The organism is Betaproteobacteria bacterium, from assembly GCA_016720925.1.
Classification (GTDB): domain Bacteria; phylum Pseudomonadota; class Gammaproteobacteria; order Burkholderiales; family Usitatibacteraceae; genus UKL13-2.
The window spans coordinates 57,672-115,342 of the sequence record JADKJR010000005.1 but is presented as its reverse complement, the minus strand read 5'-3'; the positions used below and the strand labels follow the sequence as shown (position 1 = coordinate 115,342).

Here is a 57,671-nt window from a genome sequence, read left to right as displayed (position 1 = left end):
CCTGGGTGGTTGGCGCCACCAAACCTGCCGTCTGACGCGAGTGTCGGCACACACAAATTGATGATGGTGATCAGCCAGCCATGAAATCCTACAGTGTTATCGCATTCGTTATCGCGGTGATCGTCGCCGCGATCGCGCAAAACTATTTTGCCGGTATTGTTGCGTTCATCATCGTATCTATATTCGCCAGCAAGATGCCCAATGAATTCCAGAAGATCATCGATGAAATAAAGAAAGCGATCGAGCAGGCCAAGCAAGGACAACAAAAAAGCAAGTCTGCCCAACAGCCCCAAGCCGCGCATGCCTCAACGGCGCAACCCGTGCCCGAAAGCAAACACCATATGCCCCAGATGCTCAAGAACAAAACCGACTCGTCGGGTCGCATGCATACCGACAATGTTTCCATGAAATCCACCCTTCCCGCTTTGATCGCAACAGTAATAGAACAACCCCGCAAGGAGATTCCCATGTTTGTAAAAATGATCGTCGCTGTCGTCCTCGCCGCTGCCGCGGGATTCATGACGCAGAGTCCGGGTGCCGCCATCGGCGTATTCCTGGCTGCGTTCTTTATCGCGCTCATCATCGAGGGCGTGCGCATCGTGCCGCAGCAAAACGCATGGGTGGTTGAACGCCTCGGCAAATTCCATCTTGCGCTGCAGCCGGGCTTCAACCTGATCGTGCCGTTCATCGATCGCGTGGCCTACCGCCATTCGTTGAAGGAAGTGCCGCTCGATGTGCAGGAGCAAGTGTGCATCACCAAGGACAACACCCAACTCGCGGTCGACGGCATTATCTACTTCCAGGTGGTGGATCCCCGCCTCGCCAGCTACGGTACGTCCGACTATGAACTCGCGATCTCGCAACTCGCGCAAACGGCGCTGCGTTCCGAAGTCGGCAAGATGGAACTCGACAAAACGTTCGAATCGCGCGACGAGATCAACCACAAAGTCGTCAGCGTACTCGACGAAGCCGGCCGGACCTGGGGCATCAAGGTGTTGCGCTATGAAATAAAAAGCCTGACACCGCCGGAATCGATCCTGCGCTCGATGCAAGCGCAGATCACCGCTGAACGGGAAAAGCGCGCCCTGATCGCGAAGTCGGAAGGTGTGCGGCAGGAAGAAATCAACATTGCCGACGGTCAGCGTCAGGCGTCGATCCTGGCTTCGGAAGGTCAAAAGCAGGCGGCCATCAACAAGGCGCAGGGTGAGGCGTTAGCACTCACCACGGTGGCCGAGGCGACCGCATCAGCCGTGCGCCAAGTGGCGGCGGCGCTGAGTGCGGAAGGCGGCATGCAGGCCGCCAACCTGAAGGTGGCGGAGAAATATATCGAGCAGTTCGGCAATCTCGCCAAGGCGGGCAACACGCTGATCCTGCCGGCGAATCTCGCCGATGCGGGCGGGTTCGTGGCGGCGGCGATGACTGTACTCGATAAGGCCAAGTTGGGGCAGTTGCCTAAGTAAAGTCAAGAATTGGCGCGGCTTTTCGGGCATTTTAGGCTGGAAAGCCCCGCCAGATGGCGATCTGCGCGTTGAAATGCGACGAAGGCGATGTAGCCTCGATGAAGCACCGCGCAATCGAGGGATCTTTAACTGGGCGAGCAACTCGGAATGCGCCGCTCTTCCTCTGGGCTATTTTTGCGGGAGTCGATCATGCGTTGCCCAACCGATAAGACGCGCCTTCTGAAAAATGACAGCAACAAGCCGCTCTATCATTGCAGCGATTGCTCCGGCGTATTTGTTTCGCTCGCCGATACCAGTCTTGAGAATGGAGAATTTCCCGACGGCGCGTTGAGCCTCCTTAACTGTCCGAACGATGGTACCCAGCTGCGCATTCAGGAAGCCGAAGGAGTGGTTATGCATATTTGCGCCAAGTGCCGTTCGATATGGGTTGACGGAGAATCGCAAGAAAGGCTCTTCTCAAAATTGCCGGGCTGGTTTGGCAAGCCGCGAGCGACGGCGGGGACAATTGCCGGTGGGGTCGCAATCGACATAGTCCTCTCTATGCTCATAGGGTGATTTTGTAAATCGAGAGGCATCGCGATATCAGGGGGCAATTGAATCGGCGGGCGAATCTGGCATACGCAGTGCCCCTTGCAGGTTTCGACCGCCCCTGTTTGGAGGTAACTATGAGACTCGGAACATTCCTTATTGCATTTTGCGCCTTCTACCTCTCTTCGGCACAGGCGGGCGATCTTGAGGACGGCATTAAACTTCACGAGCGCAACGCCTATGCCAAAGCGGCTGCCGCGTTTGAGCGGGCCAGCGCGAAAGGCAATGTCGATGCGCAACGGCGACTAGGCTTCATGTACTACCACGGCGAAGGGGTCGCGCAGGACAACCCGCGAGCCATTTCCCTGTTCGAGAACGCTGCCCGAGGTGGGGACGCCGAGTCGGCGCATAACCTCGGCACGATGTACGAATATGGCATGAGCGTGGCGCAAGACGAGGGCCGCGCCGCCGAATGGTTTCGCCGGGCCGCGGACTTGGGCGAGCCTTACGCGCAATTCAGGCTGAGCGTGATGTATTACAAAGGCGAAGGTGTCGCGCGAGATCGCGTCGAGGCCGCCAAGTGGTGGACCGTCGCGATGAGCAATGGACAGGAGTGGGAGAGGCGGTTTCGTCCTCAAATCGAATCTGCGGAGGCCAAGCTCAGCGCCGAAGAAAACGCGGAAGGGAAGCGCAAGGCGATAGAGTGGCTGAAGGCCCGCGAGGCAAACAGGTAGGCACGCCTCGCCTGCAACACGCAGATCGCCATTCGGCGGGCATTGCCGACCGAAAAGAGCTGGAAGTGCCCGCCAGCGCTTGAGTTTATTCCAATAAAAAAAGTTTTGTTTTTGTTTTTTTTTGCGCTTTTCGGGGGGTTTTTTTTTTCTGGGGGGGGGCGGGGGGGGTCGTCCTTTTTTTTTTTTGTTTTTTTTTTTTTTTTTTTTTTTTTTTTTGTCGGGGGGTTTTTTTTTGGTCCGTTTTTTTTTCCCCCCGCCGGGGGGGGTTTTTTTTTGGGCGGGGGCCCCCCCCCCCCCGGGGGGAGAAACCGGGGGTTTTTTTTTTTTTTTTTGGGCGGCCGGTTTTCCCTTGGTTTGGTGGGGGATCCCAAGGGTTTTTTTTGCAAATTTTCCCCTTTGTTCCGGCAGGCCGCGGCAGGGGGGGGCCCCCCCCGGGGGGGGGGGGTTTGGGTTGGGGGCCTCTTCCCCCTATTCTGGGGGTGGTTTTTCCGGCGCGTGGCAGTGGTGGCAAAGCGACTGCGCGCCGCCAATTCTCGCTACACTCTCATGCGAGACCATGCGATGAGAGTCAAACATGCCAGATCGTCAATTCGGATTTGAAACCCTTGCCCTGCATGCGGGCCAAATTCCCGACGCCGCGACCGGTGCGCGCGCATTGCCGATTTATCAGACGACTTCGTTCGTTTTCGACAGCGCCGATCACGCCGCGTCGCTGTTCAACCTGCAGACATTCGGCAACGTTTACACGCGCCTTTCAAATCCAACTACGGCGGCATTTGAGGAACGTTGCGCGGCGCTTGAGGGCGGTCGTGCAGCGGTAGCAACGGCGAGCGGCCAGGCGGCAGAAATGGTCGCACTGTTCAATATTCTCGAAGCGGGCGATCACCTGGTTTCGTCGTCGAAGGTGTACGGCGGTACCTACACGATGTTCAACGTGAATTTCAAGAAGCTCGGCATTGACGCCACGCTGGTCGATCCCGACGATCCGGAAAATTTCCGCCGTGCATTGAAGCCGAACACCAAGGCGATTTTTTCCGAGACGCTGGGAAACCCTGCGATCAACATGGTCGATCTGGAGGCAGTGGGCAAGATTGCGCGCGAAGCGGGTGTTCCATTCATTGTCGATAACACTGCCGCGTCACCCTATCTTTGCCAGCCTTTGAAACATGGCGCGGACATCGTCGTGCACTCGGCCACCAAATTCATGGGTGGACACGGCACGACCATGGGCGGCGTGGTTGTGGAAGGCGGCAAGTTTCCGTGGGGCAACGGCAAGTTTGCCTCCATGACGGAGCCTTCTGCGGGTTATCACGGTGTGCGTTTCTTTGAGACGTTCGGTGATTTCGCCTTCACGATGAAGGCGCGCATGGAAGTGCTACGTGTGTTTGGTCCGACTTTGTCACCGTTCAATGCGTGGCAGCTTTTGCAGGGCATCGAGACATTGCCGGTACGCATGGATCGGCATTGCGCCAACGCTTTGGCGGTCGCGCATTTCCTGGAAGCCCATCCGCAGGTGGCGTGGGTCAATTATCCTGGGTTGAAATCGAATCGTTATTACGAATTGGTGAAACGCTACATGCCCAAAGGGGCAGGGGCGCTGCTGTCGTTCGGCATCAAAGGTGGTGCCGTTTCCAGCTATGAGGCGGGCGTGAAGTTTATTGAAGGATTGCAGTTCATTTCGCACTTGGCCAACATTGGTGACGCGAAGTCGCTGGTGATCCATCCCGCGTCAACGACGCATCGCCAATTGAGTGAAGAGGACCAGGTCAAGGCGGGTGTGCCGCCGGACATGGTGCGGCTATCGATCGGTCTGGAGACGATCGATGACATCATCTGGGACATCGAGCAGGCGCTGGCTGCCATCCATTGATCCGGAACAATGATGCCTTCATTCATCGCGCCGCATTTCCCGCCTTCTCCTTAGGGAGAGGCTGGGATAAGTGGAATGAGGGGGAGCCGGCGCCAGGAGTCTTCTGCCGGTTCGAGAACAGCTAGGCAGGGTAGATTGCACCGAGGACACATGCGTGAGCGGCACCCGTGGTCGCAGTCATGTCGATTGGCTGCCGCGCAATCGCACATTTGGCGAACCAGGCAAATGCCAACGCCTCCACCTGCTGCGCCGGCACGCCATAGGCATCGGTTCTTTCCACAACACCACAAGTAAATCGCCCGGCGATGTTGTTCACAAGTGCGTGATTGTTTGCGCCGCCACCGCAGACCAGGATGCGTTGAGCATTTGGCGAATGGCAGGCAATGTGGTCGACAATTGTTTGCGCGGTCAGTGCGAGTAGCGTCGCTTGCACGTCCTGTGGACGATCATCCGCGTCAAGTCGCGAAGATAACCATGCCATGTTGAAGAGATCGCGTCCGGTACTCTTCGGCGGCGCCGACTGAAAATATGCTTCGTTCAGCAGTCTCTGTAATAGTCCGGGTAGAACTTGACCTTGTGCCGCCCACGCGCCGTTCTCATCATGCGATTGGCCCTGCTGCCTGGCGATCCACGCATCCATCAGGCAATTTCCCGGGCCGCAATCAAATCCCCACGCAGGTTGTTTTGGCGCAAGAAACGTGAGATTGGCGATCCCGCCGATATTGACGACCACACGGGTTTCATCCGAATGCCGGAAAACGCCATCATGAAAAGCCGGCACTAGCGGCGCACCTTGGCCACCCGCGGCGATATCGCGCGAACGAAAGTCGGCAGCGACGTCGCAACCCGTGAGCTCGGCCAGCAATGCGGGATTGTTCAACTGAACGGTGAAGCGCAAATCGGGGCGATGGCGCACGGTCTGGCCGTGACAACCGATGCCAGCGATTTGCGCGGCATCGACGTTCGCGGCCTGTATTGCACTTTTCGCGGCACGCGAATATACATGGGCAAGCTGGTTTGCCGCGAGTTGGCTGCGCTCGATTTCATTGTATCCGGACGCATTCAACGCCAATAACTCAGCACGCAATTCCGCAGGATATGCTTCACTGCTGAACGCATGCACACGAGGATGCGCGCCAGAAAAGTCCGCCAAAACTGCATCCGCACCATCGAGCGAGGTGCCCGACATAATGCCGATGTAGAACGAACGACTATTCAAACTGGCCGAAGCGGGTGTCGCGCAGCAAGGCCAACTGTTCACCTTGTTGCGTGGCGGTTTGCTTGAAAGCGGTGAGGTATTTCTGGTCCAGTGGCTCAGCCTTTGGCAGGGCGACGCGTTGCGGATCCTGGTGGATGCCGGAAACTTTGAATTCGTAGTGCAAATGCGGACCCGTGGCCCACCCGGTTGCCCCAACGTAGCCGATCGTTTGCCCTTGGCTCACTCGAGTGCCGCGACGAATGCCCGAGCCAAATCCGGACAAATGGCCATACAAAGTCGTGATGCCACCGCTATGACGGACCTCGATGACATTACCGTACCCGCCCTTGACGCCGGCATACTCGACCGTGCCATCGGCGGTTGACCAGATCGGTGTGCCTCGTGGTGCGGCGAAATCGACGCCGGTATGCTGACGCCAATTTTTCAGGAGCGGATGAAAGCGACCACCGAAACCCGACGACACTCGAGAGAACGCGAGTGCGGAGCGCAGAAACGACTTTGCGCGATTCTGCCCGTCAGCTGAATAGTATCCATCGTTGCCTTCGCCGTCGGTGAACAGATACGCTTCGTATGTTTTGCCCGCGTTAGTAAACTCGGCGGAGAGTACCCGGCCCGGCCGCAGATACTCTCCCTCATGATAGAGCATTTCATAGACGACACTGAAGCGGTCGCCCTTACGCAAATCGATATGAAAATCGATGTCGGTCGACAGGATGCGCGCCATCTGGTTGGCGACCATGTCAGGAATGCCTGCCGTGTCCGTCGCGCCGTAAAGCGAAGAACGGATTGTGCCTGACTTGTAGACGCGCTGAATGGTCGGCGCGATGGTCATTTCCTTGGCAATAAATGTCTTGTCCTGCCGCGTCACCTGTAGAAATTGATCGTGGCTGTGCAGATAGGTAAATGCCTGAAGCGCGCCGTCGGCATCAGTGACGGCTTGCACGGTGCGACCGGGACGCAGCTGAAAAATGCTTCGTGCCGATTTGTCCGTGCGCAGGAAATTGAATGCGGCATTGTCATTGACATTCAGTCGCTGAAGCAGGACGGCGACGGTATCGCCGCGCTGTACACGGTCACTGGCGCGAAATTGCATGCGCTCACTTAATGCGAGCGCATCTTCTTCCGGTTTGGGCAGGGCGAGGTTTTCAGTAATGTCGTGCCGCTCGATACGATCGAGCTGACTGTCCGAGGAGACGCCGAATGCCGTCAATACACCGAATATCGGCAAAGCGAATAGCACGATGACAGCGGTGAGTCCGCGCTTGGCCTGAACGCCTTGAAGCATATGCCACAGGCCGAGACCATGCTTTTGAGCTAAGATTTTGAATTCTGCGAATGTCATGCTGTCCTGAGGATTTTGTCGTTCTCGTATCTGCAAGGCTTTGAAGAATAACAGAAAAGCCTTGACGGCGCCTCTCACACTTAGAAACCGAAAACATGAGCGAAATTACCGATGTCGATGGTGCGTTGGCCATCATCAAGCGCGGCGCCCACGAGCTGATTCTGGATGCTGACATGAGAAAGAAGCTGGAAAGCGGGCGCAAACTGCGCATCAAGCTTGGGCTGGACCCAACTGCCCCTGATCTTCATCTTGGGCATACGGTTGTCTTGAACAAATTACGCCAGTTTCAGGACCTGGGGCATACGGTGATCTTCCTGATTGGCGACTTTACCTCGATGATCGGTGACCCGAGTGGACGCAACACGACCCGACCACCGCTGAATCGCGAACAGATTGAAGCGAATGCCCAGACATATTTCGCGCAGGCCAGCATGGTATTGAACGCGGAACAAACCGAGATACGCTACAACTCGGAGTGGTGCGACCCGCTAGGCGCGCGCGGCATGATTCAGTTGGCCTCACGATGGACTGTCGCGCGCATGCTCGAACGAGACGATTTCACCATGCGTTTCAAGGGAAATATTCCGATTTCTGTGCATGAGTTCCTGTATCCGCTGATGCAGGGCTATGACTCGGTCGCGCTGAAAGCGGATGTTGAACTGGGCGGCACGGACCAGAAGTTCAATCTGCTCGTGGGTCGCGAGTTACAGAAACAATACGGACAGGAGCAACAGTGCATCCTCACCATGCCACTTTTGGAAGGGCTGGACGGTGTGGAGAAGATGTCGAAGTCCAAGAATAACTACGTAGGCATCACCGATACGCCCAGCGAGATGTTCGGCAAGCTCATGTCTATCACCGATGTGATGATGTGGAAGTACATAGAGCTGTTGTCGTTCCAGCCAATTGACATCATTGCTGGTTGGAGGGGCGAGGTTGAGGGTGGACGGAACCCACGCGATATCAAGGTTGGATTTGCACAGGAAATCGTCGCGCGATTCCATTCGCAAGCGGCTGCCGTTGCGGCTTTACAGGATTTCGAGTCGCGCCATCATGGGGGCATTCCGGACGAAATGCCGGAAGTCACAATCGACGTTTCAGAAGCTGGCTTGGGCATTGCCCAGCTAATGAAACAGGCCGGCCTGACGCCCAGCACTTCAGAAGCTCTGCGGATGATTGAACAGGGCGGCGTCAAGCTCGATGGTGAAAGGGTCAGTGACAGAGCGCTTACTATCGCAAAAGGTGCCACCGTAGTGGCACAGGTTGGTAAACGCCGGTTCGCTCGCGTCACGCTTCGATAGTATTTTTTTCGCACCGGGCATGAAGATATTTGGCAAAAAGACTTGACCACGTTTCCGGAAGGCCGCATAATGCGAATCCTCCACAAAACGCACAAGCTGCAATGTGCCGGTGGAATTGTTCTTTAAAAATTTGACAACCGATAAAGGTGGGCACGGGATGTGGAGGTGCCCTGGGTTGACGGGTGGTTGCCTGAAAGGGTGATTGCGGAAGGCTGGATTGATAATCTGGCTGGAGGTTGATTTAGGGTTTGAACTCAACATATCGAAGTGCTCACAAGAAGTAAATATTGATAGGTAAATGGAAACATATACCTGTTGATGACTTTGAGTGATTAGGCGTTTGGCCTCAGGGCTAAACGTTGAAACAAACAGGTATTAAACTGAAGAGTTTGATCCTGGCTCAGATTGAACGCTGGCGGAATGCTTTACACATGCAAGTCGAGCGGCAGCGCGGGGCAACCTGGCGGCGAGCGGCGAACGGGTGAGTAACATATCGGAACGTATCCATAAGTGGGGGACAACCTAGCGAAAGTTAGGCTAATACCGCATACGCAGGAGACTGGAAAGTGGGGGATCGCAAGACCTCACGCTTTAGGAGCGGCCGATATCAGATTAGCTAGATGGTGAGGTAAAGGCTTACCATGGCGACGATCTGTAGCTGGTCTGAGAGGATGATCAGCCACACTGGGACTGAGACACGGCCCAGACTCCTACGGGAGGCAGCAGTGGGGAATTTTGGACAATGGGGGCAACCCTGATCCAGCCATTCCGCGTGAGTGAAGAAGGCCTTCGGGTTGTAAAGCTCTTTTGTTCGGGACGAAACGGTTTCACCTAATACGTGAGACTACTGACGGTACCGGAAGAATAAGCACCGGCTAACTACGTGCCAGCAGCCGCGGTAATACGTAGGGTGCGAGCGTTAATCGGAATTACTGGGCGTAAAGCGTGCGCAGGCGGTTTTATAAGCCAGATGTGAAAGCCCCGGGCTCAACCTGGGAATGGCATTTGGGACTGTAAGGCTGGAGTATGGCAGAGGAGACTAGAATTCCTGGTGTAGCAGTGAAATGCGTAGATATCAGGAGGAATACCGATGGCGAAGGCAGGTCTCTGGGTCAATACTGACGCTCATGCACGAAAGCGTGGGGAGCAAACAGGATTAGATACCCTGGTAGTCCACGCCCTAAACGATGTCAACTGGTTGTTGGGGGATTTATTCTCTTAGTAACGAAGCTAACGCGTGAAGTTGACCGCCTGGGGAGTACGGTCGCAAGATTAAAACTCAAAGGAATTGACGGGGCCCGCACAAGCGGTGGATGATGTGGATTAATTCGATGCAACGCGAAAAACCTTACCTACGCTTGACATGTCCGAGATCCCGAAGAGATTTGGGAGTGCTCGAAAGAGAATCGGAACACAGGTGCTGCATGGCTGTCGTCAGCTCGTGTCGTGAGATGTTGGGTTAAGTCCCGCAACGAGCGCAACCCTTGTCATTAGTTGCTACATTTAGTTGGGCACTCTAATGAGACTGCCGGTGACAAACCGGAGGAAGGTGGGGATGACGTCAAGTCCTCATGGCCCTTATGCGTAGGGCTTCACACGTCATACAATGGTCGGTACAGAGGGTCGCCAACCCGCGAGGGGGAGCCAATCTCAGAAAGCCGATCGTAGTCCGGATCGTAGTCTGCAACTCGACTACGTGAAGTCGGAATCGCTAGTAATCGCGGATCAGCATGTCGCGGTGAATACGTTCCCGGGCCTTGTACACACCGCCCGTCACACCATGGGAGCGGGTTTTACCAGAAGTAGCTAGGCTAACCGCAAGGGGGCCGGTTACCACGGTAGGATTCGTGACTGGGGTGAAGTCGTAACAAGGTAGCCGTATCGGAAGGTGCGGCTGGATCACCTCCTTTCTAGAGTGAACTGAAGCGTTTGGTGTCCACCTTTATCGGTTGTTAATGAGTAGAAACCGGAAACAAGGTCTGCACGGTTGCGCGACGACGCTTTGGTTTTGTCATGACAAAAATCATCTGGCTCTGCCAGTGATTTTTAACTGACCAGCCCAAACAAAAGTAGGGTTTTACTTTTGTTTGAATGTATCGGGGGATTAGCTCAGCTGGGAGAGCACCTGCTTTGCAAGCAGGGGGTCGTCGGTTCGATCCCGTCATCCTCCACCAAGTTGGGTCTGTAGCTCAGTTGGTTAGAGCACCGTCTTGATAAGGCGGGGGTCGTTGGTTCGAGACCAACCAGACCCACCATCACCCTGCGGTGGGGCATCACAAGCACCTGCGGTGAGGCGGATTGAAAACCCCTGGAGTATTTAGCAGTGGATGTTCAACGGACAGATGTTGAATGTTTAGTGCTCAATGCTTATAGCGTTGAAGGTTTCTTGTTCTTTAAAAAAGTGGAGAAGTAAAGAAAACGCATTAGGCATGCATGAGTCGTAGTTGGGCTTGTGGATGAAAAATGCGGGGTTAGATTGTATCGACCGTCATCCTTTAAAGAAGTGAGTTCTCGAGGGGTGGGGGTAACAAGCGCGATTGTATGGCGTGGTTCTTCAGGTAATGTCAGGAGAGCTTAACGTTATAGAGTCAAGTGAATAAGTGCATGTGGTGGATGCCTTGGCGATTACAGGCGATGAAAGACGCGATAGCCTGCGAAAAGCTTCGGGGAGCTGGCAAATGAGCTTTGATCCGAAGATGTCTGAATGGGGAAACCCACCCGCAAGGGTACCTGGACCTGAATACATAGGGTCCAAGGAGCGAACGTGGTGAACTGAAACATCTAAGTAGCCATAGGAATAGAAATCAACCGAGATTCCCAGAGTAGTGGCGAGCGAAATGGGACCAGCCAGCAGTCTTTAACTTCTGATTTAGCGGAACGGTTTGGAAAAGCCGGCCATAGTGGGTGATAGCCCCGTACGTGAAGGATCAGGAGCAGAACTAGGATTGCAACAAGTAGGGCGGGACACGTGAAATCCTGTCTGAAGATGGGGGACCATCCTCCAAGGCTAAATACTCGTAATCGACCGATAGTGAACCAGTACCGTGAGGGAAAGGCGAAAAGAACCCCGGGAGGGGAGTGAAATAGATCCTGAAACCGCATGCATACAAACAGTCGGAGCCCTGCTTTATTAGTCTTTACCTCAGGGGTTCTTTGTCGTCCGAGCGCGTAGCGCGAGACACGACAAAAGATTTATGAGGGGAGTGAAATGTGTTCGAACGAAAGACAATTTCTTTGTTTGGATGCATAACTCGATCGAGTTAGTTGAGTGGTGACGGCATTGCGCGAAGCGCAATGTTGGCAGCCTGCTTGATTAGCCCGTCGAGGGCTAATCAAGCAGGGTGACGGCGTACCTTTTGTATAATGGGTCAGCGACTTACGTTTTGTAGCGAGCTTAACCGCATAGGGAAGGCGTAGCGAAAGCGAGTCTGATAAGGGCGACTAGTTGCAAAGCGTAGACCCGAAACCGGATGATCTATCCATGGCCAGGATGAAGGTGCCGTAACAGGTACTGGAGGTCCGAACCCACTAACGTTGAAAAGTTAGGGGATGAGCTGTGGATAGGGGTGAAAGGCTAAACAAATCCGGAAATAGCTGGTTCTCTCCGAAAACTATTTAGGTAGTGCCTCAAGTATCACCATCGGGGTAGAGCGCTGTTTTGGCTAGGGGGCCGTTTAGGTCTACCAAACCAAGGCAAACTCCGAATACCGATGAGTGCGAGCTTGGGAGACAGACGCCGGGTGCTAACGTCCGACGTCAAGAGGGAAACAACCCAGACCACCAGCTAAGGTCCCCAAACACAGTTAAGTGGAAAACGAAGTGGGAAGGCTAAAACAGTCAGGATGTTGGCTTAGAAGCAGCCATCATTTAAAGAAAGCGTAATAGCTCACTGATCGAGTCGTCCTGCGCGGAAGATGTAACGGGGCTAAACTGTGTACCGAAGCTGTGGATTTGTACATCCCACCTTAATTTATTGGCACAAGCTGTCGGCGGATCGCGAAGCGATTCACCTGACAAAGCGCGCAACACTGATCGAAATGGTGTTGAAAGCGAGACTAGTGAATTAAGGGGGATGTACAGATGGTAGGAGAGCGTTCCGTAGGTCTGTGAAGATGCATCGAGAGGTGTGTTGGAGATATCGGAAGTGCGAATGCTGACATGAGTAGCGATAAAGGGTGTGAAAAGCACCCTCGCCGAAAGCCCGAGGTTTCCTGCGCAACGTTCATCGGCGCAGGGTGAGTCGGCCCCTAAGGAGAGGGCGAAAGCCGTATCTGATGGGAAGCTGGTTAATATTCCAGCACCACTGTTCAATGCGATGTGGGGACGGAGAAGGTTATGCAAGCCGGGTGTTGGACGTCCCGGTTCAAGCGTGTAGTCGTGCTGCCTAGGCAAATCCGGGCGGCTTAGATGAGGCGTGATAACGAGTTCTCTTAGAGAGCGAAGTTGCAGATACCAAGCTTCCAGGAAAAGCCACTAAGCTTCAGTTGAACAGGACCGTACCGCAAACCGACACAGGTGGGCAGGATGAAAATTCTAAGGCGCTTGAGAGAACTCAGGAGAAGGAACTCGGCAAATTAACACCGTAACTTCGGAAGAAGGTGTGCCTCGATAAGGTGAAGTCCCTCGCGGATGGAGCCATAAGAGGTTGCAGAGAATCGGTGGCTGCGACTGTTTAACAAAAACACAGCACTCTGCTAAGACGATGAGTCGACGTATAGGGTGTGACGCCTGCCCGGTGCCGGAAGGTTAAATGATGGGGTGCAAGCTCTTGATTGAAGCCCCGGTAAACGGCGGCCGTAACTATAACGGTCCTAAGGTAGCGAAATTCCTTGTCGGGTAAGTTCCGACCCGCACGAATGGCGTAACGATGGCCACACTGTCTCCTCCTGAGACTCAGCGAAGTTGAAATGTTTGTGAAGATGCAATCTCCCCGCGGCTAGACGGAAAGACCCCATGCACCTTTACTGTAGCTTTACATTGGACTGTGACACGGTCTGTGTAGGATAGCTGGGAGCCTTTGAAGCAGTGCCGCTAGGTGCTGTGGAGGCGTCGTTGAAATACCAGCCTGATAGTGTTGCGGTTCTAACCTGGGTCCCTTATCGGGATCGGGGACCGTGTATGGCAGGCAGTTTGACTGGGGCGGTCTCCTCCCAAAGAGTAACGGAGGAGTGCGAAGGTATCCTAGGTACGGTCGGACATCGTACTGATAGTGCAATGGCATAAGGATGCTTGACTGCGAGACTGACAAGTCGAGCAGGTGCGAAAGCAGGTCATAGTGATCCGGTGGTTCTGAATGGAAGGGCCATCGCTCAACGGATAAAAGGTACGCTGGGGATAACAGGCTGATTCCTCCCAAGAGTTCATATCGACGGGGGAGTTTGGCACCTCGATGTCGGCTCATCACATCCTGGGGCTGTAGCCGGTCCCAAGGGTATGGCTGTTCGCCATTTAAAGTGGTACGTGAGCTGGGTTCAAAACGTCGTGAGACAGTTTGGTCCCTATCTGCCGTGGGCGTTGGAAATTTGACGGGGGCTGCTCCTAGTACGAGAGGACCGGAGTGGACGTACCGCTGGTGTACCTGTTGTCTCGCCAGAGGCATCGCAGGGTAGCTATGTACGGAAGAGATAACCGCTGAAAGCATCTAAGCGGGAAACTCGCCTGAAGATAAGATTTCCCGGGGGTTTAACCCCCTTGAAGGGTCGTTCGAGACCAGGACGTTGATAGGTCGGGTGTGGAAGCGTGGTAACACGTTAAGCTAACCGATACTAATTGCCCGTAAGGCTTGACTCTATAACCTTAAGTGATCGTCAAAGATCAACGCGTTATAGACAAGGCGCGCAACAATCTAATCAGTTCTTTACTTCTCCCACCCCATGCGGTTGGACGTTCACTCAGGCGCAATACGCGCCGAACGGACAACACACAGAATTCTTGGCGACCATAGCGCGTTGGACCCACCCCTTCCCATCCCGAACAGGACCGTGAAACGACGTTGCGCCGATGATAGTGCGGTCATACCCGTGCGAAAGTAGGTCATCGCCAAGACCCAATCCCCAAAAAGCCCATCACCCCTCAGGTGCTGGGCTTTTTGCTTTCTGACCAATTGACGCGTCTCCGCTCAGGAGGCGCCGTCGCCTAACGGAAGCACCACCTTAAATCGAACACCGCTTCCGTCCGGCAAATTCTCCGCGCTGATGCTGCCGCCATGAAACTCAGCGATGAGCCGGCTGACATACAAGCCAAGCCCCAGATGGCCCTCTTGGGCACCCGAGTGGGGGCGGGACGAAACCATCGAAACGAAGAGACTGGCTATCACCGTAGCGGGTATTTGCGGCCCCATGTTTTGAATTGAAACGATAACTTGATGGGAATCGGCGCGTAGCGAGACCACAATAGGTGTACCGGGCATGGCGAAATCGACAGCGTTCTGCACGAGCTTGTCGAGCATTTGGGCAACGGCATCAGGAATTCCATGAAACGGAATCGGCGTATCCAAATTTGGCTCGAAGCTGATATGACGTGGCGAAGTTGTTGCGTAAGCCATGCGGTAGCCATCAACGCATCCCCTCACCACTTTTACCAGATCAAAGTTCTCTCTTTCGGTGTCTCGAAGCATGCTCTCCAGTTGGGTCGCTTCCGCCATCCGAGAAATCAATGCCGATAAACGAGAGACGCCTTCGCCAGCACGATCAACGTAGATTCGATCCTCTTCCGTCAGACTGCCGGACTTCAAATTGTCCAGCGACGAACGTACCACCGCAACGGGAGTACGCAACTCATGGGACAGTCGAGCCGCCATCTGTTCCAGATAGCCGTTGTAGCGCCCCAGCCGCTGAAGAGTTGCATCCAGCGTATGCGCAAGTGCACTGATTTCATCGTCCGTTGCCGAGCCGGAAATGCGCCCTGTAATCCGGCCATGGGAATCAATCGCTGCGTCGGCCTCGGTTTGCAGCCGGCGTACGCGAAAAGCCAGGCGCCATGCAAAGCCCAGCAGAGCGACAAATCCGACAAGAAATACAATCACCGTCGTTGTCAGCAGAGACTCAAGCGCCGCAAACTTGATGGATTGACTGCTGCCGGTCGTCTCTTCCAATACCACCGCACCAATGATGCTATCTCCCTGCCATATCGGCTGCGCCACCGATAGAATCACGCCGGATCCTTCGCTGACCATTCGCCAGCGCGCATTGGGTTCACCCACCAGCGCGCGATCAACTTGCGACATCACCGCTCGTTGCGCAAATCCTGCCTCTTCATGGGCGTGATTACTCGAATCAACTGCCACCAGCCCTACAAGTGGTCGTATCAAGCGGGAGTACATTTTCGCAAGAAAGTCGCCTTCATGCTCTACATGCTCGCTCGTTAGGCGATTGGCCAGGACACCTGCCAGGCCTCTCACCTGTGAATTCGAATCCACTACCCAGATCCGCGACGCACTATTGGCAACAACGTTCAGAACGCGCTCGATGTCTTCGGAGGGTACGTACGCAACGCCCAGGTTGGCGGCGGTCTCCGGGTCTGCGCTGCTGAACATCGCGAGCAATCGTCGGCGCTCAATTTCCTCGGTCGCAGCGCTGGCACTGGTCCCGTGAAATAGTTGCGGTCGATCCGAAAGCGTCGCCGACAAGAGTCTTGCCGCGCTGACAAGCACCTGCTCCTGTCCAGTGCGCAGGCTGCGGTCCATCTCCTGAATGAAACGAAAGCCGATGAATGGAATCAGCAAAAGCAGCAGCGCGACCAACAGGAGTTTCGCGCGAATGCTGCGAAAGAATGGTGGCGTTTTCATGCGAGTTACTATGCCGCCATGAGCGTCGGGTACCGATCGTCAAAATCAAGCACTGGCGCGGCATCCATGGCATTTATGCCTGAAACGCCGCTACAGCCCTTGATTTCTCCCCGCGTTCAGGCTGCATGCCAGCGATAGCCCATGCCGTACACCGTCTCAATTTCATCGAACGATGTATCGGCCGCCAGGAATTTCTTGCGAATGCGTTTGAGATGCGACGTAATCGTGTTGTCATCCACGGTGAGCTCGGCCTCACGCATTAATTGATCGCGGTTTTTCACATGGCCGGGAAATTTCACTAGTGCGTGAATCATCCAGAATTCCGTGACGGTCAAGCCGACCTCACTTCCCTTCCATGTCACCGCGAGTTTGTTGATGTCCAGCGTCAGGTCGCCGCGATGCAGAATATCCTCCGCGCGCGACGGCTGCTTCGCCGCATCCAGCCTGCGGAAAAGTGCCGCAATGCGCGCCAACAGGTGCGGCATGCTCACGTCCTTGGTCACGTAGTCATCGGCACCGAGCCGCAAGCCGGAAACGACATCAAAATCGCTGTCGCGTGCGGAAAGAAAAATGATGGGCAATGTTGCCGAGAGCCCGCGTAAATCGCGGCATAGCGTAAAGCCGCCGTCGATTTCATCGCCGAGTCCGATATCGAGAATGGCCAAGTCAGGCAAACGGGTTTTGAACGCAATCGTTGCTTGCGCGCGATCTTCGTGCGACTCGACCTCGTAACCGCTGCGCTTCAATGCGTCGCTGTAGTTTTGGCGGATGGCTGCGTCGTCTTCGACTATGGCTATGCGTTTCATCATGATTCCGTTCGGTATGTGATCGGACTATACCCCACGCGTCGGCATGCGACGTGCCGATGCGGTGCGGATCATTTTTTCGCCACATTTCTCCTTCAGCCCGTCACTATCTTCTCCCGGTCTTGCCCGCATCAAGGCGCCCAATGCTTATCTCGATATCAACACTTGGAGGCCGCCATGAAAATGATTTTGGAAAGCTCGCAAACGTCACAACAAACCAGGCCCGTCCGCGTGCAACTTGTCGCTTGGGACCTTTTCAAGATGCTTGTTACCGCAATTCTGTGTGGTCTCGCCGTTAGCATCGCCGCCGCCGGAGTTGCGCTAATGCTTGCTGGCAACGCCGAAGCGCGCGTATTGCGAAAAGAGCCCGTCAAAGATGTTGCGACACAACCGATTGCGCAAAGCATCGATCTTGCCGAAACGGACGACAATGACCTTTTACCTACTCCTGGTGCGCTACTGCTCAGCGATGGATGCGAGAGCGTTTCACTGGTCGCAATCGAACGCGATTGGAATGTGCGTATCGATGGCAAGCGTGTCAAGGTGCGGGTAATGCAGACCTTCCAACTGCCCGCCGAGGCGGTGGAGATGGCGACTTTCCATGTGCAACTGGTCAAGGGTGCGCGCATGCAAAGCCTGGACGCGCAATCCTCGACGAGAGACTGGTCTGGCTACTTGCTGAGCGCAGAGGAGTACGAACGGCTAACGCCGGCTCAGTATTTGCACTTTTCCCGTACAAAAATACTGACGTCGCACTCCGTGCGCGGTACCGTCATGACCAGTCCCTTTCTCGGTCTGAGGTCGGAAGATCTGTTCACCATCGCATACAGCTACGAAATGATATTGGATAGTGGAGACGGCATGTCTGCCTTTGTGCTGCCACTTGAGACAGCAGAAGAATACAACGACCACGGCCTCGCGGCTCCAGCCAAAGGCGAGGGGACTTTCCTTGCTAAAAAGGGAAATGCCTATCCAACCCGTGGCGCGGTGTGGGTTAATTGGATCAGCCACAGACCATCGCGTGTCTTCGGTTTGCCGGTTGAAGTAGATCTTGAGATGTCAAACTCCCGCATCGAAGGCTTCTCGTGGGCGACCCGCGAAATTCATCCCGGCGCGCGCTTTCAAATTGCGTGGGCGCTGTAAACATTCAAGGCCGGACAAAACGCAAGACCGTGCACTAACGCACCCAAGAACCTCGGAGCCGGACGCCTGCGCTCATTGCAAACTCCTCTGCGGAGCGCAGGTGTCCTCTGGGCCAATAAAATTCACCGGAGAATAAATTGCAAAGAAGCCTTTTGTTGCGCGTGGCATCCATCGGTTTCCTGATGGCGCTCTTGCTTGTCCCGCTGTGGATGATCGGCGGTATCGTTTCGGAGCGCCAGCATTTACAGCGACAGGTAGATGAAACGATCGCAAGCAGTTTCGCCGGCCCTCAGCGCCTGGCGGGTCCGCTGCTGGTGATTCCGTATCTTGAGCGTGAACTCGTCATGGGCACCGATGAAAAGGGCAAGGAAACCAAACGAATCATCGAGCACTCGCATCAGATCCTGTTGGTTCCCGAGCAATTGACCTACGATGGCGCGGCCGACGTCGAAGCGAAATATAAAGGCCTGTACAAGACCTTGGTGTACCAAACAAAAGGCGTCTGGCGGGCGCGATTCGAGGTGCCCGCCAATCTGGGGCTCGAACACAACGCGTCCCGCTTCACGATTGGAAGTGCCTTCCTCGCACTTGGGTTGAGCGACGTGAGAGGGCTGCGGGGCTCACCCAAAGTCGCCTGGAGCGGCCAGGAAATCACGGTCAAGAATGGCACGAATGTAGACGCACTCGGCAATGGATTGCACGCCGACGTGGGTGATCTGACTGCGCGTGAAGTTCGCCAATATGAAGTCACTGTCAGCCTGGATCTGGCGGGAATGCGCTCACTGGCGTTTGCGCCGATCGGGAAAAACAATGTCGTCCAATTGCGCGCCGCCTGGCCTCATCCAAATTTCGGGGGACGATTTCTGCCTCAGACCAAACAGATTGACGAGCAGGGGTTCAGCGCGCGCTGGGAAGTATCCCACCTCTCCAGCAGGAACAGCGATCTACTGCAGCACGGCTTAAAGGAGCCGAATTCGCTTGAGGCGTTCGATGTCTCGTTTATCGAGCCGGTCAATATCTATCAGCAAGCGGAGCGTGCCGTGAAATACGGTGTCCTTTTCATTGCCCTCACATTTGCGGCATTCTTTCTGTTCGAAATCTTGAAAGACCTGCGAATTCATCCGCTGCAATACGGATTGGTGGGGCTCGCGCTGGCAGTATTTTTCCTGTTGCTGGTCAGCCTCTCCGAGCACATCATTTTTCTGCATGCGTATTTGGCCGCCAGCGTTTCCTGTGTATTGCTGATTGGCTATTATCTTTCGCATGTGCTGGGCGGCTGGCGGCGTGGTGCGGCGTTCGCCATAAAACTTGCCCTGCTGTACGTCGTGCTCTACGGCCTGCTGCTGTCTGAAGAAAACGCATTGATGTTGGGATCACTGCTGTTATTCGTGGCGCTGGCGGCAATCATGGTGCTGACGCGGCGGATCGATTGGTACCGGCTGGGTGCCAGCAAAAAAGCGCTGCCGGAATAGCGTCCTCTGCCCAGTCACCGAAAGAATTTCCCCTAGAAAGGCGAATACTGTATATTAATACAGTATTCGCCTTTTCTCAAACGGGAGCGACGATGACATTACCCACGACCAATCATGCATCAGGATACCAACGCGACCAGATTCACAAGGGCCGCGGCGCGGCGCTGAATCTGGAAGGCCGCTTTGAGCAATGGCAGCGCGACGCATTTGATGACGGCTGGCTTGCCGATGTCGCCGACGAAAACCAGCTGAAAAGCGTGGTCACGAAGGAAACTGCCAAGAGCATCATTACGCGCAATGATTCACCCGATATCCCGTTTCGCTATTCGCTGAATCCCTATCGCGGCTGCGAACACGGTTGTATCTACTGCTTTGCGCGACCATCACACGCCTATCTGGGACTCTCGCCGGGGCTGGATTTTGAGACGCGGCTATTTGCGAAAGTAAACGCGCCGGAATTGCTGCGATCGGAATTGTCGAAAGCGAGCTTCCAAACGGATGTCATCAGCATTGGTGTCAATACCGATGCGTACCAGCCATGTGAAAAGAAATACCAATTGACGCGCAAGGTGCTGGAAGTGGCTGCTGAATTCAATCAGGCAGTCAGCCTGATCACCAAGTCTGCATTGATCGAACGCGATATCGACATTCTGCAAAGCCTGAGCGAGCACAATCTCGTCCACGTGACGATTTCCATTACCACCATTGATCATCATATCTCGCGCTACCTTGAGCCGCGATCGGCCGCGCCCGCGCGACGAATGCAGACCATCAAGCGGCTCGCGGAAGCAGGTATTCCGGTCGGTATCAATGTCGCGCCAGTGATTCCCTTTCTCACCGATCACGAAATGGAAAAGCTGCTGGAGCAGGGCCGCAACATGGGGGCTACTTCCGCCGGCTACATCCTGTTGCGCTTGCCCTGGGAATTGAAGGAGTTGTTTCGCAACTGGCTCGAGAGTCATTTCCCGCTCAAGGCCGCGCATGTCATGTCGCGGGTGCAGGAAATGCGCGGCGGCGCCGACAACGATCCGAATTTTGGCTCGCGGATGGTCGGCGAGGGCATCTTCGCGCGATTGCTCGAGCAGCGCTTTGCCAAGGCGTGTCAGCGATTCGATTTGAATAGTGCGGGTAGACGGCAGATCGAGCGTCTGGACACATCAAAATTTGCCGTGCCCGGACAACCGGTGCAGGGTCAGCTAACCTGGTAAGGGGAGTGTGCTCCACGCAGGTTGCTGCGACATGGATCGCCGCCACGCACGTGCGCCAGGCAGGCCGCGATACAGTCCCAGCGTGTGGCGCAGGATTGAATGTGGGGGCACGCCTTTGAGTGATTGTTTGGCAACGTAGATTGCCGTTGCCGCTTCAACCGCCTCGCGCGTGACAGAGCCTTCCGGCGCGCCAAAGAATTCATGATCGAATCCCGCGAGCCAATAGGGATTGTGATACGCCTCTCGCCCGATCATCACGCCATCGACATGTTCGAGGTGCCCGTGAATTTCTGCCGACGTTTTGATGCCGCCGTTGATCACCATCGTCAGATGCGGAAACTCCTGTTTCAGTCGATAAACGTGTTCATACCTGAGTGGTGGCACTTCCCGATTTTGCTTGGGACTCAGCCCTTTGAGAATGGCATTGCGGGCATGCACGATGAATACATTGCAACCCGCTTCACTGACGGCGCCGACAAAATCGCGTACGAACCCATAGTCGTCGAGTTTGTCGATACCGATACGGTGCTTGACCGTCACCGGCAGCGAGACCGCATCCACCATTGCTTTCACGCAATCGGCTACCAGCTTCGGTTCGGCCATCAGGCAGGCGCCGAAACTGCCGCGCTGCACGCGTTCCGACGGGCAGCCGCAATTCAGGTTTATCTCGTCATAGCCCCAGCGCTCGCCCAGTTTCGCGCAAATGGCGAGGTCCGCGGGTTCGCTGCCGCCCAGTTGCAGCGCAACCGGATGCTCCTCGGTGTTGAAATCGAGATGGCGCGGCTGATCGCCATGGATCAGCGCGCCCGTGGTCACCATTTCGGTGTAAAGGCGGGTGCGTTTGCTGAGCAGGCGATGGAAATAGCGGCAATGACGGTCGGTCCAGTCCATCATCGGCGCAACAGAAATGCGGAACGGGGCGTGCTGAGAATCAGACATCACGCCATTTTAGCAGCCGTGTCTTAGGGCAAAATGTGGGCATGACTGCGGCCCAAAGCAAAGAAATCCTGAAACAAGCCGTCGACGCGCTCCTGCGCGGCGAATTGGTCGCGCTGCCAACGGAGACCGTCTATGGTCTCGGCGCGGACGCCGCGGATGAACTGGCCGTTGCGCGCATTTTCGAGGCCAAGGGCCGCCCCGCCGCGCACCCCTTGATCGTGCACGTGGCCAGGAACACGCCGCTGGACAAGTGGGCGATTGATATCCCGCCAATCGCGCACAAATTGATCGACGCGTTCTGGCCGGGCCCGCTCACGCTGATCCTGAAGAAATCGGCGCGAATTCCGCTTAGTGTCACCGGCGGGCAGGATACCGTCGGCATCCGATGCCCCGCGCATCCGCTTGCCCAGAAATTGTTGACCGCATTCGCCAAAGCCGGCAGTGGAATCATTGCTGCGCCGTCCGCGAATAGATTTGGCCACGTCTCACCAACGACCGCGCAGCACGTGCGCGACGAGTTCGGCGACAAGTTCCTGGTACTCGATGGCGGCCCGTGTGAAGTCGGCATCGAATCCACCATACTCGATCTGTCGCGCATGAAGACATTGAAGCGGCCAGTCGTGTTGCGCCCCGGCGCGATCACGCCGGAAATGATTCGCGCGGTGATCGGCGAAATGCCTTTGCAACCGGACGAAGTGCCCGCGCCCAAGACATCAACCATCAAGCCGGGTACACCACGTGTCTCGGGGTCCCTCGCCGCGCACTACGCACCGATGACGCCGCTGAAACTCTTGGACGCGGCCGCGCTGCAAACGGAAATGGACGCGCAACTGAACGTCGGCAAACGCGTGGCGGTACTGGGATTTTCCGCCAAGCCGCGGGTCAAGCCATCGCCCGTCGGCGTGGGGGTGCGCAATGCCCGGCAGCTGGTGTGGATCTCCGCCGACGCCGATCCCGCCAGTTATGCGCAAGGTCTCTATGCCAATCTGCGCACGCTCGATGCGGCGCAAACGAGTGTTATTCTGGTTGAGGCGCCACCGATAACGCCTGCGTGGGACGCAATCAACGACCGCCTGCGCCGCGCGGCAGTGGGCTCTGGCAGGAAATTGCCCGCGACAAAGTCAGGCTAGTGTGAAATGTTCAGTGACGACGCCGGTGACTGCGCCGGTGTGGTCACGCGTTCGCTCTTCGAAAGCCACCTCGCGGCGTGACGAGATACTGAGGACAGTCGAACAGCGCGTGCCGTATTTCTCCGTAACGATCATTGCAGGCGACAGAACCCGTTCCCATTCCTGCCCTACACCCGTATTGGGAAGCGAAGCGTCGGGCGCGAACTCGTCATTCGACAGTAGATCGTAGATCGCCATTTGACGGGCTTCTTCATGCATTTTCGTCCGGAGAGCCGCTTCCAGAGCGGACTTTGCCTTTTCCACCTTCGGCCAAGGCTCGTTCAACATATGATTCGACAGCGCGTGTACACCCGCTGGAACGTCGAGTATTTCACCGGTGCGGCTGCTGAAATATTGAAGTACATCACCGTCACCGGCCAGCAGATTGAAGCCCTGATACAGCGGCGCCATGACCTGCAGCTGACGCAGATAGTCGTGAGCGTTTGCGGCGCCCGCCAGAAAATCGCTGACAAGTTGCCCGCGGGAAGGCGCATCGGACTTGCGATTGGAAGGATCGCGAAAGTTGGTCAGCGCGGCGAAGCGGCCGCGTCGGGAAATTCCCAACCACGTGCCCCCGGCCTTGAGATCGCGGCCGGCAAGAATGTCAGGGTGATCCGCCCACCACGCAGCGGGCGATGCGGGCCGGTCGTACCATTCGTCGCGGTTGGCCGCCAAGATGAGCGGATAGTCCGGATGAGTTTTCCACGCAAAGGCAATAAGGCACATGAGTTCCTACAACTCCGTCCGCAAATCCCACAACTCCGGAAACAGCCGCACCTCCAACATCGCCTTCAGGTAGCCAACACCCGCCGTCCCACCCGTGCCGCGCTTGAAGCCGATGATGCGCTGGACAGTCGTGACGTGGCGGTGACGCCATTGCCGCACGTAGTCTTCGAGATCGACCAGCTTCTCGGCGAGTTCGTACAAATCCCAATGCTGCTTCGGCTCCGCATACACCGCGCGCCATGCGGCCATCACCGATGCGTTGCTTGTGTAAGGCAACGACCAGTCACGTTCGGTGGCGTCAACATCCAGCAAGAATCCGCGCCGCGCCAGCAGGCGAATGGCTTCGTCGTAAAGCGACGGCCCATTGAGCAGGCCCGACAACATCGCGTGGATTTCGGTGCGATGTTCAAACGGTTTCAACAGCGCGGCATTCTTGTTGCCGAATACAAACTCGAGAGCGCGATACTGATGCGATTGAAACCCGGAAGACTTGCCGAGACTTTCGCGAAACGCTGAATACTCGGTAGGCGTGAGCGTCGAAAGAATATCCCAAGCCTGGATCAGGTTGTTCATGATGCGCGACACGCGCGCCAGCATCTTGAACGCCGGCGCCAGGTCTCCGGCAATCACCTGCGCGCGTGCGGCGAGCAATTCGTGCAGCATCAGCTTCATCCAGAGTTCAGTGGTCTGATGCTGGATGATGAACAACAATTCGTTGTGCTCTTTGGAGAGCGGCTTCTGCGCGGCAAGCAGTTGATCGAGCCCGAGGTAATCCCCGTAGCTCATTTCATTGCGAAAATTATCGAAGGCGCCTTCGGGAAGGCCAGCCTTATTCGTCATGACACTTTCCCAGCGAAATAAACCGAAACACAAGTGCTGGCGGGCATTTCATGGCAAATATGCTCTGAAAGCCGCGCCAGTGCTGGTGTTTGTCTGTTAAGTTCAATAGAGCGGCAATGTCGCCTTGAGCACCGACCCGGTTTGCGACTCGGTGATGAAGATCTCATTTGGATGCTGTGGATGAATCGCAACGTTGGTCGTCCAGTCGCCGCGCGAAGAATCGATGCGGTACTTCGCTTCGCCACGCTTGTCGAATTGCCACACGCAGCCGAGGCCGTGATGCGCGACGTACAACCCATTTTCGTGATCGATCGCGATTCCGTCCGGGCCGAACCCGCCGGAGAGCTGAATGAACTTGCCGACCTTGGACACGCCACCATCGACCAGCGGCACGCGCCAGATGGCGTTGTCGCGCGTGACGGCGACAAAAAGAAAATGCTGGTCCTCGCTCAGCACCAGGCCATTGGGGCTGGGAATATTTGACAGCAGTTGCTGCACGCTGCCATCCGCTTTCAGGCGATACACGGCGCCGCTGGGATCATGCAATCCGCTCTGGCCCTGGTCGGTGAAATAGATATCGCCGTTGCGGGCAAGCGTCAGGTCATTCACGCCTTTGAAGCGCTGTGAAACATGGTGCGTAACAAGCGGTGCCACACGCCGTGATTCCACATCCATTTCAAGCAGGCCATGCCGGTAGTCGGCAATGATCAGCCGGCCATCCGGATGGAACTTGAGTCCGTTGGGCCAGCCGTCATATTTGACGATGAGATCCCATTCGCCGGTGGGTGTGATGCGAAAAATGCGACCGAAGGGGATATCCACCACCCACAAGTTTCCTTGCACATCGAAACACGGCCCTTCGAGAAAGCTGTGAATGTCCTTGCCGTGAAGGTTCGCTTCCACCCACGGGTTATGCGCGCCCGATTCGTGCAGATAGGCGGGCAATTCAAAAGCGGTTTCAGTCGTGAGTGACAGCGGAGCGTTGAACATGAGCGGCAATGTGATGGAATCGAAGCGCCATTATGCGTCATCGCAAACGGCTTCGTCACATATGCGAGGGCAGCCAGGTGATGATTCCCGGGAAGAAGTAAATCAACAGGACCGCCGCCATCATCAGGAAGAAAAACGGCAAGGCAACGCGGGCGATGTAGCCGATGTCGCGTTGGGTCATGCCCTGCAGCACAAACAGATTGAATCCCACCGGTGGCGTGATCTGTGCCATCTCGACCACCAGCACGATAAAGATGCCAAACCAGATCGCATCGATTCCCGCCTTCTGGATGGTCGGCAGGATCACGCCCATGGTCAGCACCACCATGGAAATGCCATCCAGAAAACAGCCAAGGATGATGTAGAAAATCATCAATCCGAACAGCAGCCAGAAGGGCGAGAGGCCCAGCCCGCCAATCCACTCCGCCAGATGCCGCGGCAGTCCGATATAGCCCATCGCCAGCGTGAGGAACGCTGCACCGGCGAGAATCAAGGCAATCATGCAATAGAGGCGCGTCGCCCCCATCAGGCTCACCGCAAAAGTCTGCCAGTTCATCGACCCCTGCACCGACGATAACGCCAGCGAACCCACCACACCGAGCGCCGCGGCCTCCGTGGCGGTGGCCACGCCCACGTAGATTGAGCCCAGCACCAATGCGATGAGCAGCACGACGGGAATGAGATGGCGCGACTCGTGGAGTTTCTGCACGAAACTGAGTGTGGTATCCGGCTGCGGAATCTTGTCCGGGTTCAGCAGCGACCAGACAATCACGTAGCCCATGAACAGGCTGGCCAGCAACAAGCCGGGAAAGACACCGGCGATGAACAGCCGCGTGATCGACGTATCTGATGCGACGCCGTACACGATCATGATGATGGACGGCGGAATCAAAAGGCCCAGCGTACCGGCGCCGGCCAGGGAGCCGATGGTGATGTCGTCGGGGTAGCCGCGCTTTTTCAGCTCTGGCAGGGTCATCTTGCCGATGGTGGCACAGGTCGCCGCACTCGAACCCGATACCGCCGCGAAAATGGTGCAGCCGATGACGTTGGTGTGCAGCAGCCGGCCGGGAAGGCGGCTGACCCACGGCGCGAGCCCCTTGAACATGTCCTCGGAAAGTTTGGTGCGAAACAGGATCTCGCCCATCCAGATGAACAGCGGCAGCGCCGTCAATGTCCACGATGACGCCGAGCCCCAGATGGTGACCGCCATCGCGTCGCCTACCGGGCGGGTGGTGAAGAGCTCCATGCCGATCCATGCGACGCCGAGCAGGCCGAGTCCGATCCACACGCCGGTACCCAGGAGCAGAAACAGGAACGCAATGAGTGCCGCCGCAATCAGCAGGTCCACGACTACTCCATCAACTTGAGTTCGCCTGACTCGGCGGGTTGATTCTTTTGCCCAGAGGCAAGCAGGACCAATTCATCCAGTATCGCGATAAACAGCACGATCGCGCCGGCGGCCATCGCCATCTGCGGAAGCCACAGCGGCGTGGCGTCATTGCCCTGCGAAATATCATTGAACACGTATGACTGGTAGACGAGGCGCGCGGAAAAGAACGCAAACGCGCCGGAGAAAAAGGTTGCGATCGCATGCGCGATCAGTTCCAGGCCATGACGGCCCTTCGCGCCCAGCCGTTCGAGGATCAGCGTGACGCGTATGTGCTCGCCGCGTTTGAGCGTATGCGCCAACGCCAGAAAGCCCGCCGCTGCCATGCAATAGCCGGCGTATGCATCCGAGCCGCGCAGATTGAATTGAAATATCCGGCCCAATACGCTGGCCAGCACCATCAGCAGGGTGCCGATCATGAACAACGCGGCCAGGACACCTGCCGCGTTGTACAAGAAATCCAGCGATTTGCGCACGCGTGGAGCCAAGTTGCCTCAGCGATCGTGCCGTCTACTTGCGATACGCGTCCAGCACCGCTTTGGCATCCGCCCCCGCGCTCTTTTCCCACTCAGCCAGCATGGTTGCACCGATCTTCTTCAGGTCCGCTTTCAGTGCCGCGCTGAGCGGCACAACATTCATGCCGTTCTTCGCCATGATTTCCCGGGTTTCAGTGTCGCGCGCTTCGGAACGTTGCCAGCCGCGCGTCTCGGCGTCCGCCGCCGCCTTCAGCACGGTATCCTGCGTGGCCTTGTCGAGGGCGTCGAATGCTTTCTGATTGACCACCACCAGATTCTTCGGCAGCCACGCCTGTGCATCGTAGTAGTACGCGCCTTTACCCATCGAGTCCCATACCTTGATGTCCACGCCTGTTGCTCCCGAGGTCATGTGGGCCTCCACCACGCCGGTCGACAGCGCCTGCGCCAATTCGGCTGCCTGGATCGTCGCAGGCTGCGCACCCAGCAATTCACCGATGCGGTTAGTCTGCGGGCTATACGCGCGCCATTTCACGCCCTTCAGGTCGGCAGCGCTGGTGACGGCTTTTTTCGAGTACACGCCCTGCGGCGGCCACGCAACGCCGTACAGCACCTTGATGCCTTGCTTGCCAAGCCGCTGTTCGATGGCGCTCTTCGACACTTTCCATAGTTTCAACGCCTGCGGATAGCTGTCAGCCAGGAAAGGCACTGAATCGATGCCGTACATCGCGTCTTCATTGGCTAGCGCCGGCAGCAGGAATTCGCCCGCCTGTGCCTGACCCGATTGCACGGCGCGCTTGATCTCGTTCTGTTTGAATAGGGAACCGTTATCGTGAACCGTGATCTTCAGTTTTCCGCTGGTGGCTTTGTCGACATCGGCAGCGAACTGCTTTACGTTTTCGGTATGGAAGTTCGTCGGCGCATAGCCGGTGGGCATGTCCCACTTGGTTTGCGCGGATGCGTTGCCCGCCACCAACAAGCCGGCAACGGCCAACAGCGAAAAAGCTCGATTCATGATTTCTCCTCGTCGTAAGGGGGATGTGGCAATTGGACTTGCTATCATGTTTAGTTTAGCAGTACACCAATCAACTCTTCATGAACGCAAACACTCGCGCACGCGCCCGACCCGGCAAATGGCAGTTCTGGATCGACCGCGGCGGCACCTTTACCGATATCGTTGCCCGGACGCCCGACGGCACGTTGGTCACCCACAAACTGCTCTCGGAAAATCCGGAGCAGTATCGCGACGCCGCCGTCGCGGGCATACGCCAATTGCTCGGCGTCAACCAGGACTCACCGATTCCGGTTGAGCACATCGACGCAGTGAAAATGGGCACCACGGTGGCGACCAATGCGTTGCTCGAGCGCAAAGGCGAACCCACCGTGCTGGCCATCACCAAGGGCTTCCGCGATCAATTGCGCATCGGCTACCAGAACCGCCCGCGTATCTTTGACCGGCAGATCAGGTTGCCCGAATTACTGTACACGGAAGTATTTGAAGTCAGTGAGCGCATCGGCGCACGTGGCGAGATGGTCGCGCCGCTCGATGAGGCGGCAACAATCAGTGCCCTGAGAGCCGCGTGGAATAAGGGTTTCCGGGCAATCGCCATCGTCTTCATGCATGGCTATCGCTTTACCCGACACGAAAAACGCGTGGCGGAACTGGCGCGCGATATCGGCTTCACGCAGGTGTCGACCTCCCATGAAGTCAGCCCGATGATGAAAATAGTGTCGCGTGGCGATACCACGGTGGTCGATGCGTATCTTTCGCCCATCCTCAAGCGCTACGTCGATCAGGTGGCGGCCGAACTGCCCGGTACGCGCGTGATGTTCATGCAGTCCAATGGTGGCCTGACCGACGCGCACAAATTCCAGGGCAAGGATTCGATCCTCTCGGGCCCGGCCGGCGGCATCATCGGCATGGTGCGCACGGCGGCCATTGCCGGCTTCGACAAAATTATCGGCTTCGACATGGGCGGCACCAGCACCGACGTTTCGCACTATGCGGGCGAACTGGAGCGCGAGTTCGATACGCAGGTTGCGGGTGTCAGGATGCGCGCGCCGATGATGTCGATCCACACCATCGCCGCCGGTGGTGGTTCGATCCTGCATTTTGATGGCCAGCGTTACCGAGTTGGGCCGGATTCGGCCGGCGCCAATCCTGGGCCGGCCTGTTATCGACGCGGGGGACCGCTGACGGTGACCGATTGCAACGTCATGCTGGGCAAGATTCAGCCGCAACATTTTCCAATGCTGTTTGGCCCGGACGGTGGTCAAGCGCTCGATGCGGAAATCGTGCGCGAAAAATTCCTGGCGCTCGCGGAAAACATTGAGCGCGCAACCGGGAAGAGATCCACGCCGGAAGATGTGGCGGAAGGTTTCTTGCAGATCGCCGTGGCCAATATGGCGAACGCAATTAAATTCATATCCGTGCAGCGCGGACACGATGTGACTGAATATACGCTCCACTGTTTCGGTGGTGCCGGCGGACAGCACGCCTGTCTGGTCGCGGATGAACTGGGAATGACGCGTGTTTACATTCATCCGCTGGCCGGCGTGTTGTCCGCATATGGCATGGGACTGGCAGACATCACCGCCATGCGCGAGAAGGCGGTCGAGATCCCGTTGGATGACGAGTGCCTCCAACGGCTCGATTTTGAGCTGAGCGAATTGTCAGGTAAGGCGGTGGCTGAAGTATCCGCGCAAGGTGTGGTGGCGGACAACATCAGCGTCAAGCGTCGCGTGCACCTTCGCTACGACGGTACCGATTCCGCGTTGATCGTTGACTTCGGTGACATCTCCGCCATGCGCCACGACTTCAACGCGGCGTACCAGAAACGCTTCAGCTTCCTGATGGAAGGCCGCGCGCTGATTGCCGAGGCAGTGAGCTGCGAGGCGATCGGCGCCACCGATTCACCCTTGACGCAAGCGGTTGATGCAGCGGGAGCAATCGATGCAGCTGCCATCGCCCGTGTTGCCATCGTCAGCGGCGGAAAGCGCCATGACGCGCCCCTTTACGTCCGCGAGCAACTTGCCATCGGCCAGGAAATCCAGGGGCCGGTAATCATCGCGGAAAAAAATGCGACCACGATTGTCGAACCTGGCTGGAAGGCAGAAGTCACCCCGCTGAATCACCTCATACTGACACGTGTGATGGCACGCAATGTGCGCTATGCGCTCGGAACAAAGGCTGACCCGGTCATGCTGGAAGTCTTCAATAATCTGTTCATGTCGATCGCCGAGCAGATGGGATTGCGGCTGGCCAATACGGCCTACTCGGTAAATATCAAGGAACGTCTGGACTTCAGCTGCGCACTGTTCGACGCCGACGGAAATCTCATCGCCAACGCACCGCACATGCCGGTGCACCTGGGCTCGATGGGCGAGAGCATCAAGACCGTCGTGCGCAAGAATGCGGGCCGGATGAAGAGGGGCGATGTGTATGTGCTGAACGATCCGTATAACGGCGGCACACATTTACCGGACGTGACCGTCGTCACGCCGGTGTTTAGTGACGACGCCGAGGAAATTCTGTTTTATGTCGGGTCTCGCGGTCATCACGCCGACATCGGCGGCATCACGCCGGGTTCGATGCCGCCCTTCTCGAAAACTATTGAAGACGAGGGAGTGCTACTCGACAACGTCAAGTTGGTTGAGAACGGCGTGATGCTTGAGGCGGATATGCGTGCCCGATTGGCGGGGGCCAGATACCCCGCCCGCAATCCGGACCAGAACATCGCCGACCTGCGCGCGCAGATTGCCGCCAATGAAAAAGGCGTGCAGGAACTTCGCCGCATGGTGGCCCACTTCGGCCTCGACATCGTCAAGGCTTACATGGCGCACGTGCAGGACAACGCGGAAGAAAGCGTGCGGCGCATCATCGGTGCGCTGAAGGACGGCGCATTCGCCTACGAAATGGACAACAGCGCGGTGATCAATGTGAAGATCACTGTCGGCGCGGACCAACGCAACGCCACGATCGATTTCACCGGCACGTCCGCCGAGCTTGAATCGAACTTCAACGCGCCATCCGCCGTGGTCTATGCGGCCGTGCTGTATGTGTTTCGCATGCTGGTGGATAGCGACATTCCGCTGAACGCGGGTTGCCTGAAGCCACTTACGATCATCATCCCCGATGGATCAATGCTTAATCCTCGCCCTCCCGCTGCCACCGTGGCGGGCAACGTGGAAACCTCGCAGTGCATCACGGATGCGCTGATCGGCGCTCTCAAGGTGATGGCCGCAAGCTACGGCACCATGAACAACGTCACCTTCGGCAACGATCAGTACCAGTATTACGAAACCGTTTCCGGCGGCACTGGTGCCGGCCCGGGCTTCGATGGCTGCGATACCGTACAGGCACACATGACCAACTCGCGCCTGACCGACCCCGAGATTCTGGAATGGCGCTACCCCGTGCAGGTAGAAGAGCATTCGATTCGTACGGGCAGCGGTGGTGCCGGCAAGTGGAAAGGCGGTAACGGTGCGACTCGCAGAATCCGTTTCCTGGAGCCGATGACGGCGGCGATTCTTGCCGGGCACCGGCGCGTTCCGAACTTCGGCATGGCGGGCGGCAAGGAAGGTGGGCTTGGACGCACGTGGATAGAACGCATGGACGGTTCGCGCACCGGGCTTTCCTATTCGGATGAGACGCAGGTGAATGCAGGTGATGTGTTTGTCCTGGAAACACCGGGCGGCGGCGGCTACGGTGCAATTGATCCATCGCAAATCTGATCGCGGCGCTGTGCTGGCATACATGCGGGCATGCATGCTGGCATGCATTTTTCCGAGCAAAAAAATCAGCGGGTTAAAACGTACTCCTAGAAACTACAAAATTCGATTGCTTAATTTGTGTGCGCCTATAAAATAGGCGGCCTTCCTTGCGATATCGCAATCCGGAAATCGGCATTCACATCGTGCAAATCGGCAACATCCCGCTTCGTAATAATCTGATCGTCGCGCCCATGGCGGGTGTGACGGATCGCCCGTTTCGCCAGCTCTGCAAACGGCTGGGCGCGGGTATGGCGGTGAGCGAGATGGTGGCGTCGGATTGTCGCCTGTGGGCGACAGAAAAGTCGCTGCGTCGTGGCGATCACACCGGCGAAGTCGATCCCATAGTTGTACAGATTGCCGGCGCCGCGCCGGAAATGATGGCGGACGCCGCGCGCTACAACGTCGACAAAGGCGCGCACATCATTGATATCAACATGGGTTGCCCGGCCAAGAAAGTGTGCAAGGTCGATGCCGGCTCGGCGCTGATGCGCGATGAATTGCTGGTCGGCAAAATTCTTGAGGCAGTTGTTAACGCCGTAGCGGTTCCTGTCACGGTCAAGATTCGTACCGGTTGGGATCGCGATCACAAGAACGCGCTTACCATCGCGCGCATCGCCGAGCAGAGCGGTATACAGTCGCTGGCCGTTCACGGCAGGACGCGAAGTGATCTCTACGAAGGCGCCGCCGAATACGACACCATTCGCGCCGTCAAACAAAACGTGACGATTCCGGTGATCGCCAACGGCGACATTGATTCACCGGAAAAGGCGCGCTTGGTGCTGGCCTACACCGGTTGCGATGCGGTGATGATTGGCCGTGCGGCGCAAGGCCGACCGTGGATCTTTCGCGAGATCGCGCATTATTTGCAGACCGGAAGGCATCTTGCCGCGCCGACGAACGCCGAGATTCACGCGATTGCATCCCGGCACTTGATGGAGTTGCACGCGTTCTACGGGGAATACAAAGGCGTTCGTATTGCCAGGAAACACATCGGCTGGTATCTGGCCGGACTCCCGGGAGGCGCGGAATTTCGCCACGCCATGAATGTAATTGAAGACGCAGATACACAGATTGCGGCGCTCGATCGTTTTTTCGTGCGCTTGATGAATGGAGAAGCGGCAGCCTGGAGAAAGGCTGCCTAGGGGGCGGTATCAAAAAAAAAAAGTAAAACAAGAACAACAGAAAAATAATCAGGGAAATGAAGATATGAATGTGCAACGTGACACCCGTGACAGCGAACTTTCCGCCTGTGTGCGGAAGATGATGAGCCAGTACTTTAAGGATCTTGATGGCGAAGACGTCACCAATATCTATGAAATGGTGGTCGCCAATATCGAGCGTCCGTTGCTCGAAGTGGTGCTGCATCACGCCGAGGGCAACCAGACCCGCGCGGCGGAATTGCTCGGGCTGAATCGCAATACGCTGCGCAAGAAACTCAATCAGCACGGCATAGAATAAGTCAGGACCGGTGGCCGGCATGTGAGTGCCATTTGCGAACATCTTCCCGTCGCGCCTCACCCGGTCACCCAGAATCTGTCATCCGTCTTCCTTTACTTTCAATAAAGCCCATGTCTACCCACTCCCTTCCGATAAAACGTGCCCTCCTTAGTGTTTCAGACAAAACCGGCATTGTCGAATTTGCCAAATTTCTTGCCAGTTGCGATGTAAAGATTCTTTCCACCGGTGGCACCGCCAAGCTGCTGGCCGAAAATGGCGTTAAAGTGGTGGAAGTCGGTGACTACACCGGCTTTCCGGAAATGATGGATGGCCGCGTCAAAACGCTGCACCCCAAGGTACATGGCGGCATCCTCGCGCGCCGTGATCTCGCGCATCACACCCAGGCGATGCAAGAGCACGAGATTCCGCCGATCGATATGGTAGTGGTGAATCTTTATCCATTCGCCGCAACCGTTGCCAAGCCCGATTGCACGTTTGACGATGCCATTGAGAATATCGACATTGGCGGTCCGGCGATGGTGCGGGCATCAGCCAAGAATCACGCTTTCGTCACGATCGTCACGGATACCGCGGATTACGCGGCGATCACCGCCGAGATGAAAGCAAATCAGGCATCGCTGTCCGGCGCGACCCGCCTGATGCTCGCCAAGAAAGCATTTGCCCACACCGCCGAATACGACGGCATGATCAGCACCTACCTGTCGTCACTTGACGAGGCGGGCAAGCGCCGCACCTTTCCCGACAAATTGCATCTCACCTTCACCAAGGCGCAGGACATGCGCTACGGCGAGAATCCGCATCAAAGCGCCGCGTTCTACGTGGAAAAGCATCCGGCGGCCGGCACGCTGGCGAATTTCAAGCAGCTGCAGGGCAAGGAACTTTCCTACAACAACATCGCCGATGCCGACGCTGCATGGCAATGCTGCCGCACCTTCGATGTGCCGGCTTGCGTGATCGTCAAACACGCCAATCCCTGTGGCGTAGCCATCGCCGACGCGGCATTGACGGCTTACCTGCGTGCGCTGGAAACCGATCCCACGTCGGCTTTCGGCGGCATCATTGCGTTCAACCGCGAAGTCGATGGCCCCACGGCAGAGGCGGTGGCCAAGCAATTCGTCGAAGTTGTGCTGGCGCCGTCGTTCAGCGCGGACGCAAAGAAAGTATTTGCGTCCAAACAGAATGTGCGGCTGCTGACGATTCCGATTTCCCGCGCTGTCGGTGATGTGGACATGAAGCGTGTCGGCGGTGGCCTGCTGGTGCAGAGTTCGGATGATTTCGATGTGGCCCAACTGAAGGTGGTGACCCAACGCAAGCCGACCCCCGAGGAAATGAACGACCTCATATTTGCTTTCCGCGTCGCCAAGTTCGTCAAATCCAATGCGATCGTGTTCTGCCGCTACGGCATGACGCTGGGCGTGGGCGCGGGACAAATGAGCCGCGTGGATTCGACCAAGATCGCCGCGATCAAGGCGCAGCATGCGGGGCTGTCATTGCAGGGTTCTGTCGCGGCCAGCGATGCGTTCTTCCCGTTCCGAGATGGGCTGGATGTGATTGCCGATGCGGGCGCGACAGCGGTGATTCAGCCGGGCGGGTCGATGCGTGATGAAGAAGTGATTGCGGCAGCGAATGAGCATGGCATATCGATGGTCATCACTGGCATGCGGCATTTCCGTCACTAATGTGGCGCTTTGCCATTGCACTGACGTCTGCTGTCATCGGTGGCGCATTGTTTGGCATAGGCGGAGCCTTTTTCCAAGGCATGGTGCCGAACGATGCAACGCGTTGGGCATTCTATTTTTTGTTCGGCATTCCGGTCTGGATTGCGGCTGAGATATTTGGTGAGGCGCTCTTTATGGTTATAGTTCCCTCTGCAATCCGGCATTGGGGAAATATTGCACGCACCGCATATCTCGCATTTATTGCTTGCGTGACGATTGCCTCGGCACTCATTACTTCGGCCAAAATTACTTCATGAAACTCCTCGTCATCGGCTCCGGCGGCCGCGAACATGCCCTCGCGTGGCGCCTCACGCAAAACCCCAATGTGCAGTGCGTCTACGTCGCGCCCGGCAATGCCGGTACTGCGCATGAAGATGGACTGGTCAACGTCAACCTCAGCGCTATTGCCGACCTGCTGAGATTTGCGCAGGACGAGAAAATCCATCTCACCGTGGTCGGCCCGGAAGCGCCGCTGGCGGCGGGCGTGGTCGATGCGTTCCAGGCAGCCGGGCAACGCATCTTCGGCCCAACGCAACGCGCCGCGCAACTCGAATCGTCAAAGGATTTCGCGAAGCAGTTCATGGTGCGGCACAAGATTCCCACGTCGAAATATGCAACATTCACCAACGCCGCCGAGGCGAGCGCGTACGTGGAGCGCGAGGGAGCGCCGATCGTGATCAAGGCCGACGGGCTTGCGGCGGGCAAGGGCGTGGTGGTGGCGATGACGTTGGGTGACGCGCTGGATGCCATCAAGGCGATGTTTGCCGGCAACACCGGTAGCGGTGCGGGCAAGGAGGGCGCGCGAGTCGTCATCGAAGAATTCATGGAAGGCGAGGAAGCCAGTTTCATCTGCATGTGCGACGGCGTCCACGCCTTGCCGTTTGCGTCTTCACAAGACCACAAGCGCATTTTCGATGGCGACATGGGCCCGAATACCGGCGGCATGGGCGCGTACTCACCCGCGCCGGTCGTCACACCCGAGGTGCACGCGCGCACCATGCGCGAAATCATCATGCCGACCTTGCGCGGGATGGCGGCAGAGGGCGCGCCGTTCACCGGTTTTCTGTATGCGGGGCTGATGATCGATGAAGCCGGTTTACCGCGTGTCGTTGAATTCAATGCGCGCATGGGGGACCCGGAAACGCAGCCGATCATGATGCGCTTGAAGAGCGATTTTCTGACGCTGGTCGAACACGCCATCGATGGCAAGCTCGACCAGATCGACGCCGAGTGGGATCGCCGCGCGGCGTTGGGCGTGGTGATGGCGGCGGCCGGTTACCCGGAATCGCCGGCGAAAGGTGACAAGATCAGTGGATTGCCAAAAGCGACCGACGACGCGCGCGTGTTTCACGCGGGTACCACCGAGAAGGATGGCAACGTCGTTACCAACGGTGGGCGCGTGCTGTGCGTGACGGCGCTGGGCGACACGGTGAAGATTGCGCAGCAGCGCGCGTATCAGTTGCTGGAGCCGATACGCTTCAATGGCATGCAGTACCGGCGCGATATCGGCTATCGTGCAATCGGGCGCCGGTAGCGACGCTGTTACTACAATAGACAGGACGAAGTCCAGCACTGGCGGGCGTTGCAGGGGAATATTGGCTGGAAAGCCGCTCCAGTGCTTGTGTTTACGAGTTGGGAGCCACTATTAATGCTGTCGTGCCGGCGCACAACCACAGGGGTTGCGCCGGGCCGGTACCCAAGTTTTCCGAGTTACTGAGACAATAAAAAGATTGGGCCATGCCGCTGCATCGGCTTGGCGTTCGGCGGGCGCAGAGCATGCTCTGCGAATTCCCCGCCTCACCCCCGGACTAAATCCGGGGCGACAGATTTTTAGATCAATGAAAGATTCCGGTTGACCAGTCTGTTGCCTCGGCTTTCGCCGGCGTAGCAGTAAACAAGGCGGGACAAAAGCTTGATGAATATCACCGACGTCAAAACCTATCTCCTCGATCTCCAGAACCGCATCGTCGCGAAAATGGAAGCGCTCGACGGCAAGCCCTTCCTGCGCGACGAATGGAAGCGTCCCGAGGGCGGCGGTGGCATTTCGCGCATTCTCGAAGGCGGCAATCTACTCGAGCGTGGCGGCGTGTTGTTCTCGCACGTGATGGGCAAGAACCTGCCGCCGACTGCTGCCGCCAATCGCCCCGAAATTGCCGGCCGCGCGTGGGAGGCGATGGGCGTGTCGCTGGTGCTGCATCCGCGCAACCCTTATGTGCCGACCGTGCACATGAATGTGCGCTTCTTCATCGCCCGCTCATCGATGGATGAGGAGCATGATGCGTTCTGGTTCGGCGGCGGGATGGACCTCACGCCGTTCTACGGCTTCGAGGAAGACTGCGTGCATTTTCATCGCGTCAACAAACTTGCGCTGGACGCATTCGGTGCCGACTACTACCCGCACTTCAAAAAATGGTGCGACGAATATTTTTACCTGAAACACCGCAAGGAACCTCGCGGCATCGGCGGCGTGTTCTTCGACGATTTTCACCATCCCGGTTTCGAACAATCGTTTGCGATGAAGCGCGCGGTGGGTGACGCATTTCTCGATGCCTATGTACCGATTGTCGAGCGCCGCCGCGACATGGCGCACGGAGAAACTGAACGCGAATGGCAGCTCTATCGGCGCGGACGCTACGTCGAATTCAATCTGGTGTGGGACCGTGGCACCCATTTCGGCCTGCAGTCGGGGGGACGTACCGAATCGATACTGGCCTCAATGCCGCCGCACGCAACGTGGCGCTATAACTGGCAGCCGGAAGCGGGTTCGACGGAGGCCGAGTTGGCCGGAAAGTATCTGATCGGCCGTGACTGGGTGTAGCGCCTAGAGGCTCTCGTACGCGAGCCTCACCGGCTCAGCCCCATAAATTTTCTCCAGCCGCCGAACGATAAAATGCCCGCGCGCCATGTCCTGGAAATGGCCGATGAACAGGGTGTTGATCAAACCGCCCGCGACCGCGCCGATGATCGGCACCGCCTGTGCCGCCGCCTTTTCTGAAACCACGATGCCGAAGCGCGCGCTGAGCATTGACACCAGACGCAGCAGCGCCGGCGCGCCGGATTTCGAGAAGCCTTTTTCCGCGAGGAACTTGCTCGCTTCTGACACCGCTCCTGCCATCGCGGCACGTGCCGCAAAGTAACCGGATTCGGCAGCATCATCTTTCTTGGACTTGTTGCCGCCAAGGGCAAATACCGTGAGGCACGCGAGCTTGGTATCGATGTAGTGAATATTCTCCCCCTCGCTCTTGGCGATGTCGGCAATGGAGCGCAGCATGATGGTGGTCGATACCGGCAGTTCGATGCTGAGGGCAAACAGCCCGAATGCGCCGCCGACCGCGCCGCTGGTCGCGGCGGCGATTTTGTGCAGCCGGCTTTGCGCGGGTTTCTTCGTGTTGTCGCCCAGCGATTTCACCGCCACATCAAGCGCTTTCATCATCGCCGTTTCGGATGCCTTGTGGATGCCTTGCTGAACGCTCTTTGGCAGCATGCCGACACTTTTTTCGATCGGCGAACCGAGTGCGGCGGACATCTTCGCGGCAAGCCCGGGATTTTCAAGCAGCTTCTTGGCGCGCCTGAGATCGGTAAGGTCTGATTTGGCAATTTCACTCATGCATGGCCTCGGATATCAAAAGCGGAAAGAAACGTTGGTACTGTGGAGAGTCGCATTCCATGCAGTTTAGCCAAATTCAGAGGATGATTACGATGGGATTCCCGTAAATACCGCACTGCGCTACCATGTGTGCGAAGCTCGAGAAAGGGGAGAGCGATGTTTCGCAAGGGTCACCGCCTGTTTTCCACGGCCTCGATTGGCTTGATACTGGTCGCGTTGCTGCGCGCCATCGTTCATTTTTCCGCGCCATCGGACGACCTCGTCATGAGCGCACTATTGACGGCGATGCAGGCCTATCGCTTTGACCTGGGCCTTGGCAATCCGTCGATGATGGATATTCATGACAGTCTGAGCCTCACCATGTCCATCGCGCTGTTGTGGACGGGACTCTTGAATCTGTTGATCGCCCGCTACACGGGGCTGCGTGACAAACTCATGCGGCGTGTTTGTACATTGAACATATTTGGCGTCGGCGCCTTGGTGGTGTTGTTCAGTGTTTATCAATTGCCGGGACCTGCCGTTGGCCTGGGTATCGTTGAGGTCCTGTTCGTAATCGCCCGCCTCCGGTTGCGGCGCAGCCGTGTTGTGCACGCACCCGGCGGGCATGCGCCCGCGAGCCATTAGCTTTCGCCCAGATACGCTTCCCGGACTTTCGGATTCGCCAGCAGCGCCTTTGATTCGTCGGCAAGCGTGATCAAGCCTCCATCCATCACGTAACCCCGCTGGCTGATTTGCAGCGCGAGCTTGGCGTTTTGCTCGATCAGCAGGATTGTCATTCCGCTCTTCGAGACTTCGCGCACCACTTCAAAGATCTTCTGCACCATGATCGGCGCCAACCCCATCGAGGGTTCATCGAGCAATAGCAGTTTGGGGCGCGCCATCAGTGCGCGGCTGATGGCCAGCATTTGCTGCTCACCGCCGGACAAGGTGCCAGCCGTCTGCTTCGCGCGTTCTTTCAGGCGCGGAAATAACTGGTATTTGTGCGCGATATCGGCGGCGATTTCATGGCGGTCGTTGCGCACGTAGGCGCCCATCTGCAAGTTCTCCTCGATCGTCAGGCTCGGGAACACGCCGCGGCCTTCGGGGACCAGCACCAGTCCTTTCGACGCGATCCGGTGCGACGGTTGGTTGATGATGCTCTCACCGTCATAATCGATTGTGCCCTGGGTGGGATGCAGCAGGCCGACGATGGCCTTCAGCGTCGTTGTCTTGCCCGCGCCGTTTGCACCGATCAGGGTGACCAGCTCGCCGGAATTGACTTCAAGATCGATGCCCTTGACCGCTTTGATGCCGCCGTACCCGACATGAATATTTTTCAGCGAGAGCAGTGCCATTTTAGTTACGCCGCGATCTCAACTGACGCGCCCAGATAGGCCTCAATGACGGTGGGGTCCCTTTGTACATCGGCGGGTATTCCCTCGGCGATTTTTTTGCCGTATTCCAGCACCGCGATGCGATCGCACAGGCCCATCATCAATTTCACGTCGTGCTCAATCAACAGGATGGTGATGCCCTGCGCACGGATCGATTCCAGCAGGGATCGAAGCGACTGTTTTTCGGTTGCATTCATCCCGGCGGCAGGTTCATCCAGCGCCAGAATTTTTGGATCGGTTGCCAGCGCGCGGGCAATTTCCAGGCGGCGCTGGTCACCGTACGCGAGATGTTTGGCCAGCTCGTTGGCGCGCGCATCGAGTCCGACAAACACCAGCAATTCATGCGCACGCTTTTCGATGGCCGCTTCTTCGGCGCGGGTGGCTGCATTTCGCGTGATGGCGCCCCACACGCCTGCCTTGGTGCGCACGTGCCGACCGATCATCACATTTTCGATGGCGGAAAGGTTGGCAAACAGGCGGATATTCTGAAAAGTGCGCGCGATGCCCAGTGCGGCAATGCGGTCCGGCGTCAGATCCTTGAGGGGTTCGCCTTGAAACAAAAACGTGCCTTCATCGTGACCATACAATCCGGTCAACACATTGAAGAGCGTGGTTTTGCCGGCACCGTTTGGACCGATCAAGCCGAAGATCGCGCCTTCGGCAATCGCAAAGCTCACCTCGGACAACGCCGTCAGGCCGCCAAAGCGCTTGGAAATATTCCTGATTTCGAGGATTGGGGAAGACATCAGCGTTCAGCCTTCATGCTTCATCTCTCATCCCGCGTCAATTCACGCTTGCGCAGCGCGGACGGCAGGATTCCCGCCGGCCGGAACAGCATCATCATCACCATCGCGAAGCCGAAGAGCAGCATGCGCAGTACTTCCGGCTCGATCCACATCTTGCCGAACAGCGTCACTTGCACGGGGCCGACCGTGTAGCGAAGCACCTCGGGTACGAATGACAGGAGGACCGCGCCGAGCACCACGCCCCAGATATTGCCCATACCCCCCAGCACTACCATCGCCAGCACCATCACGCTCTCATTGAGCACAAAGCTCTCGGGGCTGATGAATCCCTGGATCGCAGAGAACATGCCGCCGGCAATTCCCCCGAATGACGCGCCCATCGCGAACGCGAGAAGCTTGAGTCGCATGGTATTGATGCCCATGGCGCGCGCCGCCATTTCATCCTCGCGAATGGCTTCCCAGGCGCGACCGATGCGCGAGTTCTGCAGACGAAAATTGATGACAATGACGATCAACATGATCACCAGCAGGAAGAAATAGTATTTGATGGTCCCCGACAAAATGAAGTCGCCGAGCCGCGTATCGATGCCGAAATCGAGACCGAACAACTTGATCGAATCGATCGTGGCGAGCCCCTTCGGTCCGTTGGTGATATTGATCGGGTCCGACAGGTTGTTCATGAAAATGCGTACGATCTCGCCGAAGCCCAGTGTAACGATAGCGAGGTAGTCGCCGCGCAACTTGAGGGTGGGTGTACCGAGCAGGATGCCGAAGACGCAGGCGACAAACGCACCGATAGGCAGGATCATCCACCATGGCAGGTGCAACCCGAAATGCGGTGACGCCAGCAACGCATACACGTAGGCGCCAACGGCATAGAAAGCGATATAACCCAGGTCGAGTAGTCCGGCAAAGCCGACCACGATATTCAGGCCCAGCGAGAGCAGCACAAACAGGATGGCAAAATTGGTGATACGCACCCACGCGGTGCCGACCATGGCCAGCACGAATGGCAGCGCGATAAGGGCAACGGCGATGAGCGCAACACCAATCCACTTGGTGCGCGGGTTGTCTTTCCACATATTGGTGGTCACGCCCGATCCCCCACGCGTTCGCCCAGCAATCCGGATGGCCGGAACACCAGCACCATGATCAGCACGATAAACGCATAAACGTCTTTGTAATTGCTGCCGAACAGGCTCCCATTGGCGTTCGCCTCGCACATGCCGCTGAAGCCGGGAAGCCATTGATCAAGGAAGCATACGTTGGTGACGTCACCCATGTATCCCGCCCCGAACGCTTCGATCAGCCCGATCAATATGCCGCCCAGTACCGCGCCACCGAGATTGCCGATGCCGCCCAGCACCGCAGCCGAAAACGCCTTCAGGCCGAGCAAGAATCCCATCTGGTAATGGGCAATGCCGTAATACGTTCCGACCATTACGCCCGCCATGGCGCCCAGCCCGGCGCCGATCACAAAGGTAAATGAAATAACGCTGTTGATATTGATACCCATCAGCCCGGCAATTTGCGGATTCTGCGAGGTGGCGCGCATGGCGATGCCGATGCGGGTCTTGTACACGAGCAGTAATAGCCCGGCCATCATCGCCACCGACAACACCATGATGATGATCTGCACATTGGTAATGGTCGCGCTGTTGGCGGAATCGCTGAGTTGATAGGTTTGCGTCGGAAAAATCTGCGGAAAGGAAATGAAGTTGCGGCCCCAGATCAGCAACGCCAGGTGTTGCAGGACGATAGAAATGCCGATGGCGGTGATCAGGGGCGCCAGCCGCGGCGCGGTGCGCAGTGGCCGGTAGGCAACGCGCTCAACGGTATAACCCACCAGCGCGCACGCCGGTATTGCCGCCAGTACCCCGAGCAGGACGATCATGAGCGGCGGCACTCCAGAACCCGCGAGCGCGGTAATGACGGAAAACGCCACCATCGCGCCGATCATCACCACCTCGCCATGCGCGAAGTTGATGAGCTGGATGATGCCGTACACCATGGTGTAACCCAGCGCGACCACGGCATAGACACAACCGAGCGTGAGTCCATTGATCAGTTGCTGGAGGAAGGTGTCCATCAGTGAATGTTACCTGAAGCGGATTGGGCGAGCGGGGCGTTCCGCAGATTGACGCACATAAAAAAACGGCACCCGCCAAGGTGCCGTTTTCCTGTCTGCCGAAGCTTACTTCTTTGGTGCGTCGGCAGGTTTTGCATCTTTCGCCGGCGCTGCTGCTGGGGCTGCCGCTGCCGGGGCTGCTGCTGCCGGAGCTGCCGCGGGCGTGGGCGCGGCGAATGTGGTGGCCACGCCGTTCTTCACGATGGACACCGGGGCAATCTTGCCGCCGGTCATTTTGAAGATGGTGATTTCAGCGTCTTTGCGATCACCCTTGGCATCGAACTCCACCTTGCCGGTGGCGCCAGCGAAGCTCACGTTGAATACTTCCGGCATGAATTTGACGGGATCCACCGAGTTGGCTTTCTTCATTGCTTCGACCATCGCCATTGCGCCGTCGTAGAAATACGGTGCGTACTGTTTGACTTCGCCGTACTTCGCATTGAAAGCGCCAAGGAATTCCTTGCTGGCAGCTTCCGACGGCAGACCGGCCTGCGAGCAGACAAAGCCTTCCGCGGCGTCACCGGCGAGCTTGGCCATCTCGTTGGTGCAGGCGCCATCGCCGAATACAAATATTGCCTTGATGCCAAGTTCACGCGCCTGCTTCAGCAATGGGCCGCCGGTGGCATCCATCCCGCCGTGGAAAACCACGTCCGGGCTCTTTGCCTTGATTTTGGTGAGAATGGCCTTGAAATCGGTTTCCTTGTCGGTGGTGCGCTCGCGGGCGATCGGATTGATCTTGCCGGCCTTGAGGGTTTTTTCCACTTCATTGGCGAGACCCTCGCCATAGGCGGTTTTGTCGTCGATCAGCGCGACTTTCTTGCCCTTCAATTCGTTGGCAATAAACGTTGCCAGTGCCGGGCCCTGCTGGTCATCGCGACCAACGGTACGAAATACATTCTTCAGGCCGCGTTCGGTCAGCGTCGGGTTGGTGGCGGCACCGGAAATAACCGGGATGCCGGCTTTGTTGTAAATCTCGGAGGCGGGAATGGTCACGCCGGAATTCAGGTGACCAATCACGGCGACGACTTTGGCATCGACCAGTTTTTGCGCGATCGTCGTGCCGACTTTCGGATCTGCCTGGTCGTCCTCGCTCATGAACTTGATGTTCAGGACTTTGCCGTCAATCTTGATCTTTTTGGCGTTGACCTGGTCGATCGCGAGATGCGCCCCGTTTTCATCGTCCTTGCCCAAGTGTGCAATCGAACCCGTCAATGGACCGGCGTGGGCGATGACCACGCTAACGGTCGGTTCGGCCACAACTTCCGCTTTGGGTGCCGGTTTGGCCGCTTCTTTACCGCAGCCGACGACTCCAGCCGCCAACAGGGTGGCAAACAAAATCTTGTAGGACATTTTCATCTGAAGAACTCCGGAAATAGGGGATGGAAAATCGGGGAAATCGACCGAAACAAACGCAATTATGCGAACGGAATTTAGGCCTTGTCAAACGATTTGCCTTGGGGAAAAGGCATAAAAGAAAAAAGGCCAGCGAGACACTGGCCTTTTTTTGTTTGTAACCGCTTACTTGAGTGTAAGTACCCATTTCACGAGGGCCTTGATATCCTCATCCTTGGCAGCCGCATTTGGCGGCATCGGAATTGGACCCCATACGCCTGTGCCGCCTTTTTTGACCTTGTCGATCAACATGGCTTCGGCTTTCGCGTTGCCCTTGTACTTGGCGGCGATGTCCTTGTAGGCGGGGCCGACCAGTTTTCCTTCGACTTTGTGGCAGGCGAGGCAATTGTTCTTTTTGGCCAGTTCTTCACTGGCTTGCGCGGTACCCACAAAAGCGAGGGCGGCGGCGATGGCGATGACGATTCGTTTCATGGGACTCTCCAGAGAATGTGCTATTGCAGTATTGAATTGATTTATACGACAGGCGGCACTATAGGGGGTTTCAGCGTTGCTTGCAATTGGGCAATTTCCGCGATCGGCGGCAGGCAACTAACGCCCATGCAGAGCCACGCGTTGACCGTCGGGGACAACGGGCGTCGCAGTGCCTCCGGCAATTGATTTGCCCCATTCATTTCATTGGGTATCGTCAGGGTAAGCAGGTCGGGCCGATATTGGCCTGCCAACGCTTGCCGCCAACGGTCCAAGTCCTCTGTCGCGCCGGTCAGGATCAATATTCGAGGGGGACGGAGTGACTCCTCCAGCGCCATCAGCAGGCTTCCGTGCCCACTTGGGTGTTCGTCCATCGCCGGGTAAAAGCAGGCCAATGTCCGTTGGGCGGCGCGTTCGAATCGCAACCCGCCGGTCAGGTGCGCGAGCCGTTGCAGCGCGAACGTGGCCACTCCGTTGCCCGAGGGCGTCGCATTGTCGGGCCCCGGCTTGGGACGCTGGATCAGCGGCTCGTGATCGTGGCTGGTGAAAAAGAAGCCGCCGCGTTCCGTATCTTCGAATTGGGCGAGCAAAACATCGGCGATCGATTGCGCGAAGGCGACATCCTCCACACGAAAGTCTGCTTGCAAGAGTTCGATCAGCGCCTTCAGCAGATAGGCATAGTCATCCAGATACGCATTCAGATGGGTCTTGCCGTCCTTGTGGGTGGCAAGAAGCCGTTTGTTCTGCCACATCGTCGCCGCGATGAAATCGCGCGCGCGCCTTGCCGATTCAATCCATTCGGCGTGGCCCAATATTCGCCCCGCATGGGCCATGCCCTCGATCATCAACGCATTCCAGCTCGTCAGGATTTTTTCGTCGCGGCCGGGGTGGACGCGCTGTTCGCGCGCCGCGAGAAGTTTTGCGCGTGCGCTGGCCAGCCAGGCTTCGCATTGGTGTAGCGGCACATCAAGCGAGCTTGCGACGGCGGGCAGCGGCACGGTGACATTGAAATGCCAGAACGCACCTTCAAAATTAGCGGCACGACCCAGGCCGTAATGCGGTTCAACCACGCGCCATTCATCCGCAGTGAGCAATGCCTTAAGCTGCGCGGGCGTCCATACATAAAACTTGCCTTCGTGGCCCTCCGAGTCCGCGTCCAGCGTGGAGTAGTAACCCCCCGCCGGCGATTGCATCTCGCGCATTACCCATGCCGCCGTCTCTTCAATGCAATGCACAAACAGCGCCTTCTGCTCGCTGCTCTCGGCGACAAGCCACGCATCGGCCAGCAATCGCAACAGCGGACCGTTGTCGTAGAGCATTTTTTCAAAATGTGGAATCGCCCACTCGGCATCCACCGAATAGCGGGCAAAGCCGCCGCCCAATTGGTCGAATATGCCGCCCCGGCACATTCGCTCCAGCGTAAAGCAGCCGACGTGGCGCGCTTGCATATCGCCGCTTTCCCCAAAGCGCCGCAGGCAGAATTCGATCATTTCCGGATGGGGGAATTTTGGCGCGCTGCCAAAGCCGCCGCGACGCGCATCGAACGAATCCAGCAATTGCCGGCGGGCCGCCATGATGGGCTCGCGACTGAATTCCGGTGCTTCAGTCGGCGCCGTTCCGCTACGCGCATCCAATGCGGCCACCAGCGCCTGGTTTTGTTCCCGAATGCTCTCACCTTGTTCACGATGAAATGCGGCGACGCGCGTCAACAGATCGCCAAAGCCCGGCAAACCATAGCGCGCACTCTTGGGGAAGTACGTGCCACCGAAAAACGGCGTGGTATCAGGCGTGAGGAACATCGTCAGCGGCCAGCCACCTGAGCGTTGCGTGAGCATGGCATGCGCGGTCTGGTAGATCTGGTCGATATCCGGCCGCTCTTCGCGATCCACCTTGATATTCACGAACAGCTCGTTCATGAGCGCGGCGATTCCCTCGTCTTCAAAGGATTCATGCGCCATCACGTGGCACCAGTGGCACGCCGAATAGCCGACCGACAGCAGAATCGGTTTGCCCGACGACTTGGACAACGCCAGCGCTTCCGTGCCCCACTCATGCCAGTGAACAGGGTTTTCTGCGTGCTGTTGCAGATACGGTGACGTACTTTGTGCTAATTTGTTAGTCATCTGTCTCGTTCAATCCGGAGTCTGAAATGCCACTCGCCGTCGTTGCCACCATCATTCTGCTGCTCAAAATCGCCGAAATTGGTCCGCCCGCGAAATGGTCATGGTTCTGGGTGCTGATTCCCTTTGCCGTCCTCTTCCTGTGGTGGACCGTCATCACGCCGATGATTGGCTGGGACAAGAAAATGGCCGAAAAGAAAATGAAAAAAGAGCAGGCCGAAGCAGAAATCACCAAGAAGAAAAACCGCGGTTTCTAACGCAGCACCTTGATTGCCGCTTCAATCGCCTGACCAATCGCGAGTACCCGCGCGTCCCCCATTGTTTCACCGACCACCATCAGCCCAACCGGCGCCGTGCCCGCGCGATGACACGGGACCGACAGGCACGGCCGGTCCAGCACATTGAACGGCGCGCAATTCCTGAGCAGCAGCCCGTTGACCCGGAAGAATTGGTCATCCGAGGATTCCATCTCGGCCAGTGTGGGCGCGATGATCGGTACCGTTGGCACCAGCAACGCATCAAAGCGCGCGGTGGTGCGATTCGCTGACTCCATGAGTGCTCCGCGCAGTTGCAGCAGATCGATGTAATCCGCCGCCTTCATTTCCGCGCCGAGCATCAATCGTTTGTACACGCGCCGGTCGAATTTGTCTCCCGCTGCCTGCAGTCGCTCGCGGTGCAGCGCGTACGCCTCGACGGCAGAAAAATTGGCTCTTGCGTTGCCGTCGCGCTCGCGAACCATTTCCGGAAACGCGAATTCCTCGACCACCGCACCTGCCGCCGACAAGCTCGTCAACGCGCGTGAGAACGTATCGGCGACTTCGGGCGCGAGTCCATCTAGCAGCAGCGTGGTCGGCACGCCGAAGCGCATGCCTTTCAAGCTAACCGGCGCCGGAATAGCGAGCGCTGAGTTTGACATGGCAGCATCCAGCCAGGCGCAACATGCGACCGACGGTCCCAGCGGACCAATTGAATCGCGCGTAAACGAAAGCGGAAACGCGCCGGCCAGCGGTACGCGTCGTTGCGTGGGTTTGAAACCGGTGATCCCGCAAAGCGCCGACGGTATGCGCACCGATCCACCCGTATCCGAGCCGATGGTTGCTGCCGCCATGCCGTCGGTGACGCTGACCGCGCCCCCCGAGGTGGAACCGCCGGGAATGCGTCCTGTCGCCCGATCCCACGGGTTGCGCGGTGTACCGTAGTGCTGGTTCATACCGTTCGCGCCATAGGCAAATTCGGTCATGTTGGTGCGGCCGACGAGGATCATGCCGGCTGCCCTGAGGCGCGCGATCGCCGTTGCATCCACGGTGGCCGGAGCGGCATCGGCGAGCACGATGGAACCGGCGCGCGTCACCTCGCCGCCGATATCGAACAGATCCTTGATTGAAATGGGAATGCCGGCCAATGGCGACGCGACTTGTCCGGCGGCGCGTGCTGCATCGCTTGCGCGCGCTGCCGCGATGGCCGCGTCAGCGTAGATTTTGGTGAACGCCCGTCGCCCTTCACCAGCGGGATCGGCAATTTTTTCCAGGCATGCGTGCACCAACTTTTCAGAGTTGGTTTTGCCGGTGGCGAGAGCGTGCGCGAGTTCGGGCAGGGTTTTCATTGGAAAAATGTTGGTCGGACAGAATGAGATGGAAGATTATCTCTTGGAACGCCTTCGGCGTTGGGTCCGGGCTGATGTAAATCCCTCGGGGGATTCCCTTCCCCAGCACGTGACCACGCAGAACGCCATTCGGCGGACCTTTCAAGGCATTTTCGGCCCGCAGGCCGCACCAGTGCTTGAGTTTGAAGGTGTTCTCAGGCGCCATCTGCACCGTGCGGATTCCCTCACCGCGCCAGCAGCGCCAGAAACTCATCTGAATCAAACCCGTTTTTCATGCGATGGGTTTTGCCGCCGCGATTGACCAGCAGGAACGGTGTGCCGGTGCCGCCCAAATTTCTGAATTCCGTTTCGCAGCGGTACTCGTTACTCATGTTGCATTCGGTGAATGCAAAGCCGTACTGGTTCAGCCAATTCTTTGCCTGCGTGCAATAGCCGCATTCGGTGGTCGAATACATCACCACCTCACCGGGGCCGACCGTGCTGGCCAGTGCGCTCATGCGGGCGAGCGGTGATTGGCCAGCGGAAATGGCTTCAAGACTTGTTGCGCCGCCTGCCTTGGTGCGAGCGGCCTGCAAACTCACCCCGACGACCGCTGCGAACAAGGCGAACAACATCAGCTTGCCCCAGGGGATAACGTGACTTTCCGCATCGGGTCTTGGGGCGCGCCGTTCCACTGGCTTCTCGCCAAGTCGCAATGCTTCGGCGGCTTTGACGTAGGCCACGCCGCATGCGGGACATTGCCAATCAGGCGCGGTCGCTTCCGGTTGCCTCACGTGGCGGCATTTTGGGCATGTGACAGGCATTACGATCCAGCTTTAATGGACGGGCGTCCAAACAGCATTTCGACTCCTGCGCAAGGCAATCTGCCTGACTCACCTTTCACGTTCTCTGCCCTCAATAATTTCCGCGACATGCGTGACCGGAAAATTGACCGAATTGGCGATGAAACAATTGGCGTGGGCCTTTTCGTGAATCGACATCGCGTCTGCGAGGTCGGTGCCCTTCGCCACCGTCACACGCGGCCGCAAGGTGACTTCCTGCATCGACATCTTGCCCAGCGGACCGCTCTTGGTATCGGGCTCGCCCAGTCCCAGCGTGCCGGTGGCGCGGTCCACGTACGAGAGGATGGTCATGCGCTTCTTGGCGGCAATAGCCAGGTACGTGAGCATGTGGCACTGCGACAGCGACATCAACAGCAACTCTTCCGGGTTATAGCGCGTGGCGTCGCCGCCGAACACGGTGGGCGAGGACGCGGCAACGTCTGACTTGCCCGCGCCCCCCAGCGTGCTGTTGCGCGAAAAGGCAGGGTCCGGCGGCAGCGGTTGTGCCGGGTCAGCCGGCCAGCGTAGCGTGGTTTCAAACGAATGTGCATCGGACATAAGGGTCTCCGTTGGTGTGGATGGAACAATTATCGCCATTTCCCCCGTTCAAATGGCGTTTAACGCTTCATTTCCCACCCATGCAGGTAGTTTTTTATTTTGGCAGCCGGGATATGCTGACCTTGCAGTAAATTCACCCCTCCGAAGGTGAGTGCATTCGCCGCCCGCTCGGGCGGCTTTTTTTTGGTGCGAGCCTGTCGAAGATCAACAAAAGCCGGCGTGTGAGCCGCTAAGATGGAATTTATTTCATCAACAGGGAGCTCGGGATGGCGCATTGGATACGATTTTCGCAACACGGCGCGATTGGCTTCGGCCAACTCACCGGCGACACCATTCGCGTATTCGAGGGCGAGATGTTTGGTACCAGCGTCGAGACCGGCGAGCACCTGCCACTCGCGGACGTGAAGGTGCTGATGCCGTGCGAGCCCACCAAGATGGTTGCGCTATGGAATAACTTTCGTGGCCTCGCGGAAAAACTCGGTCAGGCGATTCCGCCCGAGCCACTTTACTTTCTCAAGGGCAACAACGCGTTTCATCCCCACGGCGAGCCAATCCGGGTACCGGCCGCCTATGCGGGGAAGGTGGTGTACGAAGGGGAATTGGGCGTGGTGATCGGCAAGCGCACGCATGCCGTCGGCGAGGACGAAGCGGCCTCATACATATTTGGCTACACCTGCATCAACGACGTGACCGCGGCCGAATTACTTTTCAAGGACGCGAGCTTCGCGCAATGGACGCGCGCAAAAAGCTTTGATACGTTCGGCGTGTTCGGTCCGGTGATCGCGACCGGGCTTGATCCCATGACGCTTGCCATCAAAACCATCCTCAATGGCCAGGAGCGGCAGAATTATCCGGTCGCCGACATGATTTTTCCGCCGACGAAACTGGTGAGCCTGATTTCGCACGACATGACGCTGGAGCCCGGCGATGTAATCGCCTGCGGTACGTCGATCGGCGTGGGGTCGATGAAAGCCGGCAGCGAGGTCAGCGTCATCATTGAAGGCATTGGCGAATTGACGAATCGCTACGAGTAGCCGTTTCGCCTGCGCGCGGGGCAGGCGAAAAAGTCTAGTACTTCCCGGTCAAGCCCAGTTTCACAAACGGCGGCTCACGTCCGCTGAGTTTTTCCAGCATGATGAGTTCATCATCGTTGTGATTGACGAACCCGGCCTTTTCTACCTTCATGATGCCGCCACTGTCATCTAGCCAGACCGGGCTTTCGTGATGTGTGGTCTGGATGATTTTCGATTGAGACATGCCCGCGCCATCGATTGCCGCCTCACCGTAGCAAAGGCAAAAATAGGTGCGGGCCTCCTGGATTTCGAGATAGCAGCCGGTGCCGCGGATACCGATGGTGGCGCTGGCCGCCTTGATCCGCACGCCTTTGTCCGCGCGCTTGTCGAATACGGATAGCATCTTGCCGGTGGCGATCAGCACGTTTTCCAAAATGCCCGGCCGGGTTTTGCTTTCCTCGAAAATCACGCTGGTGCTATCGCGCAACAGAAACGCATCCTTGCCGACCACGACGACGACATAGCTCCCTTTACTGGTGGCGACCTTGTCGCCGGGCTTGACGGCCGTGCCGACCTTGGCGGCCTGGCCGTTGACGGTAGCGCTGCCCGACAGCGCGTTGATGCCGGGCAGTGCCGGCGCATCGCCCTTCGCCAGCGCGTCCTGAATCAATCCGGAAATGCCGGCTGGGCCGAGCAGGCCGAGCGCAGCGAGTTGCTTCAGCGTGACGCGGCGGGAACTGAGGTTTGATTTGCGGCTCGACATGGCGTTGACTCCTGAAAAGGATAGCAAACACGCATCTTACTCGCGCCGGCAATTTTCGGATTCACCGGATTCACGAGAGGCGGAACACGAGATCCCATACGCCGTGGCCCTTGGCAAGCCCCTTGCGTTCAAATCCCGACGTGCCGCGATAGTCGGGGCGGGGCGCAAAATCTTTCGCGGTATTAATTAGCCCCGGTTCGGCTTTCAGCACTTCCAGCATGTGGTGCGCGTATTCCTCCCAGTCGGTGGCGAGATGAATGTACCCATCCGCCGCGAGTTTTTGCACCAGCAGCTTCACCAGTTCCGATTGTATCAACCGACGCTTGTGATGACGTTTCTTCGGCCACGGGTCGGGGAAAAAAATGTGAAAGCCCGCCAGTGATCGGTCGGGAATCATGTGCTTTAACACTTCCACGGCATCGTGCTGAATGATGTGCAAGTTGTTGAGTTCCTGCTCGCCAATCAGCTTCAACAGCGCGCCGACGCCGGGCGTATGAACTTCGATGCCGATGAAATTCCTGTCCGGCAACATCGCGGCAATCGCCGCCGTACTCTCGCCCATGCCGAAGCCGATCTCGACAATCGTCGGTGCATCGCGCCCGAACAGTTTTCGATAGTCCAGCGGGCGGTCAACGTGAAACGGCACAATGAACTGCGGCCCGAGCGTGTCGAAGGCGCGGGTCTGCGCAGGCGACATGCGACCCTGACGCAACACAAAGCTGCGGATCGGGCGCAGATGCAAGTTTTCTTCTTCATTCATGGCGAAATTATACGGTGCCGGTTGAGTCCACTCGGTACAATTCAGCCATGAAGAAAATGATCATCAAGTCCGGCCGCGAAAAATCGCTGTTGCGCCGGCACCCGTGGATATTTTCCGGCGCGGTGAAATCCGTTGACGACGGTGTCGAATCGGGCGATTTCCTGCGCGTGCACGCCGAGGACGGGCGCTTCCTGGCGCATGCCGCGTATAGCGAAAAATCGCAGATCGTCGGGCGAGTGCTGTCGTTTGACGAAAAAGATGTCATCGACGATGACTTCTTTCGCCAGCGCATTCGCACCGCCGTCGCCTACCGTTGTGCGATCACCCGCGACACCAACGCGATGCGGTTGATACACGCCGAATCCGACGGCCTGCCCGGCCTGATCGCCGACCGATACGGCGACATCATCGTCATGCAGCTGCTCACGGCGGGCATCGATCGCCAGCGCGATCTGCTTGCCCGATTGCTGATGGACGCGACGGGCGCGAAGACGATCTATGAGCGCTCCGACGCCGACGTGCGCGAACTGGAAGGATTGCCGTCACGCAACGGCCTGGTGGCGGGCGAACCGTTGCGTGCCGAAGTGGTCATCGACGAAAACGGACTGCGTTTCGCCGTGGACGTCGCGCATGGTCACAAGACCGGTTTCTACCTCGACCAGCGCGACAATCGCGCTTTGACGCGTTCGCTGTCGAAGGACGCAGACGTGCTCAATTGTTTTTGTTACACCGGCACCATGAGTGTGGCCGCGCTGGCCGGCGGTGCAAAATCCGTGCTGTCGATCGACAGCTCCGGCCCATCACTCGCGATGGCGGCGCGCAATGTGGCAATCAATGCACTGGACGGCACGCGCGCCGAATGGCTGGAGGCTGATGTGTTTCAGGCCTTGCGCAAACTGCGTGACCAGGCCCGGAGTTTCGATCTGGTGATTCTCGATCCGCCGAAGTTCGCGCCGACTGCACATCACGCCGAGAAAGCCGCGCGCGCCTACAAGGACATCAACCTGCTGGGCTTGAAGCTGCTGCGTCGCGGCGGGCATTTGATGACGTTCTCATGTTCCGGTGGCATCTCGGCAGAACTGTTCCAGAAGATCATTGCCGGCGCGGCGCTGGATGCGAATGTGGATGCGCAGATTCTGCGGCGGCTGAATCCGGGGATTGATCATCCCGTGGCGATTCATTTTCCGGAAGGGGATTATTTGAAGGGGTTGTTGTTGCGGCGGACTTAGGCGAATCTGCTGGAATGAGAGATAACCCGGCCCCTTAGCAGCGCTAACGAAAACACGAGGCTCAATGTGAACGATCAGATTACTGTTGAGGAAGCGTTTCGCGCAATGATCGTCTTTCTCGATCGGTACTACGAACGAGGTGGAGGCAAAGACACGCTCGGGCATGTCCTTGGCGACGTTTCTCAGTTTCTGTGGGCCGATGGGAGCCCAAATGATCCCGCCCAATGGCAGGATTGGCTAGATGCTGTCAAAAGCGTGAGGAAATAAGCACCAATTCACGAAACTCGGCAAACGTGTTGTGTAGCTAACTAGCGACTTTCAAAGCAGATAGACACAAGAGCGGGACATGACAGGAATGATCTGTGTGCGATGCAATGCTACATAGCCACTTCCATTTGACACGCCGCCACCATCGTTCTATTGTGAACACGTAACCTTCCAAGTCACCCTCGCATCATCTCGGGAACTTTTTCACGAAATATCGGCTCAACGATTATTCGATTAAGGACTCAGCCATGAAAACAACAATACGCAAGGCACTGGGGTTATCCGCCCTGACGATGATGGCGGCCGGAAGCGGCGCCGCGAGCGCGCAATACTATGGCGGCCTGAATTTTGATCTGTCGCGATATTCCACTGTCGCGCGTGGCGCAGGTGCCGAGGCGGATTCGGGATTTTTCCTCACCAATACGGCGCTCGACGATCACCGCATTCGCTACGGCCTGAAACTCGGCTATCAGGTTTCGCCACATTTTGCGCTGGTCAGCCGCTATTCCGCATTCGACCGGCGCGATTCCGTGGCGCCGCTTGCGCGTAACTACGGGCTGGATGTGGAAGGCCGCTATCCGCTGTTGGCCGGGCTCGCGGTTTCAGGGAGCGCGGGCATCGCCAAGCTGCGTAATGAAACGGCGTTCGGCAGCGATTTTTATTCCGGGTTATTTGCGAGCACCGGGTCGCGTGCGTATACGGCGGGCCACTTGGGGCTGGGCGTGCAATACCAAATCAACGCCAGCATGGGATTGCGTTTCGATGTTGATCGCTATCGCGGGTTCAATGGGGCGGGGGCGAGTGAACTGGGCGCGGACCATTTGGCGCTTGGGGTGATGCTGAGGTTTTAGCCGCGGCGATGTTGCGGTCTGGTTCCCTCGAAACCACAGGGCAATAAGACAGGCGTTGCGAACTTGAGACCCGGCCTTCGCCGGGGTGACAGTGTCTTATGGTTTGCAGCGGCGCTTGCGAAGTGGCATAGGACCTACGAAATCTTGCCTTCCACCGGTGAACTCGGCGACGCCTGATAAATCTTCTTCGGCATCCTGCCTGCCAGAAACGCTTCGCGACCAGCTTCCACCGCTTTCTTCATCGCACTCGCCATCAGCACAGGGTTCTTTGCCTTGGCGATCGCGGTATTCATCAATACGCCATCGCAACCTAACTCCATCGCAATCGCCGCATCCGACGCGGTGCCGATGCCGGCGTCGACCAGCACCGGCACGTTGGCGCGATCGAGGATGATTTCCAGGTTCCATGGATTGAGGATGCCCATGCCGGAGCCGATCAGCGAGGCAAGCGGCATTACCGCGACACAGCCGATTTCTTCCAGCGCCTTGGCCTGGATCGGGTCGTCGGAGCAGTACACCATGACCTCAAAGCCGTCGGCGACCAGTTCCTTCGCCGCGATGAGTGTTTCCGGCATGTTGGGAAACAGGGTCGCGTCATCGGCGAGCACTTCCAGCTTCACCAGCACACGGCCATCGAGCAACTCGCGCGCGAGGCGCAAGGTGCGCACGGCGTCCTTGGCGTTGTAGCAGCCGGCGGTGTTGGGCAGGATGGTGAACTGCGAGGGCGGCAGGCTATCGAGCAGGTTGGGCGCGCTGGCGTCCTGGCCGATGTTCACGCGGCGGATCGCGACGGTGACGATCTCGGCGCCGCTGGCATCAATGGCCGCGCGCGTTTCCGCGAAATCGCGATACTTGCCGGTGCCGACGAGCAGGCGTGAGCTATATTTTTTGCCGGCAATGACCAGCGAATTCGATATTGCTTCCGGCGCATTCATCAACCACCTCCGACCGCGATGACGACTTCCAGCTTGTCCCCATCGCTGAGCATTGTTGCCGCGTGGCGGCTTTTGGGAACGATCTCGCCGTTAAGCTCGATGGCGAATCGCTTGCCTTCCAGATTGAGGGCGGAAATGAGTTTCTCCACGCTGCTGCCCGGGGAAATTTTCTGTGGCTTGCCGTTGACTTGCAGGACTGGCATCACTTGTATACTCGCTTGAATTTATTGCACTGAAAAAAGTGTAGCACGCGGCTGCGCTTCACAGATTGATCGAAACCAATAACTCATCATGAAAATGAATTCAACCGCAATGGCAACCGCAATGGCCCCGATGGAGCTCCGTGGCCTTACCTTTGTGTGGCTGGCGGGCCTGCTGGCCTCAGGCTGGGCGCCATTTGATCGTGCTACCTGGCTGATGGAGGTTTTCCCTGCGTTCGTGGCGCTGGCGATGATGTGGGCGTCGTGGAAGAAGCTGGAGCTCACGCGGCTGCTGTACTGGCTGATCGCCATTCACGGCCTGATCCTGATGCTGGGCGGCGCCTACACCTATGCGCGCGTGCCACTCGGATTCTGGATGCAGGACTGGTTCGGCTTCACGCGCAATAACTACGACAAGATCGGCCACTTCGCGCAAGGTTTCATTCCGGCCATGGTGGCGCGCGAGCTGCTGATTCGCGTGTTCAATATTCCGTCGAAGAAGCTGGTCGCGTTCCTGTGCGTGGCAATTTGCCTCGGGATATCAGCGATGTACGAAATCATCGAGTGGTGGTCGGCGCTGTGGCTGGGGCAGGGCGCGGATGCATTTCTCGGCACGCAGGGTGACCCTTGGGACACGCAGTCCGACATGTTCTTTGCCCTGATCGGCGCGGTGGTCGCGCTCGCCGTGCTGTCGCGCTGGCATGACCGGCAAATGGCGGCTAGAAAATAGCTGTTTAAAAATTCCTACATCTGCTTGAACAGGTGCGCGTAAGCGCGACTGACCGGCAGTTCCGCCTTGCATTCCTTGAGCTTCACTTGCGTGCGTCCCATGACATCGCGCTGGGTGGAGACGACGCGGTTGACGTTGATGATGGTCGATCGGTGAATTTGCCAGAATTCGTTGGGATCGAGTTGTGCAGAAAGTTCTGATAATGGCGTGCGAATCAACGATTCGCCATCCTTTGTGTAGACGCTGACGTATTTGTCCTGCGCCTGCAGGTAGAGCACTTCATCGATCGGAATCTGCCGCACCGTCTCGCCGACCGAAGCGCGAATCCAGCGCAGGTAGTTGTTTTTGGCAGTGGGTAGCACCTGTGCCAGTTGCTTGAGAATGCCCGCGACATCGCCGGGCGATTCCGCCTGGGCAATTTTTTTCTTTAGTCTGGCGATGGTGCGCGTGAGGCGATCATCCGTCACCGGCTTCAGCAGATAATCCGCCGCTTGCCGGTCAAAGGCTTCGACGGCGTATTGGTCGTAGGCAGTGACAAACACGACGTGGGTTTTGGCGTCCAGGCGCGATGCGACTTCGAGCCCGGTCAGGCCCGGCATGCGGATGTCGAGAAAAACAATGGCCGGACTTTCGTCATCCACCAGTCGCATCGCCTCCAGGCCATTCTTGGCGATGCCCACGATCGAAAGTTCCGGCCATAGCGCGGAAAGGCGGTCGTTCAGGTAGTTGGCGAGGTGTTGTTCATCGTCAGCGATGATGGCGGTCGGGGCGGTTGTCATTCGGGCTCGCAATGTGGGTTTCGAT

At 57.4% G+C, this 57,671-nt stretch carries 52 protein-coding genes, 2 tRNA genes and 3 rRNA genes (1 of these 57 only partly in view); 29 read left to right on the top strand and 28 right to left on the bottom strand.

What is annotated here, in order from left to right:
- The 5 genes from IPP88_08630 to IPP88_08610 all read left to right on the top strand — a co-directional run.
- On the top strand, positions 1-35 hold the final stretch of the coding sequence (locus IPP88_08630) for a hypothetical protein (protein ID MBL0122780.1). The gene continues 412 nt to the left of window position 1, outside the view; the window shows 35 of its 447 coding nt (coding positions 413-447); its start codon lies beyond the left edge, outside the window; the stop codon is at positions 33-35.
- A 483-nt stretch (positions 36-518) separates the two neighbouring features.
- On the top strand, positions 519-1,460 hold the full coding sequence (locus IPP88_08625; GenBank protein ID MBL0122779.1) for an SPFH/Band 7/PHB domain protein: 942 nt from the start codon (positions 519-521) through the stop codon (positions 1,458-1,460).
- 147 nt (positions 1,461-1,607) lie between these two features.
- Positions 1,608-2,015 carry a zf-TFIIB domain-containing protein gene (locus IPP88_08620; GenBank protein ID MBL0122778.1) on the top strand — a complete coding sequence of 136 codons (408 nt, stop codon included), beginning with the start codon at positions 1,608-1,610 and terminating at the stop codon, positions 2,013-2,015.
- A gap of 110 nt (positions 2,016-2,125) precedes the next feature.
- On the top strand, positions 2,126-2,722 hold the full coding sequence (locus IPP88_08615) for a sel1 repeat family protein (GenBank protein ID MBL0122777.1): 597 nt from the start codon (positions 2,126-2,128) through the stop codon (positions 2,720-2,722).
- Between the two features lie 574 nt (positions 2,723-3,296).
- Positions 3,297-4,592, top strand: a complete 1,296-nt coding sequence (locus IPP88_08610) for an O-acetylhomoserine aminocarboxypropyltransferase/cysteine synthase (GenBank protein MBL0122776.1) — start codon at positions 3,297-3,299, stop codon at positions 4,590-4,592.
- 121 nt (positions 4,593-4,713) lie between these two features.
- Here IPP88_08610 and IPP88_08605 read toward each other — a convergent pair whose 3' ends face one another.
- Both IPP88_08605 and IPP88_08600 read right to left on the bottom strand, forming a co-directional pair.
- Positions 4,714-5,781 carry an anhydro-N-acetylmuramic acid kinase gene (locus IPP88_08605; GenBank protein MBL0122775.1) on the bottom strand — a complete coding sequence of 356 codons (1,068 nt, stop codon included), beginning with the start codon at positions 5,779-5,781 and terminating at the stop codon, positions 4,714-4,716.
- A 22-nt stretch (positions 5,782-5,803) separates the two neighbouring features.
- Entirely contained in the window at positions 5,804-7,096 is a 1,293-nt protein-coding gene (locus IPP88_08600) for a M23 family metallopeptidase (protein ID MBL0122774.1), read from the bottom strand.
- A gap of 152 nt (positions 7,097-7,248) precedes the next feature.
- Here IPP88_08600 and IPP88_08595 point away from each other — a divergent pair, with 152 nt between their 5' ends.
- From IPP88_08595 to rrf, 6 genes are all read left to right on the top strand, one after another.
- Entirely contained in the window at positions 7,249-8,454 is a 1,206-nt protein-coding gene (locus IPP88_08595) for a tyrosine--tRNA ligase (protein ID MBL0122773.1), read from the top strand.
- Between the two features lie 377 nt (positions 8,455-8,831).
- Positions 8,832-10,364: ribosomal RNA gene (locus IPP88_08590) — 16S ribosomal RNA — on the top strand.
- A 188-nt stretch (positions 10,365-10,552) separates the two neighbouring features.
- Positions 10,553-10,628: transfer RNA gene (locus IPP88_08585), tRNA-Ala, on the top strand.
- Positions 10,629-10,632: 4 nt separating this feature from the next.
- Positions 10,633-10,709 (top strand) — tRNA-Ile (locus IPP88_08580).
- 331 nt (positions 10,710-11,040) lie between these two features.
- Positions 11,041-14,244: ribosomal RNA gene (locus tag IPP88_08575) — 23S ribosomal RNA — on the top strand.
- 140 nt (positions 14,245-14,384) lie between these two features.
- A 5S ribosomal RNA gene (gene rrf / locus IPP88_08570) occupies positions 14,385-14,499 on the top strand.
- The 16S, 23S and 5S rRNA genes sit together here with 2 tRNA genes alongside, the layout of an rRNA operon.
- Before the next feature lie 73 nt (positions 14,500-14,572).
- Here rrf and IPP88_08565 read toward each other — a convergent pair.
- Both IPP88_08565 and pdsR read right to left on the bottom strand, forming a co-directional pair.
- Positions 14,573-16,195 carry a hypothetical protein gene (locus IPP88_08565; GenBank protein ID MBL0122772.1) on the bottom strand — a complete coding sequence of 541 codons (1,623 nt, stop codon included), beginning with the start codon at positions 16,193-16,195 and terminating at the stop codon, positions 14,573-14,575.
- A 161-nt stretch (positions 16,196-16,356) separates the two neighbouring features.
- Complete coding sequence (gene pdsR, locus IPP88_08560) at positions 16,357-17,046, bottom strand: proteobacterial dedicated sortase system response regulator (protein ID MBL0122771.1); 690 nt, start codon at positions 17,044-17,046, stop codon at positions 16,357-16,359.
- A 177-nt stretch (positions 17,047-17,223) separates the two neighbouring features.
- On the opposite strand from pdsR, the gene IPP88_08555 reads away from it, so the two are divergent.
- From IPP88_08555 to IPP88_08545, 3 genes are all read left to right on the top strand, one after another.
- A complete protein-coding gene (locus IPP88_08555) occupies positions 17,224-18,189 on the top strand; it encodes a hypothetical protein (protein ID MBL0122770.1) in 966 nt (321 codons plus the stop codon).
- 137 nt (positions 18,190-18,326) lie between these two features.
- Complete coding sequence (gene creD / locus IPP88_08550; GenBank protein ID MBL0122769.1) at positions 18,327-19,661, top strand: cell envelope integrity protein CreD; 1,335 nt, start codon at positions 18,327-18,329, stop codon at positions 19,659-19,661.
- A 92-nt stretch (positions 19,662-19,753) separates the two neighbouring features.
- Positions 19,754-20,869 (top strand): PA0069 family radical SAM protein, encoded by a 1,116-nt coding sequence (locus IPP88_08545; protein ID MBL0122768.1) that lies wholly within the window; start codon positions 19,754-19,756, stop codon positions 20,867-20,869.
- Here IPP88_08545 and dusA read toward each other — a convergent pair.
- Complete coding sequence (gene dusA, locus IPP88_08540) at positions 20,858-21,808, bottom strand: tRNA dihydrouridine(20/20a) synthase DusA (protein ID MBL0122767.1); 951 nt, start codon at positions 21,806-21,808, stop codon at positions 20,858-20,860. The genes IPP88_08545 and dusA overlap by 12 nt on opposite strands.
- Before the next feature lie 41 nt (positions 21,809-21,849).
- Between dusA and IPP88_08535 the strand changes: the two genes are divergently transcribed.
- Complete coding sequence (locus tag IPP88_08535; protein ID MBL0122766.1) at positions 21,850-22,938, top strand: threonylcarbamoyl-AMP synthase; 1,089 nt, start codon at positions 21,850-21,852, stop codon at positions 22,936-22,938.
- On the opposite strand, the gene IPP88_08530 is transcribed toward IPP88_08535, so the two are convergent.
- The 6 genes from IPP88_08530 to IPP88_08505 all read right to left on the bottom strand — a co-directional run bounded on the left by IPP88_08530 (position 22,930) and on the right by IPP88_08505 (position 28,408).
- Positions 22,930-23,703, bottom strand: a complete 774-nt coding sequence (locus tag IPP88_08530) for an NRDE family protein (protein MBL0122765.1) — start codon at positions 23,701-23,703, stop codon at positions 22,930-22,932. The two genes, IPP88_08535 and IPP88_08530, sit on opposite strands and share 9 nt — an antisense overlap.
- A gap of 6 nt (positions 23,704-23,709) precedes the next feature.
- Positions 23,710-24,543 (bottom strand): tryptophan 2,3-dioxygenase, encoded by an 834-nt coding sequence (gene kynA / locus IPP88_08525; GenBank protein MBL0122764.1) that lies wholly within the window; start codon positions 24,541-24,543, stop codon positions 23,710-23,712.
- 102 nt (positions 24,544-24,645) lie between these two features.
- Positions 24,646-25,533: an SMP-30/gluconolactonase/LRE family protein gene (locus IPP88_08520; GenBank protein MBL0122763.1), complete on the bottom strand. Its 888-nt coding sequence runs from the start codon at positions 25,531-25,533 to the stop codon at positions 24,646-24,648.
- 55 nt (positions 25,534-25,588) lie between these two features.
- A complete protein-coding gene (locus IPP88_08515; GenBank protein ID MBL0122762.1) occupies positions 25,589-26,881 on the bottom strand; it encodes a TRAP transporter large permease subunit in 1,293 nt (430 codons plus the stop codon).
- A gap of 2 nt (positions 26,882-26,883) precedes the next feature.
- Positions 26,884-27,396, bottom strand: a complete 513-nt coding sequence (locus tag IPP88_08510) for a TRAP transporter small permease (GenBank protein MBL0122761.1) — start codon at positions 27,394-27,396, stop codon at positions 26,884-26,886.
- 34 nt (positions 27,397-27,430) lie between these two features.
- Positions 27,431-28,408, bottom strand: coding sequence for a TRAP transporter substrate-binding protein (locus IPP88_08505; protein MBL0122760.1), 978 nt, complete (start codon positions 28,406-28,408; stop codon positions 27,431-27,433).
- An 80-nt stretch (positions 28,409-28,488) separates the two neighbouring features.
- On the opposite strand from IPP88_08505, the gene IPP88_08500 reads away from it, so the two are divergent.
- The 7 genes from IPP88_08500 to hemF all read left to right on the top strand — a co-directional run bounded on the left by IPP88_08500 (position 28,489) and on the right by hemF (position 38,160).
- Positions 28,489-32,127, top strand: coding sequence for a hydantoinase B/oxoprolinase family protein (locus tag IPP88_08500; protein MBL0122759.1), 3,639 nt, complete (start codon positions 28,489-28,491; stop codon positions 32,125-32,127).
- 182 nt (positions 32,128-32,309) lie between these two features.
- Positions 32,310-33,308 (top strand): tRNA dihydrouridine synthase DusB, encoded by a 999-nt coding sequence (gene dusB / locus IPP88_08495; protein ID MBL0122758.1) that lies wholly within the window; start codon positions 32,310-32,312, stop codon positions 33,306-33,308.
- Positions 33,274-33,624, top strand: a complete 351-nt coding sequence (gene fis / locus IPP88_08490; GenBank protein MBL0122757.1) for a DNA-binding transcriptional regulator Fis — start codon at positions 33,274-33,276, stop codon at positions 33,622-33,624. The genes dusB and fis overlap by 35 nt, the downstream gene beginning before the upstream one ends.
- A gap of 110 nt (positions 33,625-33,734) precedes the next feature.
- On the top strand, positions 33,735-35,303 hold the full coding sequence (gene purH, locus IPP88_08485; protein MBL0122756.1) for a bifunctional phosphoribosylaminoimidazolecarboxamide formyltransferase/IMP cyclohydrolase: 1,569 nt from the start codon (positions 33,735-33,737) through the stop codon (positions 35,301-35,303).
- Positions 35,303-35,599, top strand: a complete 297-nt coding sequence (locus IPP88_08480; protein MBL0122755.1) for a hypothetical protein — start codon at positions 35,303-35,305, stop codon at positions 35,597-35,599. Before purH ends, IPP88_08480 begins: the two co-directional genes overlap by 1 nt.
- On the top strand, positions 35,596-36,876 hold the full coding sequence (purD, locus tag IPP88_08475) for a phosphoribosylamine--glycine ligase (GenBank protein ID MBL0122754.1): 1,281 nt from the start codon (positions 35,596-35,598) through the stop codon (positions 36,874-36,876). The genes IPP88_08480 and purD overlap by 4 nt, the downstream gene beginning before the upstream one ends.
- A gap of 381 nt (positions 36,877-37,257) precedes the next feature.
- On the top strand, positions 37,258-38,160 hold the full coding sequence (gene hemF / locus IPP88_08470) for an oxygen-dependent coproporphyrinogen oxidase (GenBank protein MBL0122753.1): 903 nt from the start codon (positions 37,258-37,260) through the stop codon (positions 38,158-38,160).
- A 3-nt stretch (positions 38,161-38,163) separates the two neighbouring features.
- On the opposite strand, the gene IPP88_08465 is transcribed toward hemF, so the two are convergent.
- Entirely contained in the window at positions 38,164-38,949 is a 786-nt protein-coding gene (locus IPP88_08465; GenBank protein ID MBL0122752.1) for an EcsC family protein, read from the bottom strand.
- Positions 38,950-39,105: 156 nt separating this feature from the next.
- On the opposite strand from IPP88_08465, the gene IPP88_08460 reads away from it, so the two are divergent.
- Positions 39,106-39,573: a hypothetical protein gene (locus IPP88_08460; protein MBL0122751.1), complete on the top strand. Its 468-nt coding sequence runs from the start codon at positions 39,106-39,108 to the stop codon at positions 39,571-39,573.
- Here IPP88_08460 and IPP88_08455 read toward each other — a convergent pair.
- The 7 genes from IPP88_08455 to IPP88_08425 form a co-directional block, all read right to left on the bottom strand.
- Positions 39,570-40,283 carry an ABC transporter ATP-binding protein gene (locus IPP88_08455; protein MBL0122750.1) on the bottom strand — a complete coding sequence of 238 codons (714 nt, stop codon included), beginning with the start codon at positions 40,281-40,283 and terminating at the stop codon, positions 39,570-39,572. The genes IPP88_08460 and IPP88_08455 overlap by 4 nt on opposite strands.
- Positions 40,284-40,288: 5 nt before the next feature.
- The gene (locus IPP88_08450) at positions 40,289-41,068 is read right to left on the bottom strand and encodes an ABC transporter ATP-binding protein (protein ID MBL0122749.1); all 780 of its coding nucleotides are present in this window, start codon (positions 41,066-41,068) and stop codon (positions 40,289-40,291) included.
- A gap of 20 nt (positions 41,069-41,088) precedes the next feature.
- Positions 41,089-42,150, bottom strand: coding sequence for an ABC transporter ATP-binding protein (locus IPP88_08445; protein ID MBL0122748.1), 1,062 nt, complete (start codon positions 42,148-42,150; stop codon positions 41,089-41,091).
- Positions 42,151-42,158: 8 nt separating this feature from the next.
- Positions 42,159-43,157, bottom strand: coding sequence for a branched-chain amino acid ABC transporter permease (locus IPP88_08440; protein ID MBL0122747.1), 999 nt, complete (start codon positions 43,155-43,157; stop codon positions 42,159-42,161).
- A 105-nt stretch (positions 43,158-43,262) separates the two neighbouring features.
- Positions 43,263-44,552: a branched-chain amino acid ABC transporter substrate-binding protein gene (locus IPP88_08435; GenBank protein MBL0122746.1), complete on the bottom strand. Its 1,290-nt coding sequence runs from the start codon at positions 44,550-44,552 to the stop codon at positions 43,263-43,265.
- Positions 44,553-44,714: 162 nt separating this feature from the next.
- On the bottom strand, positions 44,715-45,020 hold the full coding sequence (locus IPP88_08430) for a c-type cytochrome (protein ID MBL0122745.1): 306 nt from the start codon (positions 45,018-45,020) through the stop codon (positions 44,715-44,717).
- Positions 45,021-45,061: 41 nt separating this feature from the next.
- Complete coding sequence (locus IPP88_08425; protein MBL0122744.1) at positions 45,062-47,140, bottom strand: thioredoxin domain-containing protein; 2,079 nt, start codon at positions 47,138-47,140, stop codon at positions 45,062-45,064.
- Positions 47,141-47,166: 26 nt separating this feature from the next.
- On the opposite strand from IPP88_08425, the gene IPP88_08420 reads away from it, so the two are divergent.
- Positions 47,167-47,394, top strand: a complete 228-nt coding sequence (locus IPP88_08420; protein ID MBL0122743.1) for a TIGR04438 family Trp-rich protein — start codon at positions 47,167-47,169, stop codon at positions 47,392-47,394.
- On the opposite strand, the gene IPP88_08415 is transcribed toward IPP88_08420, so the two are convergent.
- The 4 genes from IPP88_08415 to IPP88_08400 form a co-directional block, all read right to left on the bottom strand.
- On the bottom strand, positions 47,391-48,740 hold the full coding sequence (locus tag IPP88_08415; GenBank protein MBL0122742.1) for an amidase: 1,350 nt from the start codon (positions 48,738-48,740) through the stop codon (positions 47,391-47,393). The two genes, IPP88_08420 and IPP88_08415, sit on opposite strands and share 4 nt — an antisense overlap.
- 224 nt (positions 48,741-48,964) lie before the next feature.
- Complete coding sequence (locus IPP88_08410; protein ID MBL0122741.1) at positions 48,965-49,462, bottom strand: glutaredoxin family protein; 498 nt, start codon at positions 49,460-49,462, stop codon at positions 48,965-48,967.
- A gap of 150 nt (positions 49,463-49,612) precedes the next feature.
- Positions 49,613-50,119 (bottom strand): OsmC family protein, encoded by a 507-nt coding sequence (locus IPP88_08405; GenBank protein ID MBL0122740.1) that lies wholly within the window; start codon positions 50,117-50,119, stop codon positions 49,613-49,615.
- Between the two features lie 59 nt (positions 50,120-50,178).
- Positions 50,179-50,394: a hypothetical protein gene (locus IPP88_08400; protein MBL0122739.1), complete on the bottom strand. Its 216-nt coding sequence runs from the start codon at positions 50,392-50,394 to the stop codon at positions 50,179-50,181.
- Between IPP88_08400 and IPP88_08395 the strand changes: the two genes are divergently transcribed.
- Entirely contained in the window at positions 50,386-51,153 is a 768-nt protein-coding gene (locus IPP88_08395) for a fumarylacetoacetate hydrolase family protein (protein ID MBL0122738.1), read from the top strand. The genes IPP88_08400 and IPP88_08395 overlap by 9 nt on opposite strands.
- A gap of 34 nt (positions 51,154-51,187) precedes the next feature.
- Here the strand turns inward: IPP88_08395 and IPP88_08390 are convergent, their stop codons facing one another.
- Together IPP88_08390 and trmB are read right to left on the bottom strand one after the other, a co-directional pair.
- Positions 51,188-51,895, bottom strand: coding sequence for a hypothetical protein (locus IPP88_08390; GenBank protein MBL0122737.1), 708 nt, complete (start codon positions 51,893-51,895; stop codon positions 51,188-51,190).
- A 70-nt stretch (positions 51,896-51,965) separates the two neighbouring features.
- A complete protein-coding gene (trmB, locus tag IPP88_08385) occupies positions 51,966-52,655 on the bottom strand; it encodes a tRNA (guanosine(46)-N7)-methyltransferase TrmB (protein ID MBL0122736.1) in 690 nt (229 codons plus the stop codon).
- Between the two features lie 47 nt (positions 52,656-52,702).
- Here trmB and IPP88_08380 point away from each other — a divergent pair, with 47 nt between their 5' ends.
- The 3 genes from IPP88_08380 to IPP88_08370 all read left to right on the top strand — a co-directional run bounded on the left by IPP88_08380 (position 52,703) and on the right by IPP88_08370 (position 55,002).
- Positions 52,703-53,884 carry a class I SAM-dependent rRNA methyltransferase gene (locus tag IPP88_08380; GenBank protein MBL0122735.1) on the top strand — a complete coding sequence of 394 codons (1,182 nt, stop codon included), beginning with the start codon at positions 52,703-52,705 and terminating at the stop codon, positions 53,882-53,884.
- A 66-nt stretch (positions 53,885-53,950) separates the two neighbouring features.
- Complete coding sequence (locus IPP88_08375; GenBank protein MBL0122734.1) at positions 53,951-54,151, top strand: hypothetical protein; 201 nt, start codon at positions 53,951-53,953, stop codon at positions 54,149-54,151.
- Between the two features lie 248 nt (positions 54,152-54,399).
- Positions 54,400-55,002: an outer membrane beta-barrel protein gene (locus IPP88_08370; GenBank protein ID MBL0122733.1), complete on the top strand. Its 603-nt coding sequence runs from the start codon at positions 54,400-54,402 to the stop codon at positions 55,000-55,002.
- Positions 55,003-55,136: 134 nt separating this feature from the next.
- Here the strand turns inward: IPP88_08370 and IPP88_08365 are convergent, their stop codons facing one another.
- Positions 55,137-55,919, bottom strand: a complete 783-nt coding sequence (locus IPP88_08365) for a thiazole synthase (GenBank protein MBL0122732.1) — start codon at positions 55,917-55,919, stop codon at positions 55,137-55,139.
- Between the two features lie 17 nt (positions 55,920-55,936).
- Complete coding sequence (thiS, locus tag IPP88_08360) at positions 55,937-56,140, bottom strand: sulfur carrier protein ThiS (protein ID MBL0122731.1); 204 nt, start codon at positions 56,138-56,140, stop codon at positions 55,937-55,939.
- A gap of 94 nt (positions 56,141-56,234) precedes the next feature.
- Here thiS and IPP88_08355 point away from each other — a divergent pair, with 94 nt between their 5' ends.
- Complete coding sequence (locus IPP88_08355; protein ID MBL0122730.1) at positions 56,235-56,867, top strand: DUF2238 domain-containing protein; 633 nt, start codon at positions 56,235-56,237, stop codon at positions 56,865-56,867.
- 14 nt (positions 56,868-56,881) lie between these two features.
- Here IPP88_08355 and IPP88_08350 read toward each other — a convergent pair whose 3' ends face one another.
- Entirely contained in the window at positions 56,882-57,646 is a 765-nt protein-coding gene (locus IPP88_08350; GenBank protein ID MBL0122729.1) for a response regulator transcription factor, read from the bottom strand.
- Between the last annotated feature and the right edge of the window lie 25 nt (positions 57,647-57,671).

Excerpts from the sequence above, each read along its gene's own strand:
- IPP88_08625 (MBL0122779.1), top strand. The coding sequence starts at position 519 with ATGACGCAGAGTCCGGGTGCCGCCATCGGCGTATTCCTGGCTGCGTTC.
- IPP88_08620 (MBL0122778.1), top strand. The coding sequence starts at position 1,608 with ATGCGCCGCTCTTCCTCTGGGCTATTTTTGCGGGAGTCGATCATGCGT.
- IPP88_08615 (MBL0122777.1), top strand. The coding sequence starts at position 2,126 with ATGAGACTCGGAACATTCCTTATTGCATTTTGCGCCTTCTACCTCTCT.
- IPP88_08610 (MBL0122776.1), top strand. The coding sequence starts at position 3,297 with ATGCCAGATCGTCAATTCGGATTTGAAACCCTTGCCCTGCATGCGGGC.
- IPP88_08605 (MBL0122775.1), bottom strand. The coding sequence starts at position 5,781 with ATGTCGGGCACCTCGCTCGATGGTGCGGATGCAGTTTTGGCGGACTTT.
- IPP88_08600 (MBL0122774.1), bottom strand. The coding sequence starts at position 7,096 with ATGCTTCAAGGCGTTCAGGCCAAGCGCGGACTCACCGCTGTCATCGTG.
- IPP88_08595 (MBL0122773.1), top strand. The coding sequence starts at position 7,249 with ATGAGCGAAATTACCGATGTCGATGGTGCGTTGGCCATCATCAAGCGC.
- pdsR (MBL0122771.1), bottom strand. The coding sequence starts at position 17,046 with ATGAAACGCATAGCCATAGTCGAAGACGACGCAGCCATCCGCCAAAAC.
- IPP88_08555 (MBL0122770.1), top strand. The coding sequence starts at position 17,224 with ATGAAAATGATTTTGGAAAGCTCGCAAACGTCACAACAAACCAGGCCC.
- IPP88_08545 (MBL0122768.1), top strand. The coding sequence starts at position 19,754 with ATGACATTACCCACGACCAATCATGCATCAGGATACCAACGCGACCAG.
- dusA (MBL0122767.1), bottom strand. The coding sequence starts at position 21,808 with ATGTCTGATTCTCAGCACGCCCCGTTCCGCATTTCTGTTGCGCCGATG.
- IPP88_08535 (MBL0122766.1), top strand. The coding sequence starts at position 21,850 with ATGACTGCGGCCCAAAGCAAAGAAATCCTGAAACAAGCCGTCGACGCG.
- IPP88_08530 (MBL0122765.1), bottom strand. The coding sequence starts at position 23,703 with ATGTGCCTTATTGCCTTTGCGTGGAAAACTCATCCGGACTATCCGCTC.
- kynA (MBL0122764.1), bottom strand. The coding sequence starts at position 24,543 with ATGACGAATAAGGCTGGCCTTCCCGAAGGCGCCTTCGATAATTTTCGC.
- IPP88_08520 (MBL0122763.1), bottom strand. The coding sequence starts at position 25,533 with ATGTTCAACGCTCCGCTGTCACTCACGACTGAAACCGCTTTTGAATTG.
- IPP88_08505 (MBL0122760.1), bottom strand. The coding sequence starts at position 28,408 with ATGAATCGAGCTTTTTCGCTGTTGGCCGTTGCCGGCTTGTTGGTGGCG.
- IPP88_08500 (MBL0122759.1), top strand. The coding sequence starts at position 28,489 with ATGAACGCAAACACTCGCGCACGCGCCCGACCCGGCAAATGGCAGTTC.
- fis (MBL0122757.1), top strand. The coding sequence starts at position 33,274 with ATGGAGAAGCGGCAGCCTGGAGAAAGGCTGCCTAGGGGGCGGTATCAA.
- purH (MBL0122756.1), top strand. The coding sequence starts at position 33,735 with ATGTCTACCCACTCCCTTCCGATAAAACGTGCCCTCCTTAGTGTTTCA.
- IPP88_08480 (MBL0122755.1), top strand. The coding sequence starts at position 35,303 with ATGTGGCGCTTTGCCATTGCACTGACGTCTGCTGTCATCGGTGGCGCA.
- purD (MBL0122754.1), top strand. The coding sequence starts at position 35,596 with ATGAAACTCCTCGTCATCGGCTCCGGCGGCCGCGAACATGCCCTCGCG.
- hemF (MBL0122753.1), top strand. The coding sequence starts at position 37,258 with ATGAATATCACCGACGTCAAAACCTATCTCCTCGATCTCCAGAACCGC.
- IPP88_08465 (MBL0122752.1), bottom strand. The coding sequence starts at position 38,949 with ATGAGTGAAATTGCCAAATCAGACCTTACCGATCTCAGGCGCGCCAAG.
- IPP88_08460 (MBL0122751.1), top strand. The coding sequence starts at position 39,106 with ATGTTTCGCAAGGGTCACCGCCTGTTTTCCACGGCCTCGATTGGCTTG.
- IPP88_08455 (MBL0122750.1), bottom strand. The coding sequence starts at position 40,283 with ATGGCACTGCTCTCGCTGAAAAATATTCATGTCGGGTACGGCGGCATC.
- IPP88_08450 (MBL0122749.1), bottom strand. The coding sequence starts at position 41,068 with ATGTCTTCCCCAATCCTCGAAATCAGGAATATTTCCAAGCGCTTTGGC.
- IPP88_08445 (MBL0122748.1), bottom strand. The coding sequence starts at position 42,150 with ATGTGGAAAGACAACCCGCGCACCAAGTGGATTGGTGTTGCGCTCATC.
- IPP88_08440 (MBL0122747.1), bottom strand. The coding sequence starts at position 43,157 with ATGGACACCTTCCTCCAGCAACTGATCAATGGACTCACGCTCGGTTGT.
- IPP88_08435 (MBL0122746.1), bottom strand. The coding sequence starts at position 44,552 with ATGAAAATGTCCTACAAGATTTTGTTTGCCACCCTGTTGGCGGCTGGA.
- IPP88_08430 (MBL0122745.1), bottom strand. The coding sequence starts at position 45,020 with ATGAAACGAATCGTCATCGCCATCGCCGCCGCCCTCGCTTTTGTGGGT.
- IPP88_08425 (MBL0122744.1), bottom strand. The coding sequence starts at position 47,140 with ATGACTAACAAATTAGCACAAAGTACGTCACCGTATCTGCAACAGCAC.
- IPP88_08420 (MBL0122743.1), top strand. The coding sequence starts at position 47,167 with ATGCCACTCGCCGTCGTTGCCACCATCATTCTGCTGCTCAAAATCGCC.
- IPP88_08415 (MBL0122742.1), bottom strand. The coding sequence starts at position 48,740 with ATGAAAACCCTGCCCGAACTCGCGCACGCTCTCGCCACCGGCAAAACC.
- IPP88_08405 (MBL0122740.1), bottom strand. The coding sequence starts at position 50,119 with ATGTCCGATGCACATTCGTTTGAAACCACGCTACGCTGGCCGGCTGAC.
- IPP88_08395 (MBL0122738.1), top strand. The coding sequence starts at position 50,386 with ATGGCGCATTGGATACGATTTTCGCAACACGGCGCGATTGGCTTCGGC.
- IPP88_08400 (MBL0122739.1), bottom strand. The coding sequence starts at position 50,394 with ATGCGCCATCCCGAGCTCCCTGTTGATGAAATAAATTCCATCTTAGCG.
- IPP88_08390 (MBL0122737.1), bottom strand. The coding sequence starts at position 51,895 with ATGTCGAGCCGCAAATCAAACCTCAGTTCCCGCCGCGTCACGCTGAAG.
- trmB (MBL0122736.1), bottom strand. The coding sequence starts at position 52,655 with ATGAATGAAGAAGAAAACTTGCATCTGCGCCCGATCCGCAGCTTTGTG.
- IPP88_08380 (MBL0122735.1), top strand. The coding sequence starts at position 52,703 with ATGAAGAAAATGATCATCAAGTCCGGCCGCGAAAAATCGCTGTTGCGC.
- IPP88_08370 (MBL0122733.1), top strand. The coding sequence starts at position 54,400 with ATGAAAACAACAATACGCAAGGCACTGGGGTTATCCGCCCTGACGATG.
- thiS (MBL0122731.1), bottom strand. The coding sequence starts at position 56,140 with ATGCCAGTCCTGCAAGTCAACGGCAAGCCACAGAAAATTTCCCCGGGC.
- IPP88_08355 (MBL0122730.1), top strand. The coding sequence starts at position 56,235 with ATGAATTCAACCGCAATGGCAACCGCAATGGCCCCGATGGAGCTCCGT.
- IPP88_08350 (MBL0122729.1), bottom strand. The coding sequence starts at position 57,646 with ATGACAACCGCCCCGACCGCCATCATCGCTGACGATGAACAACACCTC.